General features: G+C 73.3%; 42 protein-coding genes and 1 pseudogene (1 of these 43 only partly in view). 26 read left to right on the top strand and 17 right to left on the bottom strand.

Annotation, left to right across the window (positions count from 1 at the left end; all coding sequences use genetic code 11):
• Positions 1–514: the 5' portion of a TetR/AcrR family transcriptional regulator gene (locus tag ACWF9Z_RS08725; RefSeq protein WP_453599034.1), read on the bottom strand. The gene continues 143 nt to the left of window position 1, outside the view; the window shows 514 of its 657 coding nt (coding positions 1–514); it begins with the start codon at positions 512–514; the stop codon falls past the left edge of the window.
• 64 nt (positions 515–578) lie between these two features.
• On the opposite strand from ACWF9Z_RS08725, the gene ACWF9Z_RS08720 reads away from it, so the two are divergent.
• On the top strand, positions 579–1,091 hold the full coding sequence (locus ACWF9Z_RS08720; RefSeq protein WP_453599031.1) for an SRPBCC family protein: 513 nt from the start codon (positions 579–581) through the stop codon (positions 1,089–1,091).
• Between the two features lie 142 nt (positions 1,092–1,233).
• On the opposite strand, the gene ACWF9Z_RS08715 is transcribed toward ACWF9Z_RS08720, so the two are convergent.
• Complete coding sequence (locus ACWF9Z_RS08715; RefSeq protein WP_453599028.1) at positions 1,234–2,790, bottom strand: PepSY-associated TM helix domain-containing protein; 1,557 nt, start codon at positions 2,788–2,790, stop codon at positions 1,234–1,236.
• 78 nt (positions 2,791–2,868) lie between these two features.
• Entirely contained in the window at positions 2,869–3,528 is a 660-nt protein-coding gene (locus ACWF9Z_RS08710; RefSeq protein ID WP_453599025.1) for a hypothetical protein, read from the bottom strand.
• Between the two features lie 203 nt (positions 3,529–3,731).
• Between ACWF9Z_RS08710 and ACWF9Z_RS08705 the strand changes: the two genes are divergently transcribed.
• The 8 genes from ACWF9Z_RS08705 (at position 3,732) to ACWF9Z_RS08670 (ending at position 12,513) form a co-directional block, all read left to right on the top strand.
• Positions 3,732–4,373 carry a rhomboid-like protein gene (locus ACWF9Z_RS08705; protein ID WP_453599023.1) on the top strand — a complete coding sequence of 214 codons (642 nt, stop codon included), beginning with the start codon at positions 3,732–3,734 and terminating at the stop codon, positions 4,371–4,373.
• A gap of 173 nt (positions 4,374–4,546) precedes the next feature.
• Positions 4,547–5,362, top strand: a complete 816-nt coding sequence (locus tag ACWF9Z_RS08700) for a tyrosine-protein phosphatase (RefSeq protein ID WP_453599020.1) — start codon at positions 4,547–4,549, stop codon at positions 5,360–5,362.
• Positions 5,363–5,495: 133 nt separating this feature from the next.
• On the top strand, positions 5,496–7,424 hold the full coding sequence (locus ACWF9Z_RS08695) for a hypothetical protein (protein WP_453599017.1): 1,929 nt from the start codon (positions 5,496–5,498) through the stop codon (positions 7,422–7,424).
• Between the two features lie 156 nt (positions 7,425–7,580).
• Entirely contained in the window at positions 7,581–9,020 is a 1,440-nt protein-coding gene (locus tag ACWF9Z_RS08690; protein ID WP_453599014.1) for a hypothetical protein, read from the top strand.
• A gap of 119 nt (positions 9,021–9,139) precedes the next feature.
• Positions 9,140–10,042, top strand: a complete 903-nt coding sequence (locus tag ACWF9Z_RS08685; RefSeq protein WP_453599012.1) for a metal-dependent hydrolase — start codon at positions 9,140–9,142, stop codon at positions 10,040–10,042.
• Entirely contained in the window at positions 10,039–11,094 is a 1,056-nt protein-coding gene (locus ACWF9Z_RS08680; protein ID WP_453599009.1) for a PDR/VanB family oxidoreductase, read from the top strand. Before ACWF9Z_RS08685 ends, ACWF9Z_RS08680 begins: the two co-directional genes overlap by 4 nt.
• Positions 11,095–11,162: 68 nt before the next feature.
• Entirely contained in the window at positions 11,163–11,891 is a 729-nt protein-coding gene (locus ACWF9Z_RS08675; RefSeq protein WP_453599006.1) for a TetR/AcrR family transcriptional regulator, read from the top strand.
• Positions 11,892–11,976: 85 nt separating this feature from the next.
• Positions 11,977–12,513, top strand: coding sequence for an N-acetyltransferase family protein (locus tag ACWF9Z_RS08670; protein ID WP_453599004.1), 537 nt, complete (start codon positions 11,977–11,979; stop codon positions 12,511–12,513).
• Positions 12,514–12,606: 93 nt separating this feature from the next.
• Here ACWF9Z_RS08670 and pulA read toward each other — a convergent pair whose 3' ends face one another.
• On the bottom strand, positions 12,607–18,024 hold the full coding sequence (gene pulA / locus ACWF9Z_RS08665; RefSeq protein ID WP_453599001.1) for a pullulanase-type alpha-1,6-glucosidase: 5,418 nt from the start codon (positions 18,022–18,024) through the stop codon (positions 12,607–12,609).
• A 41-nt stretch (positions 18,025–18,065) separates the two neighbouring features.
• Positions 18,066–19,838, bottom strand: a complete 1,773-nt coding sequence (locus tag ACWF9Z_RS08660; RefSeq protein ID WP_453598998.1) for a carbohydrate-binding module family 20 domain-containing protein — start codon at positions 19,836–19,838, stop codon at positions 18,066–18,068.
• A gap of 261 nt (positions 19,839–20,099) precedes the next feature.
• On the opposite strand from ACWF9Z_RS08660, the gene ACWF9Z_RS08655 reads away from it, so the two are divergent.
• The gene (locus tag ACWF9Z_RS08655; RefSeq protein ID WP_453598995.1) at positions 20,100–20,891 is read left to right on the top strand and encodes a phytanoyl-CoA dioxygenase family protein; all 792 of its coding nucleotides are present in this window, start codon (positions 20,100–20,102) and stop codon (positions 20,889–20,891) included.
• Positions 20,892–21,024: 133 nt separating this feature from the next.
• On the opposite strand, the gene ACWF9Z_RS08650 is transcribed toward ACWF9Z_RS08655, so the two are convergent.
• From ACWF9Z_RS08650 to ACWF9Z_RS08630, 5 genes are all read right to left on the bottom strand, one after another.
• Positions 21,025–22,044, bottom strand: a complete 1,020-nt coding sequence (locus ACWF9Z_RS08650; RefSeq protein ID WP_453598993.1) for a LacI family DNA-binding transcriptional regulator — start codon at positions 22,042–22,044, stop codon at positions 21,025–21,027.
• Positions 22,029–23,630, bottom strand: coding sequence for a glycoside hydrolase family 13 protein (locus tag ACWF9Z_RS08645; RefSeq protein ID WP_453598990.1), 1,602 nt, complete (start codon positions 23,628–23,630; stop codon positions 22,029–22,031). Before ACWF9Z_RS08645 ends, ACWF9Z_RS08650 begins: the two co-directional genes overlap by 16 nt.
• A gap of 70 nt (positions 23,631–23,700) precedes the next feature.
• Positions 23,701–24,573, bottom strand: coding sequence for a sugar ABC transporter permease (locus tag ACWF9Z_RS08640; RefSeq protein ID WP_453598988.1), 873 nt, complete (start codon positions 24,571–24,573; stop codon positions 23,701–23,703).
• On the bottom strand, positions 24,570–25,622 hold the full coding sequence (locus ACWF9Z_RS08635; RefSeq protein ID WP_453598985.1) for a carbohydrate ABC transporter permease: 1,053 nt from the start codon (positions 25,620–25,622) through the stop codon (positions 24,570–24,572). The genes ACWF9Z_RS08640 and ACWF9Z_RS08635 overlap by 4 nt, the downstream gene beginning before the upstream one ends.
• Before the next feature lie 7 nt (positions 25,623–25,629).
• Positions 25,630–26,901 (bottom strand): extracellular solute-binding protein, encoded by a 1,272-nt coding sequence (locus ACWF9Z_RS08630; protein WP_453598982.1) that lies wholly within the window; start codon positions 26,899–26,901, stop codon positions 25,630–25,632.
• A 220-nt stretch (positions 26,902–27,121) separates the two neighbouring features.
• Between ACWF9Z_RS08630 and ACWF9Z_RS08625 the strand changes: the two genes are divergently transcribed.
• The 3 genes from ACWF9Z_RS08625 (at position 27,122) to ACWF9Z_RS08615 (ending at position 30,838) form a co-directional block, all read left to right on the top strand.
• A complete protein-coding gene (locus ACWF9Z_RS08625) occupies positions 27,122–28,750 on the top strand; it encodes a glycoside hydrolase family 13 protein (protein ID WP_453598979.1) in 1,629 nt (542 codons plus the stop codon).
• A 25-nt stretch (positions 28,751–28,775) separates the two neighbouring features.
• Entirely contained in the window at positions 28,776–29,816 is a 1,041-nt protein-coding gene (locus ACWF9Z_RS08620) for a LacI family DNA-binding transcriptional regulator (RefSeq protein WP_453598977.1), read from the top strand.
• A gap of 116 nt (positions 29,817–29,932) precedes the next feature.
• The gene (locus ACWF9Z_RS08615; protein ID WP_453598974.1) at positions 29,933–30,838 is read left to right on the top strand and encodes a phosphatase PAP2 family protein; all 906 of its coding nucleotides are present in this window, start codon (positions 29,933–29,935) and stop codon (positions 30,836–30,838) included.
• A 120-nt stretch (positions 30,839–30,958) separates the two neighbouring features.
• On the opposite strand, the gene ACWF9Z_RS08610 is transcribed toward ACWF9Z_RS08615, so the two are convergent.
• Positions 30,959–32,560 (bottom strand): amidohydrolase, encoded by a 1,602-nt coding sequence (locus ACWF9Z_RS08610; protein ID WP_453598971.1) that lies wholly within the window; start codon positions 32,558–32,560, stop codon positions 30,959–30,961.
• 213 nt (positions 32,561–32,773) lie between these two features.
• Between ACWF9Z_RS08610 and ACWF9Z_RS08605 the strand changes: the two genes are divergently transcribed.
• The 4 genes from ACWF9Z_RS08605 to ACWF9Z_RS08590 all read left to right on the top strand — a co-directional run bounded on the left by ACWF9Z_RS08605 (position 32,774) and on the right by ACWF9Z_RS08590 (position 35,905).
• Positions 32,774–33,514, top strand: coding sequence for a PP2C family protein-serine/threonine phosphatase (locus ACWF9Z_RS08605; RefSeq protein ID WP_453598968.1), 741 nt, complete (start codon positions 32,774–32,776; stop codon positions 33,512–33,514).
• 274 nt (positions 33,515–33,788) lie between these two features.
• Entirely contained in the window at positions 33,789–34,289 is a 501-nt protein-coding gene (locus ACWF9Z_RS08600; RefSeq protein ID WP_453598965.1) for a hypothetical protein, read from the top strand.
• A 90-nt stretch (positions 34,290–34,379) separates the two neighbouring features.
• Positions 34,380–34,904 (top strand): SigE family RNA polymerase sigma factor, encoded by a 525-nt coding sequence (locus tag ACWF9Z_RS08595; protein ID WP_453598963.1) that lies wholly within the window; start codon positions 34,380–34,382, stop codon positions 34,902–34,904.
• Positions 34,901–35,905, top strand: coding sequence for a hypothetical protein (locus ACWF9Z_RS08590; RefSeq protein WP_453598961.1), 1,005 nt, complete (start codon positions 34,901–34,903; stop codon positions 35,903–35,905). The genes ACWF9Z_RS08595 and ACWF9Z_RS08590 overlap by 4 nt, the downstream gene beginning before the upstream one ends.
• 114 nt (positions 35,906–36,019) lie before the next feature.
• Here ACWF9Z_RS08590 and ACWF9Z_RS08585 read toward each other — a convergent pair whose 3' ends face one another.
• The gene (locus ACWF9Z_RS08585; RefSeq protein WP_453598958.1) at positions 36,020–39,007 is read right to left on the bottom strand and encodes a bifunctional [glutamine synthetase] adenylyltransferase/[glutamine synthetase]-adenylyl-L-tyrosine phosphorylase; all 2,988 of its coding nucleotides are present in this window, start codon (positions 39,005–39,007) and stop codon (positions 36,020–36,022) included.
• 562 nt (positions 39,008–39,569) lie between these two features.
• On the opposite strand from ACWF9Z_RS08585, the gene ACWF9Z_RS08580 reads away from it, so the two are divergent.
• Positions 39,570–41,663, top strand: coding sequence for a PIG-L family deacetylase (locus ACWF9Z_RS08580; protein WP_453598956.1), 2,094 nt, complete (start codon positions 39,570–39,572; stop codon positions 41,661–41,663).
• 91 nt (positions 41,664–41,754) lie between these two features.
• Here the strand turns inward: ACWF9Z_RS08580 and ACWF9Z_RS08575 are convergent, their stop codons facing one another.
• Positions 41,755–42,426: a histone deacetylase gene (locus ACWF9Z_RS08575; RefSeq protein ID WP_453598953.1), complete on the bottom strand. Its 672-nt coding sequence runs from the start codon at positions 42,424–42,426 to the stop codon at positions 41,755–41,757.
• A 583-nt stretch (positions 42,427–43,009) separates the two neighbouring features.
• On the opposite strand from ACWF9Z_RS08575, the gene ACWF9Z_RS08570 reads away from it, so the two are divergent.
• Positions 43,010–44,734, top strand: a complete 1,725-nt coding sequence (locus ACWF9Z_RS08570; protein ID WP_453598950.1) for an ice-binding family protein — start codon at positions 43,010–43,012, stop codon at positions 44,732–44,734.
• A gap of 153 nt (positions 44,735–44,887) precedes the next feature.
• On the opposite strand, the gene ACWF9Z_RS08565 is transcribed toward ACWF9Z_RS08570, so the two are convergent.
• Positions 44,888–45,757, bottom strand: coding sequence for a helix-turn-helix domain-containing protein (locus tag ACWF9Z_RS08565; RefSeq protein ID WP_453598947.1), 870 nt, complete (start codon positions 45,755–45,757; stop codon positions 44,888–44,890).
• A 334-nt stretch (positions 45,758–46,091) separates the two neighbouring features.
• Positions 46,092–47,453: a type I glutamate--ammonia ligase gene (gene glnA, locus ACWF9Z_RS08560; RefSeq protein ID WP_356654124.1), complete on the bottom strand. Its 1,362-nt coding sequence runs from the start codon at positions 47,451–47,453 to the stop codon at positions 46,092–46,094.
• A 261-nt stretch (positions 47,454–47,714) separates the two neighbouring features.
• On the opposite strand from glnA, the gene ACWF9Z_RS08555 reads away from it, so the two are divergent.
• The 3 genes from ACWF9Z_RS08555 (at position 47,715) to ACWF9Z_RS08545 (ending at position 49,515) form a co-directional block, all read left to right on the top strand.
• Positions 47,715–48,059 carry a hypothetical protein gene (locus ACWF9Z_RS08555; protein WP_453598944.1) on the top strand — a complete coding sequence of 115 codons (345 nt, stop codon included), beginning with the start codon at positions 47,715–47,717 and terminating at the stop codon, positions 48,057–48,059.
• A 65-nt stretch (positions 48,060–48,124) separates the two neighbouring features.
• Complete coding sequence (locus ACWF9Z_RS08550; RefSeq protein ID WP_453598941.1) at positions 48,125–48,775, top strand: DUF3105 domain-containing protein; 651 nt, start codon at positions 48,125–48,127, stop codon at positions 48,773–48,775.
• Entirely contained in the window at positions 48,772–49,515 is a 744-nt protein-coding gene (locus tag ACWF9Z_RS08545; protein WP_453598938.1) for a DUF305 domain-containing protein, read from the top strand. The genes ACWF9Z_RS08550 and ACWF9Z_RS08545 overlap by 4 nt, the downstream gene beginning before the upstream one ends.
• 105 nt (positions 49,516–49,620) lie before the next feature.
• Here ACWF9Z_RS08545 and ACWF9Z_RS08540 read toward each other — a convergent pair whose 3' ends face one another.
• Complete coding sequence (locus ACWF9Z_RS08540) at positions 49,621–50,628, bottom strand: alpha/beta fold hydrolase (protein ID WP_453599316.1); 1,008 nt, start codon at positions 50,626–50,628, stop codon at positions 49,621–49,623.
• A 146-nt stretch (positions 50,629–50,774) separates the two neighbouring features.
• The gene (locus ACWF9Z_RS08535) at positions 50,775–51,488 is read right to left on the bottom strand and encodes a DUF998 domain-containing protein (RefSeq protein WP_453599313.1); all 714 of its coding nucleotides are present in this window, start codon (positions 51,486–51,488) and stop codon (positions 50,775–50,777) included.
• 128 nt (positions 51,489–51,616) lie between these two features.
• On the opposite strand from ACWF9Z_RS08535, the gene ACWF9Z_RS08530 reads away from it, so the two are divergent.
• From ACWF9Z_RS08530 to ACWF9Z_RS08515, 4 genes and pseudogenes are all read left to right on the top strand, one after another.
• Positions 51,617–52,117: a hypothetical protein gene (locus ACWF9Z_RS08530; protein WP_453598935.1), complete on the top strand. Its 501-nt coding sequence runs from the start codon at positions 51,617–51,619 to the stop codon at positions 52,115–52,117.
• A 191-nt stretch (positions 52,118–52,308) separates the two neighbouring features.
• Positions 52,309–53,942: pseudogene (locus ACWF9Z_RS08525) on the top strand (multicopper oxidase family protein).
• 422 nt (positions 53,943–54,364) lie between these two features.
• Positions 54,365–55,603 carry a DUF4352 domain-containing protein gene (locus ACWF9Z_RS08520; RefSeq protein ID WP_453598933.1) on the top strand — a complete coding sequence of 413 codons (1,239 nt, stop codon included), beginning with the start codon at positions 54,365–54,367 and terminating at the stop codon, positions 55,601–55,603.
• Positions 55,604–55,817: 214 nt separating this feature from the next.
• The gene (locus ACWF9Z_RS08515; protein ID WP_453598930.1) at positions 55,818–57,572 is read left to right on the top strand and encodes an NAD+ synthase; all 1,755 of its coding nucleotides are present in this window, start codon (positions 55,818–55,820) and stop codon (positions 57,570–57,572) included.
• Positions 57,573–57,671: the final 99 nt, after the last annotated feature.

Here is a 57,671-nt window from a genome sequence, read left to right as displayed (position 1 = left end):
CGTCGAGCGGAAGCACGCCCGGCAGCCGGGTCCGCAGTTCGTCGTGGCCGACGTACGCGGCGTAGCCGAGCATGGCGCGCCGACCGGCCGCCTCGGGCGGGAAGCCGATCTCCTCGAAGAGCCCGGTCACGTACGCGAGCCGCCGCTGGGCCACCCGTCGCACCACCGGCGCCACCAGCTCGTGGTCGGCCGACGCGAGCAGGTTGGCCGCCGCGGCGCCCTGCCCGGCGCCGCCGGTCACCTGCGTGAGCAGGATCCTCAGCCGGGCCCGCGGGTCGGGCTCGGCCGCCAGGCTCTCGATGGTGGCCTCGGTGAACCTCCGCTCCCACAGCGCGAGAGCCGCCTCGACGAGTGCGTCGCGGTTGGCGAAATGCCAGTAGAAGCTGCCCTTGGTGGCGCCCAGCCGGGCCGCGAGCGGCTCCACGGCCACCGCCCCGAGCCCGCGCTCGCCGATCGCTTCGAGCGCTGCCGTCGCCCAGTCGTCCGCAGTAAGCCGTCGTCGCCCTCGATCCACATCCGTACGGTACCGTACGGTCACTCCATACGCCCCCGTATGGAAGCTGGCTCAGGGAGACGACGTGCACAACTTCCAACAGCGCACCATCGACGCGCCCGCCACCGAGGTCGGCGCCCTCCTCGACCGCCTGGGCACCCCGCAGGACCGGATCTGGCCCGCACCGGACTGGCCGCAGCTGGTGCTCGACGCGGGCCTCGCGGTCGGGTCGAGCGGCGGCCACGGACGGATCGGCTACTCGGTCACCGCCTACGAACCGGGCCGACGCGTCCGGTTCGCCTTCGCTCCGGGGCTCGGCATGAACGGCTACCACGAATTCCTGGTCACCCCGGACGGGCCGGCGCGCTGCCGGATCTCCCACACCGCGGCGGGACGCATGGAGGGCGCGATGCGCCTCATGTGGCCCCTGGCGATCCGCTGGCTGCACGAGGCCCTGCTGAACGACGCGTTCGACAACGTCCAGCGCGCGGCCACCGGCCGGGCGCCGCACCCGGCCCGCTGGTCGGCCTGGGTCCGCGTGGTGCGCCTCGCCCTCGGCCGTCCCACGCGCGCCGAGACGGACCCGACCGGGGCGTAGGCCTCCCGCCGGACCCCGGCCGCGGCCGGGGTCCCGGCAGGGGTCCCGACAGGGGTCCCGACAGGGGTCCCGACAGGAAGCCCTGCCGGACCCCGGGCGGGAACCCCCGGCCGGGGCCCGACAGGGGCCCCGGAAGAAGCCCCTAGGCCTCCGCGCCCGCCTCCGCCTCCGCGCCCGCCCGGCGCCTCGACGCCGCGAAGCCCAGCAGCAGGTCGACGGCCAGGAACACCAGCAGGCTGATCCCGAGCAGCGGTACGAACCAGCCCACGAGGGCCGTCACGGCGGCCAGCGGCAGCAGCGCCGTCACCGGCAGCTTCCGCCACGCCCCGCGGGGCTGCGCGCGGCCGAACGACAGGCCGTGCTCCTTGGTCGGACGGCGCAGCCACCACATGCGGTAGCCCCAGACGACCATGAACATCAGCAGGACCGCGAGGGCGGCCAGCGCCAGCTGGTTGGCCAGACCGAAGGTCAGGCCCATGTGCAGGTCGATGCCGAAGCGGGTCAGCTGGGCGAGCAGCGGATGGTCGGCGAAGCGGAGTTCGTCCATGACCCGGCCGTCGGCGGGATCGACGGAGACGGCGTCCAGGTGCACCGGCACCTGCTTGTCCTGCTCCTTGACCACGTACCCCTTCCCCCGGGAGGGCAGGGTGATCCGCAGGGATTCGGTGACCCCGGCGGCCCGCGCCGCGGCGACCGCGCCGTCGATGCCGATGGCGTCGGCCGGCGTGGACGCCGGCTGCGCGCCGTCGCCCCCGCCGTGCCCGGCGTGCTCCCCGCCGGCCTCGGCGGCCGGGACGCCGCCCACCGCGGCGGAGACGGCCGGGGTCGCGCCGCCGAGGCGGTCCTGGAGCTGCCCGATGTTCTCGCCGGCGTACTTCGACCAGGTCAGGCCGGTGGCGGAGAGGCCGACGAGGCCGATGGCGATCCAGACGCCGACGGATCCGTGCCAGGACAGCGTCTTGCGCCGACCGGTCGACGTGCGGTCAGGAAGGACCAGCGCCGCCTTACGGGTGCGCCTGCGGCCGATCCACAGCGCGAGCCCGCCGAGCACGACCACCCACAGCCAGCTCGCCGCGAGCTCGCTGTAGTTCCGACCGGGCTCCCCCAGCTGGAGGCTGGAGTGGAACTCGCTCAGCCAGGCCCGCAGCGGCAGCGCGTCACCGACGGTGGTGAGCTTCCCGCGCACCTGGGCCGTATACGGATCGACGAACACGGTGAGGGTCTCGCCCTCGGCGAGTCCCGGGCTCTCCATGATCACCCGGGTGGTGGCGTCCGCCTCGGGGGCCGGCCACACGGAGACCACCGTGCCCTGCGGCGCGGCGTTCTTGGCCGCGTCGACCTGCTCGCCGAGCCGCAGCGCGCTCGCGCCGACGTGGTCGACCGTGAGCTCGTCGGAGTAGAGGATCTTCTCGGCCTGCCAGGAGCCCGCGTAGAGCAGACCGGTGGTGGCGGCGAGGAACAGCAGCGGGGCGATCAGCACCCCGGCGTAGAAGTGCAGGCGCAGGAGCAACGGCCGCAAGGAGGCCCACGCACCGGGCCCGGCGGTGGGGCCGGCGGCCGAGGAGCGCGCGGAGGAAGAGGCAGAAGCAGAGGTGGAATCAGAGGTGGAGGCGGAGGCGGAGGCCGGTGCGGCTTCCGCGTCGGTTCCGGGTACGTCGGAGTCCGCGGCGCGGGCTCCCTGGACCTCGTCGAGAGACATGGGTGTCCTAGGTGTGGGCGAAGACAGGGGTGAGCGGCCCCGGGTCCCGCCCCCTCGCCGAGGAGGTGCGCCGTTCGGTCAGGCGCGGGCGGGACGGCCGGGGGCCGTGATACGGATCCGTCCCCGCACCGGCGGCCCGCGCCGTTCGGCCGTGTGGGCGTGCACGGCCCCGCGCAGGGTGCGGGGCCGCCGGTGGGCGGCGGGGCGGCGCACGGCGGGCAGCGGAGCCGCGCCGAGCGCGCGCGTCCGGAGCAGGGCGAGGACCCGGGAGAGCGGCCGGGCGCCGTGCAGCGCACCGGCCGCGAGGGCGGCGGCGAGACGGAAGACGGCCGCCTCGCCCCGGGCCAGCCAGGCCGCGCAGAGCAGCCCGGCGAGGACGTGTGCGGCGATCATGCCGAGGCCGTCGTGGGCGTGGGCGCCCGCCAGACCGCTCATGTCCATGCCGGCCATGCCCATGCCGCTCATGTCCATGCCGCTCATGTCCATGCTGGCCATGTGCATGTCGGCCATGTGCATGTCGGCCATGGCCGGTACGTCCGGGCCCGGCACGCCGTCCATGCCCTCCATGCCCATGTGCCCGCCGGCCGCGCCGCCCGGCTCCGCGTCCCTCGCGTGGTGGCCGCCGGGGAAGGCGGAGAAGACGAGGTGCAGGACCGCCTGGACGCCGAGCAGCGCGGCGGCGATGGGCAGGGGTCCCCGGCGGCGCCCGGCGCCGAGCCAGACGAGCCCTCCGGTCACCCCGAAAGCGGACAGAAGCCCCAATGCGGGAATGTCCGTACCGGACATGGACGAATGCCCGAACGCACCCAGTGCGACAGCCACCGCCGCGAATACCGCGGCCCGGGCAGCGCGCAGGGGCGCCGGGCTCTGTGACATGACCAGGGCATCGTGACACGGGTCCCGGCCTGGCTCAACGCACCGGGGTACCCGATCATGGACGGATGAATCCACTGCCGTTGACAGTGCCCCTGGGTGCGGTGTACGCGGGCGGGGTGCAGCTCGGCGCGTACGCCCTCGAGCGGCTGGCACCGGCGGCGCGCGAGCGGCTGCTGCGCACCTGCTCGACCAACGTGGACAACCTCGACGCCGGCCGCTGGGGGACCCTGGCGCTCAGCGCGCTGCTGGTCGAGGAGCCGATGCCACTGCCGTACGCGCTGCTCCTGACGGCGGTCCTCGGATACGCCGAATACGCGTACGGGGCCTGGTGGACGGCCGCCGCCTTCCTGTTCGGCCACACCGCGGCGACCCTGCTGGTGTACGGCGTCCTGCGCGGGACGGCCGGTCCGCGGACCCGCAGGGCGGTGGACGTGGGCACCAGTTACGGGCTCAACACCGTGCTCGGCGCGCTGACCTCGACGCTGCCGCGCGGGCCCGTGCGCACCGCCGCCCGGGTGGGGCTGCTGGCCCTCGCCGTGCGGCCGGTGCTGCGGCGGGGGCGGACCTTCACCGACGCCGGGCACCTGGTGGCGCTGGGAGTGGGCCTCGGGCTCTCGCTGGCCGCCGATTGTGCTTCCGGGGAAAGATCTACCAAAATCAGGGGAATGACACGCGTCACCCGACGCATGTCACCGCTGTCCGCCTAGCCCCTGATCCCTCCGGTTCCTCCAAGTTCCTCCGCATTCCTCCGATCCGGTCCGGTCCGGTCCGATCCGATTCTTCGATCATTCGTTTTTCGAATGCCCCCGGCACCGATACCACCCTCACCACGGACACCACCCACACCGCCGCCGCCACCGCCACCGCTGGAGCCGCCACGATGACCGTCACCACCGCCACGACCGTCGCCAATCTCCGCGACCTCGGCGGCACCCCGCTCTCCGGCGGCCGCACCGTGCGCCCCGGCCTGGTGCTCCGCTCCGGCCAGCTCGACCGGCTCGACCTCGACGCCGACCCGGTGGTGGCCGCGCTGGGCATCCGTACGGTCCTCGACTTCCGCACCGACACCGAGCGCGGCGAGCACCCCGACCGGGTGCCGGCCGGCGCCCGGCTGCTGATAGCCGATGCCCTGGCCGACAAGATGAACGCCGACGGCCCGAGGGGCGCCGAGACCGGCAAGATCCCCGCCGCGCAGCTCAAGGACCTGCTGTCCGACCCCGCGGTCGCGGAGGAGCACCTGGGCGGCGGCAAGGTCCAGGCGCTGTTCGCGGGCATCTACCGTTCGCTGGTGAGCTCCGCCTCGGCCCAGGCCGCGTACCGGCTGCTGCTCACCGAGCTCGCCGACCCCCAGGCGGGCCCGCTGCTGTTCCACTGCACGGCCGGCAAGGACCGTACGGGCTGGGGCGCGACCATCGTGCTGTCGCTGCTCGGCGCGGACGACGAGACGCTGATGGACGAGTACCTGTCGGTGAACCCGGCGGTGCGGATCGCCTTCGCCCCCATGATCGAGGGCTTCACGGCGGCCGGCGGCGACCCGGATCTCGCGCTGGCGCTGATCGGCGTCTACCCCTCTTACCTGGAGGCGGCACTGGACGAGGTGACCACGCGCTACGGCTCGATGGAGAAGTACGTGCGCGAGGGACTCGGCGTCCGCGACGAGACGGTCGAGGCGCTGCGCGAGCGGCTCGTCGCCTGATCCACGCGGCGGCCCATCGGCTGATCCACAGGGCGGCTCGTGGCCTGATCCACTCGGCGGTTCACGGTCCGGCCGCCCGCCGGACTCGGCCGAACGTGCGCAACCATCCGACCATTCGCTCGTTCTGCTGAACGTGACTGCGCCGGATACCGCCACCCGCCCCCTCTCGCCCGACGTCGAGCAGGCCGAGGCCGCCATCGTCGAGCACTACCCGCGGCTGGTGCGGCTCGCCTACCTGGTGCTGCCGCCCTCCCTCGGCCGCAACCGCCGGGTGCTCACCGCGCACTCGCTGGCCCAGCGCGCCCTGCCGCGCGGCCGCCGGGACGGGGCGGCCGCCGCCCAGGCCGCGGTGCAGGGCGGGGTCCCCGGGCAGCGGGGCGGGGCGGAGCACGAGTCCGGGTACGCCTACGTACGCCTGCGCGTGCTGCGGTCCGCCCTGGAGGCCGGGATCCCGCTGACCTTCCGTGCGCTGCCCCGGCGGGCCCAACTGCCCCCGCTGCTCCCCCAGGTGTGGGGGCTTCGGCTGTTCCCGCGCGCGGGCGGCGCCGAGGAGCTGGCCCTCGACCAGTGGCTGGCCACCCTCGACGGGCCGGGCCGGGCCGCCTGCGTGCTGCGCGCGCTGGAGCGGCTGTCCGAGCCGGACGTGCTCCGGGTCCTGACGGAGGCGGGGGTCGCGCATCCGGCCGCGGCCGTCGCCGAATCCGGCGATCCGGCCACCGACGAGCTGTTCGCCTCCCCCGAGTTCGACCCGTGCGTGCTCCAGGCCCGGCCCACCGACCTGCTGCGCCGCCGCCGGTTCGTGCGGGCCGGGATCGCCGCCGGGGCCGCCCTGCTGGTGTGCGGGGCGCTGCTCGCGCTGCCCGGCGGGGGCTGGGGAGCCGACGGGGCGGCGGCCCCGCCGTACGCGCGGAACGCGGCGGCGGAGCAGGCCCTGGACCCCGGGCAGCTGGTCCGGGCCGCGCCGGACGTCTGGCGCACGTCCTCCCGTACCGACTACTCCGGCTGGCCCGCGCGCGGCGACCGCGTCGACGACACCGCCCTGCTGCGGCGGGCGCTGGCCGTCTGGGCCCGGCCCGGCCGCTCGGTCGTCGTCTCGGCCACCCCCGGCACCCCGTCGGGGCCGCCGATGGGCCCGCCTCAGCTGCTGTTCGCGGGCACGGTCGACCAGGCCGTCGTGGTCCTGCTCTACGACGGGCTGCGCGTGGCCCGGTACGCCGAACCGCGCTCCGGGACCGACATCGCGGCCCTGGACTTCGCCCGGACCGACGGTGCCTCGGCGGACACGGCGACCGCCCTCGTGCTCAGCCGGGTCGACGGCAACGTCCGCTACCTGGCGGCGCCGTGGGTGACGGGCGTGGTGCTGCGCGATCTGCTGAAGCCGGCCAGCGCCCCCGCGGAGCTGAAGCTGACGGCGGACGGAACGACCCCACCGGTGGCGAGCCCGGCCCCGGAGGGCACCTGCGCGAGCTGGAACGCGCTGGCCCTGACCGGCGACGGCGGGACCCGGCTCATCACCGACCTGGGCGAACTGACCCCGGCCCGGCTGACGTCGGGCGCGCCGGGCGCCGAGCGGAACGTGACGGAGGGCGGGGAACTGGCCGACTGGTCACGGATCGCGTGCCTGCTGCCGTCCGTGCGCTCGCACGGGGTGCGGACGGTCAACGCGTGGACGTACGCGAAGCAGCCGCTGCCCGAGGGCGACGGCACGGCGACCTGGCTGTGTACGCGGGCGGAGACCTGGCAGGGCACCGCGGACCGGGTGCAGGCGCAGTTCCTGGCCCCGGGGGCGGCGCTGGCCGCGCAGGCGGCGAAGGCGGAGGGCTCGCCGGCGTGCGGGCCGCGGGAACCGCGGGTGCTGGCCGGGGTGCTGTGGAAGTCGAAGGCCGGGCAGTGGTACGTACTGGCCGCGGGCAGCGCGCAGTTCGCCTCGCTGACGGTCGGTGGCGGCCAGGTGAGCGGGGTCGCGGCGGGCAACCGGCTGGCGGTGAAGGCTCCGGCGGGCGCGCAGGTGGAGCTGTCGGGCAAGCTGACGGACGGATCGAAGGCGGGTGTCCTGCGGTAGCCCCGCCGGAACGTGGGTGAATCTTCAACCGTCGCGAACGGTCGGGTAGTTGGCGCGATCCGGACATGACTGCCACCGGGCACACATGGCATGATCGAATTCCGGTTACCGGCAGGTAACCAACCCGCACCCCTCACGTATCGAAGGTTCACCCACGTGCGCATGCTCGCCCGACGGCTCCTGCTCCCCGGCCTGACCACACTCGCGCTCACCGCCACCGGCTGCTCCTCCACGCCGCACGCCGGCGCCGCGGACGCGGCCGCCCCCGCCGCCCTCGCGCCCGCGGGCGACGGCCCGTCGCAGCAGCTCGACGTGGCCGCGGCGCCGCAGGGCACACCTACGCCGGCGGCCGTGTCCCGCGCCGACGGGAAGGGCAGGACGGGGCAGTCCTCGCTGAAGGTCGCCTCGTACGACCCGGCGAGCGGACGGGCCGTCATAGCCAAGGCCCCGCAGGGGCCCGCCCCGTCATCCTCGCCCGGCAAGAAGCCGGAGGCCGGCAAGAAGCCGGAGCCGGACAAGAAGCCGGAGGCCGACAAGCCCGTCGCGGTCGGCGACGTCATCGCCAGCGCACCGGCTCCTGGCGCCCCCAACGGCCTGCTCGCCAAGGTCACCGAGGTCGTCGGGAAGACCGACCGCGGCACCGAGGTCAAGACCGCCTCCACGACACTGGCCTCCGTCCTGAACGACGACAAGGCCGACGGCAAGGTCCCCGTCGACCCCGCGTCGGTCACCGTCGAACCCCTGATGAAGGGCGTCACCTTCTCCTGGGCCAAGAGCCAGGGCGTGACGTTCGGCCCCGAAGGCGCGAAGCTGCCCCTGGGCAACCTGCGCCTCGATGTGAACGCCGCCGTGGACACCGCCCCGGACGCCCCCGCGTCGGCCGGCGCCTCGGTGTCCGGGTTCGTCCAGCTCGCCCCCCAGGTGGAGTTCTCGTACGACGGCAGCCCGGGCGGGGGCGCCGCCGAGCCGCGTTCCGCCTTCCTCGGCATGAGCGGCGACTGGTCCTCGCAGTGGAAGCTCCAGGGCCGCGCCGCCGCGACCACCGGAGCGCCCAAGCGGATCCCGTTCGCCAAGCTGCACAGCGCTCCGGTCATCCAGGTCGGACCGGTGCCGGTCGTGGTCAACCTCGACCTGACCTGCTACGTCCAGGTGGAGGCCGACGGCCGCGTGACCCTTGACGTACAGCAGGACGTCAAGGGCGACTTCAAGGTCGGCGGCTCCTACGCGACGGGCAAGGGCTGGACTCCGGTCAGCGCGTCCACCGTCCGGAGCACGCCGGTCGGGGCGAGCGTCACCGCCACCGGGAAGGTCAAGGGCGCGCTCGGCGCCGAGGCCTCCGTCGGCCTGTACGGGGCCGTCGGCGTCAGCGCGGACTTCGCCCCGTACCTGCGCGGCGAGGCCGACGCCAAGGCGACGGCGGCCAGCGACGGCAAGACCTCCCTCGCCGGCGCGTGGGCGCTGTACGGCGGCTTCGACCTGAGCGGGCAGCTCCACCTCCAGCTGTCCCTGTTCGGCACGCCCGTCTTCGAGCGCCGCATCCCGCTGGGCGCCCTCAACCGCGAGTGGGCGCTCGCGAGCGGGCAGTCGGGTCGGTAGCCGGACCGGGCCCCCGAGCCCCAAGATCCCCGGGAGCGCGCTGCGTGCTCCCGGGGGCCGCGGAACTTGATGGCGGCAGAGGGGTTTCCCTCCCCCATACCCATCAGTACATTGACGCCATGTCTAATACGCCGCCCGCGTCGCCCGCCCCCGTGGCGTCGGAACACATAGACCTCAAGGCCCGCGACGTGTCCTTCGCCTGGGAGGACACCCCGCTCCACTGGCTGCCCGGCGACCCCTTCGCCAACCACACGATCAACGTGCTGCACCTGCTGCTCCCGGCGGGCGAACGCTGGTTCGTGCACGTCTACAAGCAGGTGCTCCCGTACATCGAGGACGAGCGACTGCGCGAGGACGTCGTGGGGTTCATCGGCCAGGAGGCCATGCACGCGAGCGCGCACGACGACGTGCTCCCCCACCTCAAGCGGCTGGGCCTGGACCCGACCCCGTACACCGCGCAGGTCGACTGGCTCTTCGAGAAGCTGCTCGGCGACCGGACCCTGCCGCCGGGCAGGGCGCGCAGGTGGTGGCTGATGGAACGCGTGGCGATGATCGCGGCGATCGAGCACTACACCGCCTTCCTGGGCAACTGGGTGCTCAACGCGCACGAACTGGACCGGCGGGGCGCCGATCCGATGATGCTGGACCTGCTGCGCTGGCACGGCGCGGAGGAGGTCGAGCACCGTTCGGTCGCCTTCGACCTCTTCATGCACGTGGACGGCAGCTACCGGCGCCGGGCGCGGACCTGGGCCACCGCCTTCACGGCGCTGGTCTTCCTGTGGCAGCGCGGATCGCGCTACTTCATGGAGCACGACCCCGAACTGCCGCCCGGCTCCAAGGCCTCGGTGGGCCAGTTCCACCGGTCGGGGCGCAAGGGCACCCTGCCCTCCACGGGCGCGATGCTGAAGTCGATCCCCACGTACCTGTCCCGTACGTACCACCCCTCCCAGGAGGGTTCGACGGCGCAGGCCGTCGCCTACCTGGCCTCCTCTCCCGGCGCCAACGGAGGTGCCCGCGCATGAGGCGGACCACCGCGGTGACGATGGGGGCGCTGGCGGGCGCGGCGTGGCTGGCGAAGCGGGCGGTCGGCAGGCGCATCGACGGCGGATCGCCGCTCTGGCCGCTGCCGGCCCTGGACACCCCGGTCTCGGGATACTCGCCGCGCCGGTGGATTCCGGCCCTGGTCGCGTCCCGCACGGAGCCCGCGGACGGCGTGCTGTCCCTGACGCTGCAATCGCCGGACCTCCCTGCCTGGGCCCCGGGCGCGCACGTGGACGTACGGCTCCCCTCGGGCCTGGTGCGCCAGTACTCGCTGTGCGGCGACCCCCGCGCCCCGGGCCGCTACACGATCGCGATCCGGCTGGTCGAGGACGGCCGCGGCGGCTCGCGCGAGGCGCACGAGCAGGTGACGGAGGGCGCGGAGCTCTCCGTCCGCCCTCCCCGCAACCGCTTCCCCCTCCTGCCCGCCCCCTCCTACGCCTTCGTGGCCGGCGGCATCGGCATCACCCCGGTGCTCCCGATGGTCCGGGCCGCCGAGGCCGCGGGCGCGGCCTGGACCCTCCTCTACGGCGGCCGTTCGCGCGCCTCCATGCCCTTCCTGGACGAACTGGCCGCGTACGGCGACCGGGTCACGGTCGTCCCGCAGGACGAGGCGGGCCTGCCCGACCTCTCCCCGCTCGCGGCGCTGCGCCCGGACACGCTGGTCTACTGCTGCGGTCCGGCGCCCCTGACGGCGGCGGTCGAGGCGGCGGCCGCGGCGGGCGTCCCCGTGCACGGGGAGCGCTTCTCCCCGACCGCCTCGGGAGGCGACGCGAAGTCCTTCACGGTGGAACTGCGGCGCTCGGGACGCCTGATCGAGGTGGCGGCGGCGGAATCCGCCCTGGCCGCCGTGCGCCGGGAGCTGCCCAACACCCCGTACTCCTGCGAGCAGGGCTTCTGCGGCACCTGCCGGCACCGCGTCCTGTCGGGCGGCGTCGACCACCGCGACACCCTCCTCACGGACGGCGAACGCGAGGACTCGATGCTCCTGTGCGTCTCCCGCGCGGCCGCGGACCACCTGGTCCTGGACCTGTAGCCCGGCCCCCGGCGGAACCGGGGCCTCCGGGGCAACGGCCCCGGCGGGCGGCGAAGTAGGGTGTCCGCATGACAACCGGGGTGCGGCGCAGGATGAGTGTCGAGGAGCGGCGGCAGCAGCTGATCGGGGTGGCGCTGGAGCTGTTCAGCCACCGGTCGCCCGACGATGTGTCCATCGACGAGATCGCGGCGGCGGCGGGGATATCGCGGCCGCTGGTCTACCACTACTTCCCGGGCAAACTGAGCCTGTACGAGGCCGCGCTGAGCCGGGCCGCCGACGAGCTCGCCCTGCGCTTCCACGAGCCGCAGGAAGGGCCGCTCGGCGCCCGGTTGCTGCGGGTCATGGGGCGGTTCTTCGCCTTCGTGGACGACCACGGGCCGGGGTTCTCGGCGCTGATGCGGGGCGGCCCGGCCGTCGGGAGCAGCCGGGCCAACGCGATGATCGACGAGGTGCGCCAGGCGGCGTACGAGCAGATCCTCGCGCACCTGGGCGTCGATCAGCAGGCCACGCCGGCCCGGCTGGAGCTGGTGGTCCGCTCGTGGGTGTCGCTGGCCGAGTCGACCGCGCTGATCTGGCTGGACGGGCGGCGGATCCCGCGCGCCGAGCTGGAACTGCAGCTGGTGCACGACTTCGCGGCACTGGCCGCGGTGAGCGCCGCCTACGACGCGCAGATGGCGGGCATCCTCGTACGGATCCTCGTGAACGAGCCGGCCGACGGGCCGTTCGGGGAGCTGGTAGGGCGGCTCGCGGCCCTCGTGCCGCACTCGGCGAAGCCGGGCGCGGGCGCGCAGCGCTGAGTACCGCTCGAGAGGAGCTGGACGGACCCGCGCGAGTGCCTCGGGGCCACCGGTCCTTGATCAACGGCCGGGCCATAATGCCTGCATGATCATTGACGACGAGATCTTGTTCCGGCAGGCGGAACAGAAGGACACCGGCACCCTGGTGGCCCTGTACGACCAGGCGGCCCACTGGATGGTTCGCCAAGGGATCGAGCAGTGGAAGCCCGGGGAGAAGAGCACCGCGCACTTCCTCGAGAAGATGCGCCAGGGCGAGGTGTGGATCGCCGGCGACACCGACGGCCGCGCCGTCGGGGCGTACGAGCTGTGGTGGTCCGACGAGGAGGCCTGGGGCGTCCAGCCGCCCGTGGCCGGCTACGTCCACCGGCTCATGGTCGAACGCGAGAGCGCGCCCGTCGGGGCCGGCCGGCGGCTGCTCGAACATGCCGAGCGGCGCATCGCCAGGGCCGGCCTCGAACGGGCGCGACTGGACTGCGTCTCCACCAACCCGCGCCTGGTCGCGTACTACCAGGGTGCGGGCTACCGGGTGGTCGGGGAGTTCCCCCACAAGGAGGCCGCGGACGGCCGGGTGTACGGGGTGATCCTGCTGGAGAAGCGGCTCGACCGGCTCACGCTGGTGTGAGCCGCCCCCGGCCGCGACCGGCGGGGGCGGCCCGGCCCGGCGCCGGCCGGCTCACCCCCGCCCGGAGCGGGAACCGGCCCGGCGCCCTCCCGTTCACCCCCGGCGGAAGACCGCCACCGTGCGGGCCGGGGTCGTGAACCCGCCCGACCGCACGTCGTACGACGCCGCCTTGACCGCGGCGTCCGCGCCCGAGGCCTGGACCGGGTGCAGGGCGTAGGCCGTGCCCGCGAGGGCGGCGACGCTCTGGGTCTGCGCGGCGGGAGTGGCGTTGAAGACCACCACCAGGTCGCCCAGGGCCATCGTGATCACGCCCGGGGTCTCCTCCGGCCCCGACAGCGGGAACGACAGGCGGGACTGGACCGCCTGCGCGGTGCTGAGGGCGAAGGCCGGCTCCGTCGTACGGATCTTCAGGAGGTCGCGGTAGGCGGCCGAGGTCCCCGTGATGTCCGCGCAGCCCGGGGCGGGATCCCCGGCCAGCAGCGGCTTCGCGTACGTCCACTTCGAGCGGTTGTCGGCGGCCGGCGGCAGTCCCCGGCCGAAGCCGTTGCCCTCACGGCAGTCCCAGTGGACGGCGTTGAACCAGTCTCCGCTGTCGAAGGAGTTGCGGTCCAGCGACTTCGAGCGCAGCAGGTCCGTACCCGCCTGGGAGAGGGACGGCCCCTGGGAGAGCGCGGCAACCGACATCGCCACGACCTGCGCGCGGGCCTGGTCGGCGGTCGAGGTCCCCTGCGGCAGCTTGTACTTCAGGGCGTCGAACAGCGATTCGTTGTCGTGGGCGTCGACGTACGCGAGCGCGTCGCCGGGCGCCGCCGCGTATCCGGCCGGGGCGCCGTTGTAGTCCAGTTCCGAGCCCTTGATCCGGCGGCCGGTGGAGTCGGTGAAGGCGTACGAGGCGAGGTTGCCGGTCAGCCCGACCTTGATCAGGTCCTGGTCGTGCAGGAGCCGGGTGCGCTGCTGCTCGCTCGTACCGTTCGCCGGGGAGGCGTTCGGGGCGGTGAACAGGCCGGACGCGAAGCCCTGTACCCGCGGGTCCTCGTCGAAGGGGCCACCGCCGCGCACCGCGTCGCGGGCCCGGTCGGAGAAGGTGGCGATGCCGGTGCCCGCCATGTTCTGCTGGGTGGCCTGGACGAAGCGGGCGTCGTTCGCGACCTCCCCGAAGTTCCAGCCCTCCCCGTAGAGGACGATCTTCTTCCCGTCGACCCCGTCCTTGGCGACGGTCAGCGCGTCCAGGGCGGCGCGCACCGCCAGGATGTTGTCCTTCGGGTGGTGGCCCATGAGGTCGAAGCGGAAGCCGTCGACCTTGTACTGCTTGGCCCAGGTGACCACCGAATCCACCACGAGGCGGCCCATCATGGCGTTCTCGGGGGCGGTGTTGGCGCAGCAGGTGGACGTGGCGACGGAGCCGTCGGCCAGCAGCCGCTGGTAGTAGCCGGGCACGATGCGGTCCAGGACGGACTTGTCCGACTGGCCCGAGGCCACGGTGTGGTTGTAGACCACGTCCATGACCGTGCGCAGGCCCGCGCCGTTGAGCGACTGCACCATGCGGCGGAACTCCACGGTGCGGGCCGTGCCGTCGGGGTCGCTCGCGTACGAGCCCTCGGGGACCGTGTAGTGCAGCGGGTCGTAGCCCCAGTTGTACGCGTCCTTCGCGGCCGCGGCGGCCACGCAGGCCTGCTGCTCCTCGGAGTCGGGGGCGTAGACCTTCAGGTCACAGGAGGGCTCGGTGCGGTCCGTGGGCTTTTCCGGGATGGTCCCGATGTCGAAGGCGGGCAGGAGGTGGACGTAGGAGGTCCCGGCGGCGGCCAGCTCGCGCAGGTGGCGCATGCCCGCCGAGGCGGTGTCGGTGAAGGCCAGGTACTGGCCGGGGTGGGTGCTGGTGGGGTCCGCCACGGAGAAGTCGCGGACGTGCAGCTCCTGGATCTGCGCGGAGACGAACGGGACGGGCGCGGGCTTCTTCAGGTCGCGCCAGCCGGGCGGGGCCAGCTTCGGGTCGGCCAGGTCGACGGCCAGGCTGTGGGTGGAGTCCGCGGTCAGGGCGGTGGAGTAGGGGTCCGTGACGAGGTTGCGGACCACCTGGCGGGTGCTCGGGGCCCACACGGTGACGGCGTAGCGGTACGGCTTGCCGGTCCAGGAGCGCTCGCCGCGCACCGACCAGACGCCGGTGGTGTCGTCGCGGCGCATGGGGACGGTGCGGCCGCCTTCGCCGCCGAGTTCGAGGGAGACCTGCTGGGCGGTGGGGGCCCAGACGGAGAGGGTGGGGCGGCCGTCCTTGAAGACGGGGCCGAGCGGGGCGGTGTTGGCGTACAGGTCGTCGAGGACCCCGGCGAGCTGCACCCCGGTGGCGGCCAGGACCGCGCCGTTCGCGGCGCGGGCGCTCGCGACGAGCTGGCCGCGCAGGGCCTCGCGCACCCGCTCGCGGTCGCGGGGGTCGACGGTGTAGGCCGCGGAGGAGGCCAGGTGCGGGAAGCGCTTCTTCTGGGCCTCGGTCAGCTGGGACTTCGACAGGCGCAGCCACTGCGCCGCGTCCGCCCCGGTCAGGGCGCCGCCCTCGGTGGCGATCCGGCCCTCGCGGGAGGCGAGGAGCTGTACGGAGGCGGCCGCCGCGGGGGCGTTCCAGGCGAGGGTGTCACGGTCGATCCAGACCGCTTCGGCCTTGGTGAGGTCCAGGGCGGCCGAGGATCCCGCGGGCTGCGGGAGGAGGTAGGAGGGAACGCCGCCCAGCATCCAGACCTCGTGGCCGGTGGCCTTCAGGTCCAGGGACTGGTCGGTGGGGAGGTCCTTGGCGTCGCCGTTGTGGAGGATGTAGCTGAGGCTCGTGGCCCCGGGGGCGAGCGGGACCTCGTAGACGGCGCCGTAGGTGTCGGTGCGGGTGGGGAGCAGCGGCTTGGACCATTCGGTCGGCGTCGCGGCGCCGGTCCACACGTGCAGGCCCCAGCCGTCGTAGGCGCCGTCAGGGCGCTGGTAGTGCAGAACGGCCTTCGTCGCGTCCTGCGGGAGCTCGGCGGGGCGTTCGGGGCGGGGTGCTTCCTTGCCCTGGTCGAGCCAGATCTCGCCCGTCTTGGTCACGTCGATGGTCCGGTCGGCGGCGACGTCCTTGTTGCCGTCCTTGTCGATGACGAGGTAACTGACGCTGCTCGCGCCGGGCTTGAGCTTGACGTACGCGAAGGCGCCGAAGGCGTCGCGGCCGGTGAAGCCGTGGCCGGCGGGCCAGACCGTGGCCTGGCCCTCGGCGAGGTCGCCCCAGGCGTAGAGGCGCCAGTCGGTGTAGTCGCCGTCGGGGCGGTTGTAGTGGACGACGGCGTAGTCGCGCTGGGTGGCCGTGGGGACCTCGGCGGGCGGGGCCTGCCCGGCGGTCGACGCGGCGAGGGCGCTCGCGGTGCGCCCGGCGGAGTCGACGACGACGGCCTTGTAGCGCAGCGGGGTGCCGGCGGCCGTGGCCGCTTCGACGTGGTGGGTGACCTTGTACGGGGCGTGGTCGGCGGAGCCGAGGACCTGCCACGGCCCGGTGCCGGTCTGGGCGGCGAAGACGACCCGGCTCAGGGGGTCGCCGGTCACGGTCGCGGAGAGCTCGACGGTGCCGGTGGCGCCCGCGGCCGGTGCCGTCAGGGTGAGGGCGGGCTTGGCGCTGGAGGCGGCGGGCTTGGCGGTCGGGGCGGTCGCCTGGAGGACGACGGAGCCGAGGACGGGGACGGTGACGGTGAGCTTCCCGGCGGCGGAGGCGCGCGGGAGCGCGGCGGCTCCGGCGGCCGCTCCTCCGTAGAGGGTGCGGTACTGGGCGCCGGCCGGGGCGTCGAGCTCTATGGTGCGGGGCTCGGTGCCGTTGTTGGCGGCGACCAGGTACTCGGTGCGGGTGCGGGTGTCGGTGCGGGCGAAGGCGTAGGCGGAGCCGTCGGAGAAACGTTCACTTTGAACGCCGTCGCGCAGGGCCGGGTGGTCCTTCGTCAGCTTCGAGAGAGCACTGATCTGCCGGTAGAGCGGGTGCTCCGGATCGAAAGCATCGCTCGCGTGCGTGCGCACCGTTCCGAGCTGGTCGTCGTCCAGGTAGTCGGCCACCTGCGAGGCGAAGAGCGGCTGGCGGGCGTCCTTGTCGCCGCCCGCGCCCGTGAACCCCTGCTCGTCGCCGGAGTAGATCACCGGATTGCCGCGGGAGAAGAACATCAGCTCGTTGGCCAGCCGGTACCGGTCCAGCAGCTCCTGCTCCCCCGCCCCCGGCCGGTCCTGCTTCAGGAAGGTCCCGAAGCGTCCCATGTCGTGGTTGCCGAGGAAGGTGACCTGCTCGTACGCGTTCGCCTTGTCGGTGGTGTACCGGTAGTCGTCGCCGAGGACGGACGCGAGGCGCCCGGCCGGCGCGCCCTGGGAGGCGTAGGAGCGGATCGCCTCCTGCAGCGGGAAGTCGAGGGTGGCGTCGAGGCGGCCGCGGGTCACGTAGGGGGAGGTGACGGCGGTGTCGGCCGAGTAGACCTCGCCGAACATGAAGAAGTCCTTGCGGCCGCGGCGGGCCGCGTAGGTGTCGAGGGCCGTGGCCCACTGCGTCCAGAACTCGGTGTTGACGTGCTTGACGGTATCGATCCGGAAGCCGTCGATGTCGAAGTCCTTGACCCACTTCTCGTAGATCTTCTCCATGCCCTCCACGACCTCGGGACGCTCGGTCCACAGGTCGTCGAGACCGAAGAAGTCGCCCTGCCCGGAGGACTCGCCGGCGAAGGTGGAGTCGCCCCGGTCGTGGTACATGGTCGGGTCGTTGAGCCAGGCCGGGGACTTGAGGTTCTTCTTCGCCTCCGGCACGAAGGGGGTGCGGGGGAAGGAGTCGGCGTCGGTCTTCGCGAACGCGCCCTTCCCGCCGGCGCCGGCGGCGTAGTCGGCGTCGTCGAAGGGCACCCCGTCCTTGGTCAGGTAGGGGAAGGCACCCTTGGAGAGGTACCCGTACGAGGCCTCGCGGTAGTCGACGACGTCGGCCGTGTGGTTGGTGATGACGTCGAAGAAGACCTTCATCCCCTTCCCGTGCGCCTTGTCGATCAGGCGCTCCAGGTCGGCGTTGGTCCCGAAGTGCGGGTCGACCTGGGTGAAGTCGGTGATCCAGTAGCCGTGGTAGCCGGCCGAGACGTCGGCACCCTTGCCCTGCACCGGCTGGTTCTTGAAGATCGGCGCCATCCAGATGGCCGTGGTGCCGAGCCCCTTGATGTAGTCCAGCCGGTCGGTCAGCCCCTTGAGGTCCCCGCCCTGGTAGAAGCCCTTGTCCGTCGGGTCGAGCCCGGTCTCCAGCCGGGAGCCGGTCAGGCCGCCCCGGTCGTTGCGCGGGTCGCCGTTCGCGAACCGGTCCGGGAGGACGAAGTAGAACTGCTCCCGGGTCAGATCGTGCCGCGCGGGCTCGGCGGCCAGCTTGGCGTCCGAGGGCGGGGCCGGCGGCGCCTTGGCGGCGACGGCCGCGGCGGCGGGGAGGGCGGGCAGGAGCGTCACGGCCAGGGTGGCGGCGAGCACTCCCGCCGCGCCGGCGAGGGCGGGGCGTGTCAAGGCGGGTCTCCTTGGGTGCGGGACGGGGGCGGTACGGGAAGTCAGTTGCGCCAGGTGTCGGTCAGCGCGACCTTGCCGCTGGCGGGGACCGTGGCGGAGCGATTGGCTCCGCTCTCCCAGGTGACGTTCCCGGCGGCGTCCTTGCGGACGTACTTGTACGCGAAGACCGTGCCGGGCGGGAGCGTGACGTCGAGCTTCCAGACGGGGTAGGCGGCCGGGTCGAGCTTGAGGGCTCCGGCGGTGTTCCAGCCGCCGAGCTCGGTGCGGTCGCCCGTGACGTAGATGTCCTGGCCGAGCGAGGTGGTGGCGTTCACGGCGAAGGCGGCGCCGGAGGCCGCGGTGGGGGTGGGAGCCGGAGTGGGCGTGGGCGTGGAGGCGTCACAGCTGCGGGCGCCCACGTGCAGGGCCAGAGCCGTCCCGGCGCCGAGGGTGGCGGTGAAGCGCCCGCCGGCGTCCACGGTGACCGCGCGGCCGCTCTGCACGTCGCAGTAGCCGCCGGCCGGGAGGGAGGTCTGGAACGTCCGGGTCAGCGCCGAGGCCTCGTGGTTGATCGCCACGTACGCCTTGGTTCCCCGCCCGAAGGCGATCTGGTCGCCCCCGTTGTCCCACCAGCCGGTGACGGCCTGCCCGCGCGCGGAGTTGCGGAAGGCGACCATGGAGGAGATCTCGCGCCAGGAGTGCTGGCACTTCCAGCCGTCGGCGTAGCAGGCGTTGACCGTACCGCCGTTGGGCGGTCCCGCGTCCCGGTCCGTCCACTCGTAGCCGGAGTGCACGTCCGGAGAGCCGTAGGGCCAGGCCAGCATGAACACGCTGGCGAGGGTGTAGGAGGAGCCGTCCTTGTAGTTGAGGGTGTCGCCGCCGCGCTCGGTGTCATGGTTGTCGACGAAGACGGCCGACTGGGCGCTCGGCATGTAGCCCCAGGCCTCGCCGAAGTTCTTCAGGTAGGAGAGGTTCTCGCTCTGGAAGACCCGCTTGAGGTCCCGGGCGTAGCGGAACTCCTGCACGTCTCCGTTGCCGAGGTACTCGGACGGCGAGACGGCCTCGCCGGCGCCGTGGATCGCCTCCTGCTTCCAGTAGGCGCCGGGGTTCGTCAGCCGGGACTTGATGCTGGCGAGGTCGGCGGCGGGCATGTGCTTGGCGGCGTCGATCCGGAAGCCGTCGACGCCGAGGGAGAGGAGGTCGTTGAGGTAGCCGGCGATGCGGCCGCGGACGTAGTCCTCGCCGGTGTCGAGGTCGGCGAGCTGGACGAGCTCGCAGTTCTGGACGTTGGCGCGGTCGGTGTAGTTGGAGATCGTCGCCCGGCAGTCGTCCATGTCGGCGCCGGAGTACAGACCCGGGTAGTTGTACTTCGTGTACGAAGTACCGCCGGTTCCGGTCCCGTCGGAGGCCGCCATGTGGTTGACGACGGAGTCGGCGACGACCTTCACGCCGGCCGCGTGACACGCGTCGACCATCGCCTTGAAGGCCGCCCGGTCACCGAGCCGTCCGGCGATCTTGTAGCTGACGGGCTGGTACGAGGTCCACCACTGCGCCCCCTGGATGTGCTCCTGCGGGGGCGAGACCTGGACGTACCCGTAGCCGGCGGGACCGAGACTGTCTCCGCAGGCCTTGGCCACGGAGTCGAACCGCCACTCGAACATGACGGCGGTGACGTCCTTGTCCCCGGGGGTGGCGGCGAAGGCCTGCGGGGCCTGCGCGGTGATCGCGGCCGCGGCGGCGAGGGAGGCGAGGGCGGACACGGAGAACAGCGCGACGGCGGCACGGGCGGTCTTGACGACCCTGACGGCCCTGACGGCTCTGGCGGGGCGGGACATGGGGCATTCCTCCTGGCGAAGAGGCGGGCCGGACCGAGTGGGGCCGGTCACGGCCGAGTTGGGGATTGCAGCGACCGTAGGGGCCAGGAGGGAGCCCTGCAAGACTTTGCGCAAGAGATTGCAGAATTGTTTCAGGGCGGGGCCGGGGGTGGCGGGCTGCCGGACCCGGGGCCGTCGGTCAGAGGGGGTACGGGCCGCCCGCGGGCGGCCCCCGCGAATCCCGGTTGCCGATCTTCGTGTTCCTGTCGAAAATCGGCTGCCATGGAGAACGTGCTGTCAGCAGACGAGATCGAGCGGTTCGTCACGGACGGCTTCGTCCGCCTTCCGGAGGCGTTTCCACGTGCGCTGGCGGAGGAGTGCCGGGCCTTTCTGTGGCGCGAGACCGGACTCGATCCGGACGACCCGGCGACCTGGACCGAGCCCGTCGTCAGGCTCGGCGGCTACGCGGACGAGCCGTTCCAGCGGGCGGCCACCACCGAGCGCCTGCACTCCGCCTTCGACCAGCTCGTGGGTCCGGGCCGGTGGGCGCGACGCGTTGGTCTCGGCACGTTCCCCATCCGCTTTCCGCACCCGGCCGACCCGGGCGACGCCGGCTGGCACATGGATGCCGGCTACACACCCGAAGGAGAGACGGGATACCGGCTCAATCTCCAGTCCCGCGACCGGGCGCTGCTGATGCTGTTCCTCTTCTCCGACGTCGACGCCGAGACCGCGCCGACCAGGATCAAGGTCGGCTCGCACCTGGACGTCCCGGCGTTCCTGCAGCCCGCGGGCGATGCGGGCATGGACCTCTTCGCGCTCTGCGCGGCCATGGACCGGGCGGGCAGGCTCGACGCGCCCGATCGCCCGCTGGCCCTGGCCACCGGGCAGGCAGGCGATGTCTACCTCTGCCACCCGTTCCTGATCCACTCGTCCCAGGCCAACCGCGGCACCGCCCCGCGGTTCATGGCCCAGCCGCCCCTCACCGCGACCGCCCCGCTCGACCTGGACCGCCACGACGGCGCCTACTCCCCCGTCGAACGTGCGGTGCGATGGGGCCTGGCCTTGGAGTAGTCGGCAGACTCCCTCCCGGACCACGCCCGCTGTCCGTCGTTGCCGGTGGGCGACGATCCGAAGTCACGCGCGGGCGGGGACCGTCAGAGCCACCGGCCCGCCCGCAGCACGCCCAACCCCCGAAGCCACCGCCCTACTCCCCCGGCCCCTGGCCCGTCGACCCGCGCACCACCAGTTCCGGCTGGAAGACGTACTCCGTGCGCTGGACCGGGGTGCCGGCCACCGCTTCGAGGAGGGCTCCGACGGCCGCCGTGGCCATCGCGCGGACCGGTTGGCGGACCGTGGTGAGCGGGGGGTCCGTGAAGGCGATCAGCGGGGAGTCGTCGAAGCCGACGACCGAGACGTCCTCCGGGACCCGCAGGCCCCGCTCGCGCGCCGCGCGGATGACGCCGAGGGCCATGGGGTCGCTGCCGCACACGATGCCCGTGCAGCCGCGCTCCAGCAGGGCTCCGCCCGCCGCGTGTCCGCCCTCCACCGTGAACAGGGTGCGCTGGATCAGGCCCTCGGCCTTGGCCGAGGGGAGGGCGGAGACGAAACCCGCCTCCTTGCGGGCCGACGGAACGTAGCGCGTCGGCCCGATGGCGAGGCCGATCCGCCGGTGGCCCAGGTCCTCCAGGTGGCGTACCGCCATCTCCGCCGCCGCGCGGTCGTCCGGAGAGATGAACGGCGCCTGCACCTGCTCGTTGAAGCCGTTGATCATGACGAACGGGACGCCCCGGGCGGCCAGTCGCTGGTAGCGGGCCGGGTCCGCGGAGGAGTCCGCGTGCAGGCCGGACAGGAACACGATGCCCGTGACCCCGCGCTCCTCCAGCTGCTCCACCAGCTCGTCCTCGGTGGCCCCGCCCGGCGTCTGCGTGCACAGCACCGGGGTGTAGCCGTGCCCCGCCAGCGCCTGCTCTATGACCTGGGCGAACGCCGGGAAGATGGGGTTGGTGAGCTCGGGGATCAGCAGACCGACCAGCCCGTTGCTGCGTCGCCGCAGGCGCACGGGGCGCTCGTAGCCCAGCAGGTCCATGGCGGCCAGCACCTTGTGACGGGTGCCGGACGCCACGCCCGCCTTGCCGTTGAGGACACGGCTGACGGTCGCCTCGCTGACCTCGGCCTGCGCGGCGATGTCCGTCAGCCGGAGCGGGGAGGTCACCCCTGCCACCACACCGCCGTGTCGGGTGCCAGTACGTCGGTGTCCGCCAGTGCGGAGCTCGCCAGCAGGACCGTGCCCGGCGCGGGGATCCGCACCGGCTCGGCCGTGGTGTTCACCGTGCAGGTGAAGTCGCCCCGGCGGAACGCCAGGACGCCCTCGGGGGCCTCCAGCCACTCCACCGCGTCGCCCGCGCCCAGCTCCGGGTGCGAACGGCGCAGCCGCAGCGCCGCGCGGTACAGCTCCAGGGTGGAGCCGGGGTCGCCGGTCTGCGCGGCGACGCTCAGGCCGGCCCATGCGGCGGGCTGCGGGAGCCAGCTGCCACCGGTGCCGAAGCCGTACGGCGCCTCGTCGCCGGACCACGGGATCGGGACGCGGCAGCCGTCGCGCAGCCCGTCCTGCCCCTCGCCCCGGGCGAACGCCGGGTCCTGGCGGACCGCGTCCGGGAGGTCGGTCACCTCGGGCAGGCCGAGTTCCTCGCCCTGGTAGACGTACGCCGACCCGGGCAGGGCCAGCATCAGCAGCGCGGCCGCCCGCGCCCGGGCCAGACCCTGCGCCCCGCCGCCGTACCGCGTGACGTGACGGACCACGTCGTGGTTCGACAGCACCCACGTGGTCGGCGCGCCGACCGGGCGCATCGCGTCCAGCGACTCGTCGATGGTGGCGCGCAGCGCCTGCGCGTCCCATCCGGTGTTCAGGTAGTGGAAGTTGAAGGCCTGGTGCAGCTCGTCGGGCCGCAGGTACAGGGCCGTGCGGTCCGCGCTCGGGGTCCACGCCTCGGCGACGCCGATGCGGTCGCCCGCGTACTCGTCGAGGACGCGGCGCCAGGAGCGGTAGATCTCGTGGACCCCGTCCTGGTCGAAGAAGGGCAGGACCTGGTTGCCGAGCAGCTTGAGCTGTTCGCCGCGGCCGAGGTCGGGCAGACCGGGGGCCTTGACCAGGCCGTGGGCCACGTCGATGCGGAAGCCGTCGGCGCCGAGGTCGAGCCAGAAGCGCAGGATCGAGCGGAACTCGTCCTGGACGGCGGGGTGTTCCCAGTTGAAGTCGGGCTGCTCGGGGGCGAAGAGGTGCAGGTACCACTCCCCGTCGGCGACCCGGGTCCAGGCCGGTCCGCCGAAGATCGACTCCCAGTCGTTCGGGGGCTCCACGCCGTCCTCGCCGCGCCCGGCGCGGAAGTGGAAGCGTTCGCGCAGCGGGCTGCCCGGGCCTTCGCGCAGCGCCTGCTTGAACCATTCGTGCTGGTCGGAGCAGTGGTTGGGGACCAGGTCCACGATGATCCGCAGGTCGAGCGCGTGGGCTTCGCGGATCACGGCGTCGGCGTCGTGCAGGCTGCCGAACATGGGGTCGATGGCCCGGTAGTCGGCGACGTCGTAGCCGGCGTCCGCCTGCGGGGAGGCGTAGAAGGGGCTGAGCCAGACGGCGTCGACGCCCAGCTCCTTGAGGTAGGGCAGTCGGCTGCGGATGCCTTCGAGGTCCCCCATGCCGTCCCCGTTGGAGTCGGCGAAGCTGCGCGGATAGACCTGGTAGATCACCGCTTCTCTCCACCAGCCGGGCGTGGTGCCGGTGGAGGTGGGGAGCGCGTCGGCGAGGTGCTGGGTCATGTCGTCCTTGAGAGATCGGGCCGGGGGTGAGAGGGGGCGGGCAACGGGTGGTCAGCCCGTGACGGGGCGGTCAGCCCTTGGTCGCGCCTGCCGTCATCCCGGCGACGAGGTGACGCTGGGCGAAGAGGAAGAAGAACGCGGCGGGGATGGCGATGAGGACGGAGGCCGCGCTCATGGCGCCCCAGTTGGAGGTGTACTGGGTGACGAAGGTCTGCAGTCCTCCGGCCAGGGTGAGGTGCTCGTCGCCGACCATGAAGGCGGAGGCGTAGGCGACTTCGCCCCAGGCGGTGATGAAGGCGTAGAAGCCGGTGACGGCGAGGCCGGGCTTGGCGAGCGGCAGGATGAGCCGCCAGAAGGTGCCGAAGGGGTTGAGCCCGTCGACCCGGCCGGATTCGTCGATCTCCACGGGGATGGTGTCGAAGAAGCCCTTCATCATCCAGGCGCAGAACGGCACGGCGATGGTGAGGTACGTGATGATCAGGCCGAGCGGCTGGTTGAGCAGCCCGAGGTCGCCCATGAGGTTGTAGAGCGGCACGATGAGGATGGCCATCGGGAACATCTGCGTGATGAGCAGGGTCCACATCAGCGGCTTCATTCCGGGGAACTTGAAGCGGCTGACGGCGTATCCGGTGGTGGCGGCGATGAACACCCCGAGGACGGTGGTGATGCCGGCCACCAGGACGGAGTTGCCGAACCAGGTGAGGAAGGAGGTCGACTCCACCAGGTAGCGGTAGTTGTCGAGGGTCGGTTCCTTGACGAAGTCCGTGGAGATGGCGTGCTTCGCGGGCTTGAGCGAGGTCAGCAGGACCCACAGCACCGGGAACACGGCGATCACGGACGCGCCGACCAGGGTGGCGTGCAGGCCCGCGGAGGCCAGCGGGGAGCGCTGCCCCCGGCGGCGGCCAGGGTGGGCGGCGGTCTTGGGCGGGGTCGTCACGGTCACCACACCTCTCCCTGCTTGCGCAGCGAGCGCCGGTAGACCAGCGCGAAGATCATGAGCAGCAGGAGGATCAGTACGCCCCAGGTCGCCGAGCCGGCGAAGTCGCGCGGGCTGGAGACGAACGCCTCGCGGAAGGCCTGGGTGACCAGGATCTCGGTGGAGTCGCCCGGTCCGCCCCGGGTGAGCAGGAAGATCACCGGGAACATGTTGAAGGTCCAGATGGTGGAGAGCAGGATCACCGTCATGCTGACGGCGCGCAGCCCCGGCAGGGTGATGTGGCGGAACCGCTGCCACGGGCCGGCCCCGTCCATCTCGGCGGCCTCGTAGAGCTCGCCGGGGACGGACTGCATTCCGCCGAGGAGGGCGACCATCATGAAGGGGACGCCGAGCCAGACGTTGACGGCGATGACCGCGACCTTGGCCCAGGTCGGGTCGTCGAGCCACGGGACGGCGGTGATGCCGCCGCCTTCGAGGATCTTGTTGAGGATGCCGTTGTCGCGGTTGAAGAGGAACCGCCAGGCGAAGACGGAGACGAAGCCGGGGACGGCCCAGGGCAGGATGAGCGCCATCCGGTAGGCGGCGCGGCCCTTGAACTCCCGGTTGAGCATGGTGGCGAGGGCGAGGCCGAGCGTGAAGGTGATCGACACGCAGGCGACGGTCCACAGCACCGTCCACACCAGCCGCTGCAGGAACACCGGGTCGGCGAGGACGTCGGCGTAGTTGTCGAGTCCGACGAACTGGTACGTCGCCTCGATGTGGTTGGCGCCGATGGTGCGGCCGACGTTGCGCTCGGTGGCGTCGGTCAGCGACAGGTAGACGCCACGGACGAGCGGCCAGCCGATGATCACGCCGAGTACGAGCACCACCGGGGCGACCATGGCCCAGGCGTACCAGTGGGTGGCCAGCGCGCGCCTCAGCCCGGGGCGGTTCCCGCCCCGGGTCCCGTTGTTGCTGTCAGTCCTGCGGCTCCGGCCGCGGGCGGCGAGGTCGGCATCAGGACCGACTTCGCTGCCCGCGGCCTTCGCCACCGACTGGCTGGTGTGAGCAGCCATGGTTTCGTTACTTCCAGCCCTTGAGGATCTTGCGGAATTCGACGCCGGCCGACTTGGCCGCGTCCTCCGGGCTCGAGGCCCCGGTGATCGCCTTGGTGTACTCGACCTTGAGCGGCTCGAAGAGGGAGCCGTTCTCCGGGATCCAGGCGCGCTCGACGGCCTTGTCCACGGCCGGCTTGAAGAACTGGACCATCTCGTTGGACTTGACGTCGGGCTGCTCGTAGGCGGCGGTCCGGGTCGGGAGCAGGCTCAGGTCCTTGGCGGACTGGACCTGCACCTCCTGCGAGGTCATGTAGTCGACGAAGGCCTGCGCGGCGGGGATGTTCTTGGAGCCCGCGTAGACGGCGAGGTCGTGGCCGCCCTGGGGGGCGCCCGCCTTGACGGAGCCGGCCGGGACGGCGGCGATGCCGAGGTTGGCCTTGTCCTTGAACTGGTCGCCGGCGTAGCTGTCGGCGACGGCCCACGGACCGTTGATCATCATCGCGGCTTCGCCCGACTTGAAGGCGGTCTGCATGTTGGTCCAGCCGTCGGTGGCGTTGGTGATCGCCGCGCCCGAGGTGACCAGGTCGCGGGCGGTCTTGAACGCCTTGACGCCGGCCGCGTTGTCGACGGTGACCGTCTTGGTCTTCGCGTCGACGAGGTCGCCGCCCTCTCCGTAGATGAGGGGGAGGAACCAGTAGGAGTCGTCGCCGCGCAGGTAGAGGCCGGCCTTGCCGGTCTTGGCCTTGATGGCGGCGGCGGCGGTCTTCACCTCTTCCAGCGTCGTGGGCGGCTGGACGCCGGCGTCGGCGAGCATCTTCTTGTTGTAGAAGAGGCCGAGGGTGTCGATGACCTGCGGGACGGCGTAGGACTTGCCCTCGTACTTGCCGCTGGCCGCGGCCTGGGGCAGGAACTCGGCGTCGATCTTCTTCGCCGTGTCGGCCGGGACCTCGGCGAGGTAGCCGAGGGAGGCGAAGTCGGCGACCCAGCCCACGTCGGAGCGGATGACGTCCGGGGCCTCGGAGCCGCTGCTGAAGGCGTTCTTGACCTTGTTCTGGGCGTCACCGTAGGGAACGTTGACGTACTTGACGGTCACCTTGGGGTGCTTGGCGGTGAACGCCTCGGCGATCTTCTGGAAGGACGCCTTCTCGGCGTCGTTCGAGGTGTCCCACCACGTGACCGTGCCGGAGAGCTCTCCGTCGGCCTTGGCCCCGCCGTCGTCCTTGGTGTCACCGCCGCAAGCCGTCGCCGCGAGCGCCAGAGCCGCGACCAGCGCGGTGGCCGCTATGCCACGCCGCATATGAACTCCTTCGATGATCCCGGCCGCGCCTCGCGGTCCCGAGTTGCCGAGAACGTAACAAGCCTGAAAGCTGTCCGAAAGAGCTTGCGGCAAATTTCTGCAAGAAGGGCTCATCGTTACATCCGCGTGTCCGGACGGTTGCCGCACCTTGCTGTTAGTTCGAACCTTCTTCGACCGCCCGGGCCCGCAACCAGGGGGCGCATACCTGCGTTGACCCGATATGACCCACGAGCTGACCGCCTCCCGGCTTGCAAGCGCTTCCAGCAACGCCAACGAAAGCGGTGGCTGGTGGCGCGATGCGGTCATCTACCAGGTGTACGTGCGCTCCTTCGGGGACAGCGACGGCGACGGCGTCGGAGACCTGCGCGGGGTCCGCGAGCGCCTGCCCCACCTGGCCCGGCTCGGGGTCGACGCCGTGTGGCTGACCCCCTTCTACGTCTCCCCCCAGGCCGACGGCGGCTACGACGTGGCCGACTACCGGGCGGTCGACCCCCTCTTCGGCGACCTCTCCGACGCCGACGACCTCGTCCGCTCCGCCCACGCCCTCGGCCTGCGCGTCATCGTGGACGTGGTCCCGAACCACACCTCCGAGCAGCACCCCTGGTTCCGCGAGGCGCTGGCCGGCGCCCCCGGGGCCCCCGCCCGGGCCCGCTACCACTTCCGGCCCGGCCGGGGGCCCACGGGCGCCGGGCCCCCCAACGACTGGGAGTCGGTCTTCGGGGGCCCGGCCTGGACCCGGACCCCCGACGGGGAGTGGTACCTGCACCTCTTCGCCCCCGAGCAGCCCGACCTGAACTGGCAGTGCCCCGAGGTCGCCGAGGAATTCGCCTCCGTCCTGCGCTTCTGGCTCGACCTCGGCGTCGACGGCTTCCGCGTGGACGTGGCCCACGGCATGGTCAAGGCCCCCGGGCTGCCGGACATCGGCCGCGGCGCGCAGGCCACACTGATCGGCACCGAGCCGCTCCCCTTCTTCGACCAGGACGGCGTCCACGAGATCCACCGCTCCTGGCGGCGGCTCCTCGACTCCTACGAGGGCCCGCGCGTGGGGGTCGCCGAGGCCTGGGCGCCCACCTCGGAGCGGCTCGCGCTGTACGTGCGCCCCGACGAGCTGCACCAGGCCTTCAACTTCCGCTTCCTCAACTGCCCGTGGGACCCCGCCGCGATGCGGACCGTCGTCGACGAGTCCCTGACCGCCACCGCCTCGGTCGGCGCCCCGACCACGTGGGTACTGTCGAACCACGACGTGGTCCGCCACGTCACGCGGTACGGCGGCGGGGCTCAGGGTCTGGCCCGGGCGCGGGCGGCCGCGCTGCTGATGCTGGCCCTGCCCGGGTCGGCGTACGTCTACCAGGGCGAGGAACTCGGCCTGCCCGAGGTGACCGACCTCCCGGACCACGTCCGCCGGGACCCGGCCTTCGCCCGCACCGCCGGGCAGGACGGGCTGCGCGACGGCTGCCGCGTCCCGATCCCCTGGTCCGGCGACGAGGCGCCGTACGGCTTCGGCACCGGCGGCAGCTGGCTCCCGCAGCCCGCCGCATGGGCCGGCCTGAGCGTCGCCGCGCAGACCGGCGACCCCCACTCCACCCTCGAGCTCTACCGCGCGGCCCTCGAACTGCGCCGCGCACTCCCCGGCCTCGGCGCCCCCGAGGCCGGGCCGCTGACCTGGCTGCCCGCGCCCGAGGGCGTCCTCCTCTTCACCCGGCCCGGCTTCGCCTGCACCCTCAACACCCGGCCCGCTCCACTCGAACTTCCCGCGCCCGGGCGCCCCGTACTCTCCAGCGCTCCGGTGGAGACGGACGGCCGGACCGTGCGGCTGCCCTCGGACTCGTGCACCTGGTGGGCTTTGTAGCGTGCGACCGGTACAGTCCAATCCCGTGACCGCACGGCTAGCCGACATCGCAGCCCAGGCGGGGGTCAGCGAAGCCACAGTCAGCCGCGTGCTCAACGGCAAGCCCGGTGTGGCCGCAGGCACCCGTGAATCCGTGCTGGCCGCCCTCGACGTGCTCGGCTACGAACGCCCCGTACGACTGCGCCAGCGCAGCGCGGGTCTCGTCGGCCTGATAACCCCCGAGCTGGACAATCCCATCTTCCCGGCGCTCGCCCAGGTCATCGGCCAGGCGCTGACCCGGCAGGGGTACACGCCGGTGCTGGCCACGCAGACGCCCGGCGGGTCCACCGAGGACGAGCTGACCGAGATGCTCGTCGACCGCGGGGTCTCCGGGATCATCTTCGTCTCCGGACTGCACGCGGACACCACGGCCGACATGGGCCGCTACGACCAACTCCGCGGGCAGGGCGTCCCGTACGTCCTCATCAACGGGTTCTCCGACAAGGTGCAGGCCCCCTTCGTCTCCCCCGACGACCGCGCCGCCATGCAGCTCGCGGTGACCCACCTGACCGCGCTCGGGCACACCCGGATCGGACTGGCCGTCGGACCCAAGCGGTTCGTGCCCGTCCTGCGCAAGATCGAGGGCTTCCGGCTCGGCATGAAGGAGCGGCTCGGCCTCTCCGAGGACGAGATCGAGGAGCTGGTCCAGCACTCCCTCTACACGCTGGAGGGCGGCCAGGCCGCCGCGGCCGCGCTCATCTCGCGGGGCTGCACGGCGGTGGTGTGCGCGAGCGACATGATGGCGCTCGGCGCGATCCGGGCGGCCCGGCAGCAGGGGCTGCGGGTGCCGCAGGACGTCTCGGTCGTGGGCTTCGACGACTCCCCTCTCATAGCGTTCACGGATCCGCCGCTGACCACGATCCGCCAGCCCGTCCAGGCCATGGGCCAGGCGGCCGTCCGGACCCTGCTGGAGGAGATCGGCGGGACGCCGGCGCCGCACAGCGAGTTCGTCTTCCTGCCCGAGCTGGTGGTCCGGGGGTCGACCGCGTCGGGGCCGCAGCAGGGCCGGGGCCCCGCCCGCACCTGATCGAGAACCCCTAGGGACACAAGGGCTCCGCTCGTTCGCGAGGGGGAGATGCTGCGCCCAAGACCGTCCTCGGGGATGATCGGAGGCGAGTACGCCATCTGGCAGACTCTTTCCCTATGGGTGAAGCGAGCGTGAAGACACTGGATACCCGGACGGACCTCTCGTCACCCGTCGGGGCCGAGGGCGCGAACCGCCCGGAGTCTTCCGAGCGTGCCCGGCTCTCCCGGCTGCGCGTTCCGCGGCGGCCCCGGCTCTGGTTCGAGATCCTGCTCATCGCGGTCAGCTACTGGACGTACTCGCTGATCCGCAACGCCGTGCCCGAGCAGAAGGCGGCCGCGCTCGCGAACGCCGACTGGATCTGGAAGGTGGAGCAGGCGCTCGGCATCGCCGTGGAGGAGAAGGTCAACCACGCCGTCAATTCGGTGACCTGGCTCGTGGTGAGCATGAACTACTACTACGCCACGCTCCACTTCATCGTCACCATCGGCGTGCTGGTCTGGATCTACCGTTTCCATCCCGGGCGTTACGCGGCGACGCGGCTCGTCCTCTTCGCCACCACGGGCGTGGCCCTGGTCGGCTACTACTTCTACCCGCTCGCGCCGCCCCGGCTGATGAACGGGCACGACTTCGTCGACACCGTGCTGGTCCACCACACCTGGGGGTCCATGGCCTCCGGCAACCTCAAGCACATGTCGAACCAGTACGCGGCCATGCCCTCCATGCACATAGGGTGGTCGCTCTGGTGCGGGCTGACGATCTTCGCGGTCGCCTCCGCCCCCTGGGCCCGGATCCTGGGCCTGCTCTACCCGACGGCGACACTGATCGTGATCGTGTCCACCGCCAACCACTTCTGGCTCGACGCCGTGGGCGGCATGCTCTGCCTGGCCTTCGGCTTCGCCGTTTCCCGCGCCTGGTACGGGTCCCTCCCGCACCGGCTGCCCCGTCGGCCCGAGGACACCGGCCGCCACCCGGTGGCGACGGCCGTGCTCAACCATCCTGCGCTGAGCCGCTTCCGGAACTGAGCCGCTTCCGGCACGGAGTCCCTTCCGGCACGGAGCACTTCCGGCACGGAGACCCCAGCCGCGCGGAGCCGCGCAGGGCTCGCCGGGCCTCCCCCGCGCCGGGCCTCCCCGGGCCGGGCCTCAGTCCGCCCTGTGGGTGATCCGCCCGCCCGACATCGTGAGCCGGACCGGAGCCTCGGCCAGCTCGTCCGCCGGACATTCCACCGGATCCAGCCCGAAGGCCGTCAGATCCGCCCGGAACCCGGCCGCGATCCGGCCCGCCACCCGCTCCTCCCCCGCCGCGAGCGCGGCGTGCGAGGTCATGCCCTCCAGGGCCATCAGCCCCGTCAGCGCCGCCCCGGTCCACGCCGGCGTACCGGCCGAGGCCGCGCCGCGCGGGCTGCGGGCCACGGCCAGCACCTGGCGGGCGTCGTGGTGGGCGATCGGCCAGTCCGAGCCCAGCGCGAGCACCGCGCCCGCGTCCCGCAGGTCACGGCAGCGCCAGGCGCGGCCGGCCCGCTCGCCTCCCAGCCGCCTGGACCACTCGTCACTGGGGTCGGCCCGGGTGTACGCGGTGTGCGGCGGCTGCATCGAGGCGATCACCCCGAGCTCCGCGAACCGCTTCAGCTGGTCGTCGGGGACCGTCTCGATGTGCTCGATCCGGTGCCGCATCCGGGCCTGCGCGCCCAGCGAGGCCACGGTGTCCAGGACGTGCCGGACGGCCGCGTCACCGATGGCGTGGGTCGCGGTCCGGACCCCGGCCGTGTCGAGGACCCGTAGCGCCCCGGCGTAGGCGTGCGGGTCCGGCCAGAAGGCCTCCGTGCCCTGGCCGTGGCAGTCGGCCCGCTCCAGCCAGGCGGTGCCGCCCTCGACGGTGCCGTCCATGAAGAACTTCACGCCGCCGACCCGCCAGTGGCGGCCGCCGAGCAGCTGGGTCTCGATCAGCTCCTCCAGCTCGTCGGGGCCCGCGCCCGGCATGCACCAGGGCGACAGGTTCAGCCGCAGCGGCAGATCGCCCTCGTACTCCACGGTCGCGAGCAGGGCCGGTACGTCCCCGGCCCCGAGATCCATGACGTGGGCGCCCGTCAGCCCGGTCGCGGCCATGTCGGAGAGCAGCCGGGTGAGCCGGGCCCGGCGCTCGGCGTACGCGGGCTTCGGCGCGAGGGAGCCCACCAGGTCCATCGCGGCCTGCTCGATCAGGTGGCCGGTGGGCTGCCCGGCGCCGTCGCAGACGATCTCGGAGCGCTGGGCGAAGGTGCGCGGGCCGGTGATCCCGGCGGCGGCCAGGGCCGCGCCGGAGGCCAGGGCGGAGTGGCCGTCGTAGAGGCGCAGGAAGGCGGGGGCGCCGTCGAGGACGTCCTCGATCAGCGCCTTGTCGACGGGGCGGCCGCCGAACGCGTTGTGGTCGAGGCCGTGGCCGAGGATCCAGCCGCCGGGGCCGCGGGCGGCCTCGCGCAGCGCGGCGCGGAGCCGGTCCACGTCGGTGACGGCGGAGAGGTCCGTACCGGTGGCCATCTCGATGCCCCAGACGGGGTGGCTGTGGGCGTCGGTGAGTCCGGGGGTGAGGGTGGCGCCGGCGAGGTCGGTCACCTCGGTGCCGGGTCCGCGCCAGTCGCGTACGTCGGCCTCGTCGCCGACGGCGACGACGGTGCCGCCGAGGACGGCTACCGCACGGGCCTCGGGGCGGGCGGGGTCGAGGGTGCGGACGCGGCCTCCGGTGAGGACGGTGTCGGCAGCGGGCACGGCGCTTCTCCTTCGGGGGCGGTGGTGTCGGTGCTACGGGAGGCTTCCCGGCGCGCTCCGCGGCGAAGCGGGCGTACGCCTTCGGGGGGTGGGTCCCCCGCCGCGGCCGGGCCGGGCGGGCGGCCGCGTCCGGCAGGCCACGCGCCGCGTGCCGAGTGGCGTGACAATGGGGTGAGGAACGCGTCTGCCGTTGCGGAGAGGCGGGACGTCATCGTGGCGTACATAGCCGTGACCGCCCTGAGTCATGTCGGGCTGGTCCGCGAGCACAACGAGGACAGCCTGGTCGTCGGACCGTGGACGCTGTGCGGGACCACGACCACGAGCCCCCAGACGCTCCTGTTCCCCCTCGGCAGACCGCTCGTCGTCGCGGTCGCCGACGGGCTGGGCGGGCAGCCGGCCGGCGAGGTCGCCAGCGAGCTGGTCGTCCGCGAGCTCGCCCTGCTCGGCCCCTCGCTGGACGGCGCCCAGGCCGTCGAGAACGCCCTGGACCTCTGCAATCACGCGGTGTTCTCGGCCACGTCGGGCCGCCCGGAGCTGACCGCCATGGGGACCACGGTGGCCGGGACCCTGGTCCTGGCGGATTCGCTGCTGACGTTCAACGTGGGTGACAGCAAGGTGTTCCACGCGGCCCCGGACGGGCTGCGCCAGGTCAGCGTGGACGACAGTCCGCCGCCGGAGCCGGGCCGGCGCACCACGTCGGCCGTGACGCAGACGCTGGGCGGCAGGCGCGGGCACAGCACGGTCACGCCCCATGTGGCGACCCTTCCGCTGTCCACGGGCGACCGCTACCTGCTGTGCAGCGACGGGCTGACCGACCCGGTGCCGGAGGAAGCCATCGACGAGCTGCTGCGGGTGCACGACGACGGAAAGGCGGCGTACGAGCTGTGGAAGGCCGCCATCGAGGCCGGGGGTCCCGACAACATCACCCTCGCGCTGGTACGCATCGGCGCGTGACCCCGACCGCGGTGAGGACCGGGGGAAAGGACCCGCCCCGGCCGCACCGGCGGCGCCCTCACCCGGTCGGGTGAATGAGATCAACTCGACTGGCGCATATGCCAATTCAGGGTGCAGGCTCAGCCCCGGCACCACCCGACACACGAACGGCCCCCGCCGGGACCCGCATCCCGGCCGAGGGCCTCACCGCTCGGGAAGTGAACGGCTTCCCGTGGCCCCACAGCAGCTCAGCGCGTCCCCGCGCGCTCCGTACGGCAATCCGAGGCCCGGCGTCATGCACGAGCAAGACCCCCCGGCCGAGCGTTACGTCAAGATCTGCAACCGCCTCGCCCAGCACGGCGAGCTGAGCTTGACCGCGATCGGCCTGTCCATCCACATCCAGTCCCTGCCCACCGGCGCCCCGGTCTCCATCAAGGCCCTGTCGGCGCGCTTCTCCGAGGGCGAGACCCGCATCGCGGCGGCCCTGCGCGAACAGGAGGCGCACGGCTACCTGTCCCGGACCCGGGAGCGCCTCCCGTCCGGGCAGGTCGTCACCCGGACGGTGTCGTACAACGTCCCCCTCGCGCTGCGGTCGGCCCCGCCCGGGCGAGTCCCGGCGCCGGCGCCGGCGTGGGCACCGGTCCGGGTCGCGGCCTCGGAACCCGCACCGGCGAAGGGCCCGGACCCCGGACCCGACCCGGATCTCGAGCCCGACCCGGAGCCGGACCCCGACCCGGACCCCGGCCCGGGCTCCGGCCCGGGCTCCGGCGCCCGGCCCGCGACCGAGGCCGCCTGACCCCCGGCCGCGATCCCGTGAGAAATTCGACTGCCCCGCGGGGCAACCGAATCCGAGCGGGTGGTGGTCAAGGGGGCGAAGGAGGTGCCGATGCAAGCCGAGGAAGAAGCTCACTTCCACTCGTTCGTCGCCGCACGCTGGACCCATCTGGTGCGGACCGCTTACCTGTTGACGGGCGATCCGCACGACGCGGAGGACGTGACCCAGGCAGCGCTCGCGAAGGCGTACCGGTCGTGGCGGCGCGTGGCGCGCATGGACAGCCCCGAGGCGTACGTCCGCCGGATGCTGGTCACGTGCAACAGCGACCGGTTCCGCAAGCGCCGGGTCGCCGAGCGGCTGACGGCCAGCGTGCCGGACACCTCGGTGCGCGACAACGCCGTGGCATGGGCCGACGAACGCAGCGTGCTGATGGAGGCATTGGCCCGACTTCCCGCCCGCCAGCGGGCGGTGGTGGTGATGCGGTACTGGGAGGACCTCTCCGAGGCCGAGACCGCCGACGTCCTCGGGTGCTCCCAGGGCACCGTCAAGAGCCAGGCGTCCAAGGCCCTGGTGAAACTGCGGGCCTGGCCCGGGCTGGACCGGATCGCGACGAGGAACGAGGGGGCGGCCGCGTGAACGGGCAGGGCAACGGCGAGGACCACGGGCGGGGCAGCGGCCGGGACGGCGAGCGGGCAGAGGGGCTCGGCCGCCTGCGGAGCGGCCCGCAGGGCGACGAGTTCGAAGGGGACCTGCGCGCGTGGATGGCCCGGGACGCCGAGGACGTACGGCCCGCGGCCGCCCCGTACCCGGAGATCGTCCGGCAGGGCCGCGCGGAGCGCCGGCGCCGGCTGGCGGTGGCCGGGGCGGCCCTGTTCGTGCTGGCCGTCGTACCGGTCACGACACTGGCCCTCACCGGCTCCGACGCCGGCGACGGGCCCGCCGAGCGGGTGTCCGCGGCGGGCGACGGACCGGGACCGACCACGGCCCCGCCGTCCCCCCAGCCGCCCCCCGGGCCGGCCGCACCCGCGACCCCCGGGCAGCTCGCCGACGGGATCACCCTCCAGGACGCGGCCGCCGGGCTCGAGAAGTGCCTCGCGTACGACCGGCAGCACTCCGCCGCGCTGCCGTACGTCCGGCCGGACCTGGGCAGGGCCACCGAATACCGGGTCCTGCTCGCGCTCCGCAGCACCGGCAACGACAACGCGCCGGGTAACGGCCAGTTCATCGTCGCCGTCAAGGACGCCCCTTCGACGGCCCGGCTCATCTGCATGATCAAGGAGGGCGAGGCCAGCGGCCTGAACACCTCCACCGGCCCGCGCCCGGATCCCGGGCCGTGGCCGGTCGCCCCCGACATCAACGGGGGCAAGCTCTACCTGCAGCGGATGCGCTCCGAGGGCGCCTGGCGGCTGCCGTACCGCTGGGGCAGCATCGGCACCGTCACCCCCGACGTGGCCCGGGTCACCGTCGGATACGGCGGCGCCGAGGTCGAAGCCGCCCTCGACCGCGGCTGGTTCGCCGCCACCGGAGTCCTGGACCGGGCCGTCACCGAGGCCCCGCGGATCAAGGGCTACGACGCCCAGGGCAAGCAGGTCTACGACTCCACCCAGGACAAGGGCTACGACAAGACCATCCCGTAGCCCGGACGGGCGCGTGGGACCTCGCCGCCGTACAGGGGTCGGTGGCGAGGTCCCGGGCGTCGTACCCGGCGGGCAGGATCCGTACGGGCGTCGTACCGGGGCGCCCGCGAGGTCCTACGCGCCGTAGAACAGCTCGTCCACCACCGCCCGCGCGCGACGGGTGATGCGCCGGTAGTCGTCGAGCATCTCGCCGACCCGGCCCGGGGTGTAGCCGAGGTAGCGGCCGACCGCCGCCAGTTCGCGGGCGTCGGAGGGGAAGGTGTCCCCGGCGCGGCCGCGGACCAGCATCACGGCGTTGCGGACCCGGGTGGCCAGGACCCAGGCCTCGTCGAGGATCTGCGCCTCCTCGGTCGGGATCAGCCCGGCCGCGTGGGCGGCGGCCAGGGCCCGGCGGGTCCGGGTCGTGCGCAGGCCCGGTTCGGCCCACGCGTGCCGCATCTGGAGCAGCTGGACGGTCCACTCGACGTCGCTGAGACCGCCGCGGCCGAGTTTGGCGTGCAGGGTCGGGTCGGCGCCGCGGGGCAGGCGTTCGGATTCCATCCGGGCCTTGAGCCGGCGGATCTCGCGGGCCGCGTCCTCCCCGATGCCTTCCATCGGGTAGCGCAGCGGGTCGATGAGATCGATGAAGCGGGCCCCGAGCTCGGCGTCGCCCGCGATCGGTTCGGCGCGCAGCAGCGCCTGGGACTCCCAGGTGAGGGACCAGCGGCGGTAGTAGGCGGCGTAGGAGGGGAGGGTGCGCACCAGCGGGCCGGAACGGCCTTCGGGGCGCAGGTCGGCGTCGATGAGCAGCGGCGGGTCAGCGGTGGGCAGCTGGAGGAGCCTGCGCATCTCGGCGATGACGGCCTGGGCGGCCTTCGCGGCCACCTGTTCCTCGACCCCCTCGCGGGGCTCGTGGACGAACAGGACGTCCGCGTCGGACCCGTAGCCGAGCTCGTGGCCCCCGAAGCGGCCGACGCCGATGATCGCGAAGCGGGTGGGCAGGGTGTCGCCCCATTGGCCCTGGACGGCGGCGCGCAGGGCGCCGGCGACGGTGGCGGCGGTGAGGTCGGAGAGGGCGTCGCCGACCCGGTCGACCAGGGCTCCGTGGTCCTCTTCGGCCGGGCTGTCCTCCGTGCCGTAGGAGCCGATGATGTCGGCGGCGGTGGTGCGGAACAGCTCGCGGCGGCGGACTCCGCGGACGGCGGCCACGCCCGCTTCGGGGGTCGCGGCGCGGCCGACGGCGGCGAGCACCTCCTGTTCGAGGGCCTCGTGGGTACGGGGTGCCAGGCCTTCGGGGTCGCCGAGCAGGGCGACGGCCTCGGGGGCGCGCATCAGCAGGTCGGGGGCGAGGCGGCCGGCGGACAGGACGCGGGCGAGGTTCTCGGCGGCGGCGCCCTCGTCGCGCAGGAGCCGCAGGTACCAGGGGGTCTTGCCGAGGGCGTCGGAGACCTTGCGGAACCCGAGCAGGCCGGCGTCCGGGTCGGCGGAGTCGGCGAACCAGCCGAGGAGGACCGGCAGCAGGGTGCGCTGGATGGCGGCCTTGCGGGTGACGCCGGAGGCGAGGGCTTCGAGGTGGCGCAGGGCGGCGACCGGGTCGGCGTACCCGAGGGCTTCGAGGCGCTGGCCGGCGGCGCGCGGGGAGAGCCGGGTCTCGCCGGGGGCGAGCTGGGCGACGGCGTCGAGGAGCGGGCGGTAGAAGAGCTTCTCGTGGAGGCGGCGGACGACGGAGGCGTGCCGGCGCCAGGCCTTGTTGAGCTCGGCGACGGGTTCGGTGCGCAGGCCCATGGAGCGGCCGAGGCGGCGCAGGTCGGCCTCGTCCTCGGGGACGAGGTGGGTGCGGCGCAGCCGGTAGAGCTGGATGCGGTGTTCCATGGCCCGCAGGAACCGGTACGCGTCGTGCAGTTGGGCGGCGTCGGCGCGCCCGACGTAGCCGCCGGCGGCCAGCGCGTGCAGGGCGTCGAGGGTGCTGCCGGAGTGCAGGGTGGCGTCGGAGCGGCCGTGGACGAGCTGGAGGAGCTGGACGGCGAACTCGACGTCGCGCAGGCCGCCGGGGCCGAGTTTCAGTTCGCGGTCGACCTGGGCGGCGGGGATGTTGTCGACGACGCGGCGGCGCATCTTCTGGACGTCGGCGACGAAGTTCTCGCGCTCGGCGGCCTGCCAGACGAGGGGGGTTATGGCATCGACGTACTCGGCGCCGAGCTTTTCGTCGCCGGCGACGGCGCGGGCCTTGAGCAGGGCCTGGAACTCCCAGGTCTTGGCCCAGCGCTGGTAGTAGGCGAGGTGGGAGGCGAGGGTACGGACGAGCGGACCGTTTCTTCCCTCGGGTCGGAGGTTGGCGTCGACGGGCCAGATGGCGCCTTCGACGGTGGTCTCGGAGCAGATCCGCATCAGGTGGGAGGCGAGACGGGTGGCGGCCTGGACGGCCTTGCCCTCGTCGGTCCCGGGGGTGGCGTCGCCCACGAAGATGACGTCGACGTCCGAGACGTAGTTCAGTTCGTTGCCGCCGCACTTCCCCATGGCGATGACGGCGAGCCGGCAGGCGGCCGCGTCCGCGGGGGCGGCGGCGCAGGCGATGCGCAGGGCCGCGCGCAGCGTGGCGGAGGCGAGGTCGGCGAGCTCGGCGGCGGCCTGGGCCACGTCGGTGGTGCCGCAGACGTCGCGGGCGGCGATGGAGAGCAGGCAGCGGCGGTAGGCGACCCGCAGGGCGACGGGGTCGTGGGCGCCGGCGAGGCCCTGTTCGAACTCGGGGAGCCCGGGGTGCAGGTCGGCGGCCTCGTAGGTGACGAGGGCCTGCCAGTCCCGGGGGTGGCGGGCGAGGTGGTCGGCGAGCGCCTCGGAGGCGCCGAGCACGCCGAGGAGGCGGTCGCGGAGCGGTTTGGCGCTGACGAGGGTGTCGAGGAGCAGGGGCCGCTCCTCGTCGCTCTGCGCCTCGGCGAGCCGGACGAGCCCGACGAGGGCGAGGTCGGGGTCCGCGGTGGCGCCGAGGGCGTCGAGGAGGACCGGGTCGTTGCGTACGGTGGCCAGCGCCTCGGAGTCGAGCAGCCGGGTGGCGGCGGAGAGGTCGATGAAGCCGCTGCGCAGCAGCCGGCTGAAGGTACTGCTCCTGCGTCCCGGGACTGTCATCCCGCCGCCTCCCGCGTACGTCGGTCGCCTCTGCCCTGGCCGGGCGGTTCGCGGCTCCGCGGCCACCGGGGCCGGTGGTCGCGGCGCGGTCCGTGATCGCCCGGGGAAAGCCTAGCCGGAGCAGGCGTTCGACTCACCGGGACGGAGCGCCGGGACGCGGGATCGGGACGCGGGATCGCGGCGTGGCGCCGGGGCCGGGCACCGGGGCGGGGCAGGGCGTGGCCGGTCCGATGATCTGCGTCACTCCGCGTCGGTCCTCCTCGCCCGCCCGCGTCCGTCCTCCTCGCCCGCCCGCGCCCGTCCGCGGCCGCTCGACGCGACGTTCCGGGGGGGCGGACGGAGGAACGGCCTCCACATGTCGGTCACATACACACACGAAGCACGCACAATGCACCACCAAAGACGGTCACTTCCGGAAATCAGAAGTCATCGGCCGACCGAGTGAACCAAGTTGCCCGTATTGACCTCTCATTGACTGACCGACACTGACCGGCCGCCACTGACCCCGCGGCCGATCAGCAGCGGTCCTCTCTTCCGCCGGAACGACCCCAAGGCGTAATCGATGCCCGTATCCCGTCGCCGTTTCCTCCTCGCCACCGTGCTCCCGATGCTCACCGTCGGAGTCACCGGCGTGCTCGCCGTGGCCTCCGGCCAGCAGACGGCCGCCGAAGGCAACCCCGGAACGGACCCGACGGCCGCCCTGCCCGCGAGCACCACCGCCGGATCGGTCGTCCAGGTCGTCGCCCACCCCGACGACGACCTGTTCTTCATGAACCCGGACCTCAGCCGCTCCCTCCTGAGCGGCACCCCGCTCACCACCCTCTACCTCACCTCCGGCGAGGCGGACGGCCGCAACGAGGCCGGCGGCGGCGCGGCCAAGGACCCGGAGCAGCCCGCCGACCGCGGCCACTATGCGGAGGCCCGGCAGAACGGCATACGCTCCGCCTACGCCCAGATGGCCACCGGCGACCGCACCAGCGCGTGGCGCCGTACGGTCATACCGACGGCGGGCGGCGGCCAGGCCGAGCTCGACGTCCTCGTCGCCAAGCCGAACGTCAACCTGGTCTGGCTGCAGATGCGCGAGGCCCGCGCCCCCATCGCGGACACCGCGGACAGCCTGCGCGGCCTCTGGTACGGCCGGATACCGGCGCTCGTGCCCCAGCTCGCCACCGGCACCCCCGTCAAGGAGCCGCACACGTACACCAAGGACCAGGTCATCGCGGCGATAGCGGCGATCCTGGAGCGGTACAAGCCGACGACGATACGGATGCAGGACCCGACACCGGGGCGGTACGCCGAGACCGGCAGGTACACCGACCACCAGGACCACATGTACGGGGCCCGGTTCGCGCAGGCCGGTGCGGCCTCGTACGCCGCGCGGGTCCCGGTCGGGGAGCGGCCGCACTTCGCCGTCCAGAACTACCTGGGCTACCACAACGGCACCCTGCCGCACTCGCTGGACCCGCAGACCGCCGAGACGAAGACCGGCTTCCTCAAGACGTACGCCTGGCACGACAAGCAGAACTACTGCGGCTCCGCCTACGGCTGCGGCGACCGCAAGGTCGCGGGCAGCCCGACCGGCCACAACTGGGCCCAGTCCCTGCGCTACGCCCGTGCCGACAACGCCTCCTGGCTGGCCCAGGGCACGCCCGGCCGGCTGTACGCCTTCGCCGTCCTCGACGGCCAGATGGCCGTCTGGAACCGCGGGGCCGGCACCGGCCCCGGCGCCGCCTGGCAGGGGCCGGCCCTGCTGCCCGGCACCGGCATCGACCCGGGCGCCACCACCACCCGCTATCCGGACGGGCGCGTCGCCGTCCTCGCCACCCGCACCGTCTTCGGCGAACGGCCGCAGGACTACCGGCGCGAGATCGTCTACGCCGCCCAGGCCGAGCCTGGCGGCCCCTTCGGGGCGTGGGTCTCGCTCGGCACCCCCGAGGCCAACGACGAGGACGGCACCTCCTCGATCAGCGCGCCCTCCGCGGCCGCCGACCAGGACGGCCGCCTGACCGTGTACGTCCGCGACGCGCGCCGCACCCTGCGCGCCCGCGTCCAGCAGTCCTCGGGCGGCTTCGGCGACTGGCAGTCCCTCGGCGGCGCGGACCTGCAGAGCGACCCCGTGACGGCCACCGACTCCGCGGGGCGGCGCCACGTCTACGCCGCCACCACCCAGTCCGTGCTCGCCTGGATCCAGCCCGCCCCGGACGCCCCGCTGGCCGGGCCCTTCCCGACCGGGCTGCCGGCCACCACCGTGCCCCTCACCGTGGCCCAGGAGGCCGCGGGCGTCCGCCTCTACTTCCGGCGTCCCGACTCGGGCGTCGTGCGCACCGTCCTGGTCACGGCGGGCGCCGGCACCGCGAAGCCGGCCGTCTCCAGCATCACGGAGGCCGGCGGCCGGGCCGGCTACGGCGCGATCGGCGTGGCCGGCCGCCTCCTGTCGGGCCGCGCCGACTCGGGCACCGTCAGCACGACGGGCCTCGGCGGCCCGCCGGCCTGGACGGAGTCCGGGATGCTCTTCGCGGGCGCCCCGGCCGGCACCGTGGAGCAGGGCGGCGCCACCACCACGGCGGTCCTCGGCCTGGACGCGGAACTCCACGTCACCACGGCCCACCCCACCCAGGCCCGCCCGGTCTGGCACCGCGCGGTCCCGCCGACGTAGACCCGAATACCGCGAGCACGGCGACCGCCGCGGCCGCCGCGGCCACCCGAGCCACACCATCGAGGTCCCGCCCCCTACCGGGAGCGGGACCTCACCCGTCGCCTCCCGTGAGGAGCTCCAGGACGTGGGCCGCGGTCCAGTTGCCGGCCGCGCCGGGGCAGGCGGAGAGGTAGTCGGCGATGTCCGGCTCCTCCCACGGCCCCGATTCCAGCAGGCCGCCGGCCAGGTACCGCAGGTATGCGGCCGACGGCATGAGCGGCTCGACGTCCCGGAGGGTCCAGGGGGCGGTGAAGGTCAGCAAGGGGATGCCCTCGACCGTCCCCGGACAGATCAGCGTCTCGTAGCGCCCCGGCCCCAACGCGTCGCGTCCCCGGCGCAGGACCGTGGTCAGGTCCAGGTCCGCGCCCGGCTCCTCGTACATCTCCTGCGCGGCGATGTCCGACAGCTGACCCGGCGTCACGAGGTGGGCCCGCCCCCGCATGCGGCCGGGCGCCGTCGGATCGTAGAAGCCCCTGCCGCCGGTCCACACCGGGGACTCGGTGGCGAAGTAGAGCCGCCCCTCGAGCTCGACGGCGAGGGACCGCTCCGGCGCCCGCCGGTCGCGGCAGCCGGGATAGGTGCGCGCGGCCCCGGGCGGCCTCCCCCCGGCGAGGTAGGCGGCCAGCCGGTCCATGTGCATGTTGGAGCCGTACGAGGCGTACCAGACGCGCTCGGGGACGCCGCGGGCTTCGGCTTCGAGGGGAATCGCGGTGTGGACGACCATGCTCTGTTCCTCGCACGACACGGCTCCGGGCCGGCGGCCGTCGACCGCCGTCGGGACGGGTGGCGCACACATGTCCGGAAGGCAGCCGTTCCCGGGTATGGGGCCCACGTCTACCGTCGCGTTCGACGGCGTGGCGATCGCGGGATCGCGGGGCAGTCGCACAGACCTTAGCGCCGCCCGCGCCGACGACCCAGCGGATACCCGCAGACGTACGCCGCGCGGGCGCATGCACCCTCCTGACGCCACGTCACCCAAATAGGTCTTTTTACCTATTTGCGGTCTATTGCCGTGAAATATGCGGGAGAACTCTCGCGTGATGACGACCCATCACCACCGCTGGCTCGGAGCGGATCCGCGCCCCCCGCTCGGGGTGAGCCTGCGCGTTGACACGCGCAGCGGGCCGGCGGCCCTGCCCGGCGACAAGAAAGGTCCTCCTATGGCGTCGGATGTCCTCCGGACGGCTCCACCTCCCACAAGTCTTCAACGCGATCTGCTCAGACGGGGGGCCTTCGCCCTGCTCCCCGCAGTACTCCTGGCCTCGGTCGCCCTGACCCCGAGCCTCGCTCACGCCGCGGAAGCCCCCGTGGGGCTGGGGACCGCCACCAGTTACGCGGTGCTGGCCGGTTCGACGATCACCAACACGAACCCCAGCATCATCAACGGCGACCTGGGGCTCTATCCGGGCACATCGGTGACCGGCTTCCCGCCCGGCATCGTCAACGGAGTGCAGCGCGTGGCTCCCAACGCCGCCGCCGGTCAGGCGAAGTCCGACCTCGTCATCGCCTACGACGACGCGGCGGGCCGGGGGCCCGGTTCCGTGCTCGCTTCGTCCGAGATCGGCGGCCTGACACTGGCACCCGGCGTCTACACGGCCCCGTCGTTCATTCAACTCACCGGAACGGTCACTCTCGACGGCCAGAACGACCCCGACTCCGTCTTCATCTTCAGGATCCCCTCAACGCTGAACACGGCCCCCGCGAGTACCGTGGCCTTCATCAACGGAGCAAATGCCTGCAACGTGTTCTGGCAGGTGGGCAGCTCCGCCACCCTCGACACGACCACCCAGTTCAAGGGCACGATCCTGGCGCTGGAGTCCATCTCGCTGAACAACAGCGCCGTGATCGAAGGCCGCGCCCTGGCGCGCAATGGCGCGGTCACCCTGGACAACAACACCATCACGAGACCGACCTGCGCCGTCGGCCCGACCGGGCCGACCGGGCCGACGGGTTCGCCCGGGCCGACGGGATCCCCCGGGCCGACGGGTTCGCCCGGACCTACGGGATCCCCCGGACCTACGGGTTCGACCGGCCCGACCGGTGCGCCCGGCCCGACGGGATCCCCCGGACCTACGGGTTCGCCCGGACCGACGGGATCCCCCGGCCCCAGTGGCAGCCCCGGCGCACCCGGCCCCACCGGTTCCGCCGGACCGACCGGTGCGCCCGGCCCGACCGGTGCACCCGGTAGCCCTGGCGCCCCCGGCCCGACGGGATCCCCCGGCCCCAGCGGCAGCCCCGGCGCACCCGGCCCCAGCGGCAGCCCCGGCGCACCCGGCCCCACCGGTTCCGCCGGACCGACCGGTGCACCCGGCCCGACCGGTGCACCCGGTAGCCCTGGCGCCCCCGGCCCGACGGGATCCCCCGGCCCCAGCGGCAGCCCCGGCGCACCCGGACCCACCGGCGCACCCGGACCCAGTGGCAGCCCCGGTGCACCCGGGCCCACCGGCCCCGCGGGGCCCGCCGGACCTGCTGGACCCGCCGGACCCGCGGGGCCCAAGGGGCCTCGCGGCGACAAGGGCGAAAAGGGTGACTCGGGCGACCACGGTCATCACGGCCACCACGAAGGCCACGAAGGCCACGAAGGCCACGAAGGCGAACACGGCCACGACGACCACGACGACCACGACCACGACGGGGACGACGAGGGCGAGGAGGGGCACGGTCACGACGACCACGACGAGGGCAAGCCCGGCCACGGTCACGACGACGAGGGCAAGCCCGGCCACGGTCGCGACGACCGCGACCAGGGCAAGCCCCCGTGGGCCGGCTTCCTGCCGGGCGGCTTCGACGACGCTTTGGGCCACGCGTTTCCCGGCCGCACGGCCAAGAGCGTCAACTTCGCCCCGGTGAGCTCCACCGTCGATCGGCAGCCGAAGGGGGCTTCGCCCGATCTCGCCGCCGCCGGCACGAGCAGCAGCGGGACCGGGACCGGCATCCTGGCCGCGTCCGCGGCCGCGCTGGTGTTCCTCGGAAGCTCGGCCCTCTTCACGATGAAGAGGACCCGCCGAGGTAAGGCGACTCGACAGGACTAGCCGGCACAGGTGGGCGTGACAGCCTCACGCCTCTGACCGAACGGTCCCGAAAGACCCGAGCCCCCGGACACGTCGTCCGGGGGCTCGGTCCTCGGTGCCGGGACGCCCACCGCTCGACGTTCACGGGCTCGGCCGAGACCGCGTGCGGGCGTCTCACGAGAAGTCCGTACCGACGTACCCCTGGATGGCGTCGTTGATGAAATGCAGGGTGCTCCCCGGGCTCAGCGCCTGGGCTTGCAGGTGTGCGTACATAGCGCTGTACGCCTGCACATCGGATCGTTTCTCCAGATAGAGATCACTGGTGAATCTTTCCAAATACACCACGCTCACGTCGGCGACGTCGGCGAATTCGAGCAGCGCGAACTGTCCCGAGACACCCGGGTGCGCCCCCACGTCGTCGGGGAGGACCTGCACGGTGATGTTCGGCTGGGCTCCGAGGTGGGTCAGATGCTCCAGCTGCTCGCGCATGACCTCGCGGCTGCCTGCGACGCGCCGCAGTACCGATTCGTCCAGCACGGCCCACAAGCGCAGGGACTTGCTCTGGGCGCCCAGTCGGCGCTGGCGCCGCAGCCGTACCCGGAGGCGTGTGGCGGCCTCGTCGGCGGCGCCCCGAGGGATCGTTCCTGCAATGACCGCCCGGGCGTAGTCGGGAGTTTGCAGCAGGCCGGGGACCACGAGGGGCTCGTAGCATCGGATCACCGCCGCCTCGGCTTCCAGGCCGATGTAGGCGCCGTACGGGATGTCACCGTAGGCATTCCACCAGCCCTGCTGCCCCGATTCCCGGGCCAGCTCCATGAGATGGCCGACGAGCCGTCGGTCCTGGACTCCGTACAGCCCGCAGAGATCGCGTACGTCGCGCGGCTTGATCAGGCGACGTCCGTTCTCCATGAGGCTGATCTTGGGCTGGGAGATCAGCAGGCTCTCCGCCACTTGCGACGTGGTCATGCCCCTCACCTCCCGGAGCCGACGGAGCTCCGATCCCAGCCGGCGCCTGCTGACAACGGGATTGAAATCGACACCCACGGGCCGTGTACCTCCGATCAAAAAACTTGCAACGGCCAGCAGATTGTCACGGCCGGGGCCGGCGGCCTCCGCCTTTTTCGGCGTGTCGTTCAGGGCTGTACAAGCCGCACCAAGAACGACATGGGCTTGATATGACTTCCCGCCTCGAGTTTCAAAATAAATTCACACCGGACATTCTTTCGCTCCGGACGAACTGCATGCCGGTACACGTTTCTGCGCAATATGCGGGGTCGTACATACGGCCGTCCAGGGCCCGTGAGACGCCTCAGGGCCGACGGCTGCATGCCGTCGGCCCTGAGTGTGGATCCGGCCCCGAAGGCCGCCTGACCAGCTGTTACAGCACCGGCATCATCTTGCGGAGTTCGAAGGCCGTGACCTCGCTGCGATACTCCTCCCACTCCTGCTTCTTGTTGCGGAGGAAGAAGTCGAAGACGTGTTCGCCGAGGGTTTCGGCGACCAGTTCGCTGCGCTCCATCAGGGAGATGGCCTCGCCGAGGTTCTGCGGGAGGGGTTCGATGCCCATCGCGCGGCGTTCCGCGTCGGAGAGGGCCCAGACGTCGTCGTCGGCGCCGGCCGGGAGTTCGTAGCCCTCCTCGATGCCCTTCAGGCCGGCGGCCAGGAGGACGGCGTACGTGAGGTACGGGTTGGCGCCGGAGTCGATCGAGCGGACCTCGACGCGCGAGGAGCCGGTCTTGCCCGGCTTGTACATCGGGACGCGGATCAGGGCCGAGCGGTTGTTGTGGCCCCAGCAGATGTACGAGGGGGCCTCGCCGCCGGCACCGGCGCTGCGGGAGGAGCCGCCCCAGATGCGCTTGTAGGAGTTGACCCACTGGTTGGTGACCGCGGCCGTCTCCGCCGCGTGCTTGAGCAGGCCCGCGATGAAGGAGCGGCCGACCTTCGAGAGCTGGTACTCGGCGCCCGACTCGTAGAAGGCGTTGCGGTCGCCCTCGAAGAGGGAGAGGTGGGTGTGCATGCCCGAGCCGGGGTACTCCGAGAAGGGCTTGGGCATGAAGGTCGCCTGGACGCCCTGTTCGAGGGCCACCTGCTTCATGACCAGGCGGAAGGTCATGATGTTGTCGGCCGTGGAGAGGGCGTCGGCGTAGCGGAGGTCGATCTCCTGCTGGCCCGGCGCGCCCTCGTGGTGGCTGAACTCGACCGAGATGCCCATGGATTCGAGCATCGTGATCGCCTGGCGGCGGAAGTCCATGCCGACGTTCTGCGGAGTGTGGTCGAAGTAGCCGGAGTTGTCCGCCGGGACCGGGCGGGTTCCGTCGAGCGGCTTGTCCTTCAGCAGGAAGAACTCGATCTCGGGGTGGGTGTAGAAGGTGAACCCGAGGTCGGAGGTCTTGTTCAGGATGCGCTTGAGTACATAGCGCGGGTCCGCGTACGACGGCGAGCCGTCGGGCATGAGGATGTCGCAGAACATCCGGGCGGTACCGGGTGCCTCCGCACGCCACGGCAGTATCTGGAAGGTGCTCGGGTCCGGCTTGGCGATCATGTCGGACTCGTAGACCCGCGCGAACCCCTCGATCGCCGAGCCGTCGAAGCCGATGCCCTCGTCGAATGCCTGCTCCAGCTCCGCCGGCGCGACCGCGACGGACTTGAGGAAGCCCAGTACGTCGGTGAACCACAGGCGCACGAAGCGGATGTCGCGCTCCTCGAGTGTCCGGAGGACGAATTCCTGCTGCTTGTCCATACTTCATCCTCGCAGTTCAGACGGTCTGTGCACTACCGCTCCGGGGACCGGGCGCACATCCGGGGCACAGTCGGGACGGCCCAGTATCCCCAGCCGTGGTTTCCGCCAGATTACGCACCCCGCGAAGCCCGCGGCACCCCCGCACTGACCGTGGGCCCGTCATGAGCATTACCATCTGCGCCCATGGGGGGCCGGAAGCACGCGGAGCGGATACATCAGGGACGCCTCCGGCGTCCGCTGCCTCGGCGTGCCGTCCTCCTGATGGCCTTCGGGGTACTGGCCGGCGCGGTGTTCCTGTGCGCGCGGCCCGGCACGGAGCACACGGCCGCGGGGCACGCGGCGGCCGGGCACCCGGCCGCCGGACACGCGGCCGGCCACTCCGGGAGCGCGGCGTACGTCTTCTGCGTGTCGCCGCACGACCTGCCCGGCTGTTCCCCGTTCTCCCACCTGACCCCGGGCGTCCTGCCCGCGCCGCCACCCGCCGTGGCGGCGGCGTCCGGCGAGCCCGCGCCCGCCGGACGGACCGCGCACGCGGGGCGGCAGCAGCCGCCCGCGGCGCTCGCGCGCGGCCCCGACCTGTACGCCCTCCGGGTGCTGCGGACCTGACCGTCCCGGCTCCGGCCCCGTACGCGCATCTCCTCCACCCCCCTCAGCAGAAGGAACCAGGGCACATGGGCAGCAGGCAGTCCGACCACCACTCCCGTCAGGCGCGCATAGCCGACATGCGCCGCGCCGACCGCGTGCGCGACCGGCGCAACAAGGCCATCGCCATCACCGTCTCGGCGGCCGTCGTCACCGGGCTGATCGGCTTCGGCGCGTGGGTGATGATCGACCAGCAGAACAAGAAGGACGCGAAGACGGCGGCCGCCAAGGCCCCCGTCGACGGCGAGCAGACCTGGGACGTGGCGAAGCTGGGCCGCAAGCACGTCGACACCCCCGTGAAGTACGAGATGAACCCGCCCGTCGGCGGCGACCACAGCCCCCGCTGGATGAACTGCAACGGCGACGTCTACAAGAACCCGCTGCCCGAGGTGAACGCGGTGCACTCGCTGGAGCACGGCGCCGTGTGGGTGACGTACAGCGAGAAGGCCGAAAAGGCCGACGTCGAGAAGCTCGCCGGGACCGTGGCCAAGACCCCGTACACGCTGATGAGCCCGGACAAGGAGCAGGCCGGCGCGATCATGCTCAGCGCGTGGGGCAGGCAGCTGACCGTGGACAAGGCGGACGACCCGCGCGTGGCGCAGTTCTTCACCAAGTACGTGCAGGGCCCGCAGACCCCCGAGCCGGGCGCGGCCTGCACGAACGGGCTGGCCGACAAGTGACCCGCCCGGCCCGTACGTACTGGGTCGCGGGCTCGGCCGTCGGCCTCGCGCTGCTCTTCGCGGTGGGGGCCACCGTCGCCGCCGCGAGCGCGGACGGCGACGGGACGGGGGCCGGCGGGTCCGCCGCCGGTACGTCCGCCCGCGCCCCGGGGCTCCACTCCCCCGACGCGGGCTTCGCCCGGGACATGGCCGTCCACCACCAGCAGGCGGTGGAGATGTCCTTCATCGTGCGCGACCGGACCGCGGACGAGGCGGTGCGCGGCCTCGCGTACGACATCGCCAACACCCAGGCCAACCAGCGCGGCATGCTGCTGGGCTGGCTGGACCTGTGGGGACTGCCGAAGGTGGTGGCCGGCGAGCCGCCGATGTCCTGGATGGGCACCGGCGGCCACGACGGCCACGGCACGGAGGGCATGGACGGGATGGCGGGGACGGAGGGCCACGACATGGGCGGGGTCGTCACCAAGCCCGGCGCCCTGATGCCCGGCATGGCCACCAAGGAGGACCTGGCCCGGCTCGGCTCCGCCGGGGGCCGGGACGCCGAGGTGCTCTACCTCCAGCTCATGACCGAGCACCACAAGGGCGGCGTCGCCATGGCCGGGGGATGCGCCGCGGAGTGCCGGACCCCGGCCGAGCGGGCGCTCGCGCAGGGCATGGTGGCGGCGCAGCAGTCGGAGCTCGCCCTGATGGCCGACATGCTGAGGCAGCGCGGGGCCGATCCGGCCGCACCCCAGGGCTGACCGGGCAGGACGGGTGAGCGTGCGGGCCCCGACGGGCCCGCAGGCTCGCCCGGACGGGCCCGCGTCGCCCGTGGGGAGTCGCGTGGTCCGAACGGGCGTGAGGGTCTACTCCAGGGGAGGGGCCCCCGGCGCCGCCGACGGGCCCGGCCCCGTCCCCGGCCCGGCTTCGAGCCCCGGCTCCGGCCCCGGCTCCGATGCGTTCAGGACCGCTCGCACCACCTCGTGCGGGCGGTCCAGCATGATCAGGTGTCCGGCCGGGTCCGCGACCTCGAAGCGGGCGCCGATCCGGTCGGCCAGTTCCGCCTGGCGGGCCAGCCAGCGCAGGGCCGGGCCGCGCGCCGAGCCGTCGTAGCCGGCCAGGACGGTGACGGGCACGGTCAGCGGGTGCGACGCGCGCAGCGCCAGCACCTCGGCGGCCACGTCGAGATAGCGGGAGTTCTCCAGCAGGGCGCCGCGCCAGACCCGGCCGGTCCGGTAGCAACGCCGTACGAGCTCCCGCGCGGCCGGGTCCTCGCGCCCCGAGCCACCCCAACCGGCCCAGCCACCCCAACCGGCCCAGCCGCCCGAGCCGGCCCCGCCGCGGTCGTCCGGGCCGCGCGGGTCACCCGCTCGGCCGGACCCGTACCCGTCGCCCGCGCGGGAGGCCCGTACGGCCGCCCGCCGGACCCGGGGGCCCAGCGCCGCGGGCAGCCCCGCGGCCGTCACGGCCCGGCCGAGCACACGGGAGGCGCCGGTCCGCACGGCAGCGGGCAGCAGGGTGCGGGGCCGCTCCTCCACACTGCTGTCGACCAGCACCACGGCCTCGGTGCGCTCCGGGTACAGGCGGGCGAAGGCCTCGGCGTGGAACCCGGCGATGGAGTGCCCGGCCACGGTGACCCGGGCGTCGCCCAGGCCCAGCGCGTCCAGCAGCCCGGCGATCCGGTGGGCCTCCCCGGCCGCTTCGGGCGGCCGGACGGCCGGGGCGCTCAGCCCGTGGCCCGGCCGGTCGAAGCGGACGACGGTACGGCCGGCGGCGACGAGCAGACCGGCCACGGCGTCCCAGTCGAACCAGGCCATGGCCAGTCCGGCGCTGAGCACCACGGGCGGACCGCTCCCCTCGGCCACGACGTGCAGGGGGACCCCGTCGACGCGGACGAACCGGCTGCGGGCCGGGGCGGCCGCGGCCGCCGGAGCCGGGCTCGGACTCGGAGCCTGCGTCGAAGCCTGGCTCGGAGTCGGCAGCGGCTGCGGTGGCAGCGGCGGTAGCGGTGGCAGTGGTGTCACGTGCGGCGTTCCTTGTGGACGGAGTAGGCGAGCAGGCCCAGCCAGACGGCCACGAACAGCACCTGCAGCCGCTGCCCGGCGCCCAGGGCCCACGTACCGTGCCCGGCGGTGAACATGGCGATGGCGGTCAGGGTCCAGACGGTGGCGAGCAGTTCGAGCGCGACGAGCGCGGGGCCGTAGCGGGCGAGCGGTGCGAGACGGCCGTAGCGGCGGGCGGCGACCGTGAGGGCCACGATCCCGACGAGCGCGCCCGTCATCGCGAGACTGCTGCTGACCGCATGGGCCTGATGGGTGGCGGGGACCAGGCCTGCCGTCTCCCGGGCCGCGCACTCGGGGTCCGCGGTCGGCGCGCAGCTCAGCGGCAGCCACGCGTCGGTGGCGGTGGCCGCCCCGAAGAGGGTGACTCCGGCCCAGCCCGCGACGGACCAGAAGCCGCGGGACCCCGCGTGCCGGGCGAGGCGGGCCAGGGCCAGCAGCCCGCCCAGGAGGACGAGGACGCCGGCGGTGAAGTCGGTGGCGCGGAAGAGGCCGCCGAGCGGCTGGTCCTGGGCGGCGAGCTCGCTGACGTACGTCTCGATGGGGTTGAGGCCCGTGGACAGCACGACTTCGAGGACCCACGCGGTGTACGCGGCGGCGCCGAGGCCGATGAGGACGGCGACGGCGCGGGCACCGGTGCGGCCTCCCGGGCCGGGGTCCGGAGCGACCCGCAGACCGTTCGCGGACTTCCAGGACTTCACGGGCTTCAAGGGCGGGCCTTTAGTGGACATAGTGTGACTAATCCTAAACACGGCGGGTCCGGTCCGACCATCGGATACCCATCCCGGGTAGGGTTTCGCGCATGACGCACCCTGCCCTGCGTACCCGACGAGCGGCTGTCCGGTGGTCCCGGCTCCTGCTGCTCGCGGGGCTGCTGCTGGGCATCGTGACCATGCACACGCTGGGCCATCCGACACAGGCCCACGCCATGCAGGACGTACCGGCCGTCCATTTCGTTCCCCCGGCGGGACACCCCGGGCACCACGCTCCGGACGCCGTCGCGGACCTCGCGGCCGACTCCGTGGCCGGCTTCGTGGCGGACCGCACGGCGGACCTCGCGCCGGACCCCGCGCCGGACGCGGCCGTCGCCGGAGCGCCCGGCCCGGGCACCGGCATGGACCCCATGTCGGTGTGCCTCGCCGTACTGGGCGCGCTCACCCTGCTGTTCCTCGGAGCCGGTCTGGCCGGCCCGGGTCGTGCCACGCCGCTCGGGGGCGCGGCACGTGCGCCGGGCCGGTCCGGTGGTCCGGAGCCGCCACCACCCCGCGAACTCCTCACCCTGCTGGCGGTACGGCGCGTATAGGCGGGCTCCGTCGTCGCCCCCGCGCGCCTTCGGGGCGGCGGCAGACGGTGCCCACCCGTCCACACCACGTCATCACGAGGTGTTCCGCCATGCGTTCCTCCGTCACGCCCACCTCCGACCCCGCTTCCAGGCCCTCTGACACGTCCTCCGCGGCGCCTCCCGCTGCGTCCCCCTCCCCCGCCCGCCGCGCCGTGCTCGGCGCCGGCGCGGCGCTCGTCGGCTCCGGGCTGCTCGCCGCCTGCGGGAGCTCCGGCTCCGGGATGGCCGGCATGGACCACGGCTCCGGCGCGGACTCCGGTTCCGTGCACGGCGGTCCCGCCCGCTCCGCCCCCGGCGGCTACGTGGACCCGGCCGGGCCCGAGGTGCGGGCCGCCGAGGCCGCCCGCAAGGCCACCGGCCCGCTCACCGAGGTCCGGCTGACGGCCACCGCCACCCCGCTCGACCTCGGCGGCGGCCGCTCCGTCCGCAGCTGGGCGTACGGGGACGCACTGCCCGGCCGGGAGGTGCGGGTCACCGCGGGCGGCACGCTCGCGCTGACCCTGGCCAACCACCTCCCCGAGGCCACCTCACTGCACTGGCACGGCCTGGCGCTGCGCAACGACATGGACGGGGTGCCGGGGCTGACCCAGCGGGACATCGCCCCGGGCGCGTCGTTCACGTACCGGTTCGCGGTCACGCGTCCGGGGACGTACTGGTTCCACCCGCACTCCGGGGTCCAGCAGGACCGCGGGCTCTACGCCCCGCTGATCGTGGAAGACCCCAAGGAGCCCCTCGCCTACGACAAGGAGTGGGTGGTGGTCCTGGACGACTGGCTCGACGGGGTGGAGGGCTCCACCCCGGACGCCGTGCTCGCCGAGCTCCGCACGGGCATGGACATGGGCTCGGGCGGCGGCGGCCACGCGGGCCACGGCGGCCACGGCTCCACGGGCACGGCCGCCCCGGGCACTTCCGCGGCGGGCACTCCCACGGCGGGCGCCGGCGGCGGCCCGTCGCGGGTCCTCATGGGCGGCGACAGCGACGTCCTCGGCAAGGACGCGGGCGACGTCGCGTACCCGCACTACCTCGTCAACGGCCGCACCCCCGAGGACCGTCGGTCTTCACCGCCCGCCCCGGCGACCGGATCCGGCTCCGCATCATCAACGCGGGGGGCGACACCGCCTTCCGGATCGCCCTCGGCGGCCACGAACTGACGGTCACCCACACCGACGGCTTCCCCGTCGAGCACACCGGGGCGCGCTCGCTGCTGCTGGGCATGGGCGAGCGGTTCGACGCCCTGGTGACGGCCGGCGACGGGGTCTTCCCGCTGACCGCGCTCGCCGAGGGCAAGGGGGAAGCGGCTTCGGCGCTCGCGCTGTTGCGCACCGGTACGGGGGCCGCGCCGACCGCCGCGACCCGGCCCGCCGAGCTGTCCGGCCGGCCACTGTCGGCGGCCGGCCTCAAGGCCGCCGAGCCGGTGGCGCTCACCGCGCGCGAGCCGGACCGTACGGTGCGGATCAAGCTGACCGGCGGCATGGCCGCGTACGACTGGGCCTTCGACGGCAAGCCGTACGCGCCCGACCAGCGGCACCCGGTGAAGGCCGGGGAACGGGTCCGGCTGGAGTTCGAGAACTCCACGACGATGTGGCACCCGCTCCACCTGCACGGCCACACCTTCGCGACCGGCGGCCGGACGGGCGGGCCGCGCAAGGACACGGCGGTGATCCTCCCGAAGGGCCGACTGACGGCGGACTTCGACGCCGACAACCCCGGCCTGTGGATGGTGCACTGCCACAACGTCTACCACTCGGAGGCCGGAATGATGACCGTCCTGGGCTACCAGCGCTAGGCGACGCCCGGTCCACCCGCGCCGGGCCCGGCGGGGATCCACCCCCGGCGGACCCGGCGGGGGTCCGCGCCCGTCGGGCCGCCCGGCAGGCACCCGCCAGAGGGTCCGCCGACGCCCACCCGAAGGCTCTGCCCAGGACCTGGCGCTGCCCACCCGGAGCCCGCCCAAGGGCTCGGCCGAGGACCTGCCGACGCCCACCCGAGGGCCTGGCCACGGGCCTGGCGCCGCCCACCCGGCGCCCGCCCATAGGCCCGGCCCAGGACCTGCCTCCTCCCACCCGGGGCCCGCCCGGGGCTGCGCCCGGCGCCCCGCGCAGCCCGCCGGGCTCATCCGGGCCGAATTGCGGGGCGGGCGGCGCGGCGTCCATGGCAGGCTGGTGATCGTCACGCGCCGCATTGCGATCTGAAGGACTGCCCACCGGTATGAGCACCCCGCCCAACCCGCCCAGCACGCCGTCCGTTCCGCCGACGGAGCCCACGGGCACACCCGCACCCGAGGCGGCATCCATACCGGAGCCCGCGCAGCCCCTGTCGCTCGAGAAGCCCCCGGCGGCAGCCGAGCCGGCCCCGGTGAACCCGGCGACACCCGAGCCCGCCCCGGTGCCGGCGGCGGAGCCGATCGCGGACCGGGCGCCGGACCAGGCCTCCGCCGCGGACCAGCCCGCCCCCGCGCAGGCGCAGGCGCCGACCCCGGACCAGGCCCCCGCCCCGGCGACGCCCGCGGCCCCGGGCCCCGTGACGCCCCCGGCCGCCTTCGCCCCGGTCACCCCCGCCCCGCCGGCCGCCCCCGGAGGCCCCGCGTACGGAGCCCCCTACGGCGCCCCCGGCGCCCCCGGCGCCCCCGGCGCCCCCGGCAACCTCTGGGCCGCGCCCGGCGGCTCGTACCCCGGCCACCCCGGGCCCCCGCCCGCCACCAACGGCATGGCCGTCGCCGCCCTCGTGTTCGGCATCGTCGGCATCCTGCTCGGCCTCGTGCCCTTCCTCTTCTGGGCCGGCGCCCTCCTCGCCCTGGTCGGTCTCGGACTCGGCATCGCAGCCGTCGTCCGCTCCCGCGGCGGCGCTCCGCGCGGTGCGATGGCCGTCGCGGGCACCGTTCTCGCCCTCGTCGGGCTCGGCGCCTCGGTGGGCGGTTACTTCATCACCCGCTCCGTCGTCGACAGGATCGACGCGAAGATCTCCGACGACCGCCGCTACGAGGACGACGAACTGGTCTTCCCCAGCAACCCGCCGCTCCCGACGCAGAAGCCCTCGCCGTCCCCGTCCCAGGTACCCGGCCTCACCAGCGCGCTGCCGTTCGGCCAGACGTTCAGATACCCCAGCGGCGTCGAGGTGAAGGTCTCGGAGCCGAAGAAGTACGTCACCGACAGCGAGTACATCAAGGTGGGCAACGCGGTCGAGGTGACCCTCACGGTCACCAACAACTCGACCGAGACCCTCAACATCATCTACGCGGTGCCCAACCTCCGCGACGAGCAGGGCCTGGCCGGCAAGCTCGTCTTCGACGGGGAGATGCCCAAGATGATCAAGGGCGACATCCTGCCGGGCGCCTCGGCGACCGGGGTCATCGCCTATGAGGTCCCCAAGGGCACCGCGACCCTCACCGCCGACATCACCCCCGGCGGCCGCCTGCCCGCGGTGAAGTACAGCGGCCCGATCGGCTGAGCCGGCCCAGCCAGCCCAACCGGCCCAGCCAGCCCGGCCGGCCCAATCAGCCCGGCCGACCAACCCGACCGGCCGGTCGAGCCGACCGGCCGAACCGGCCGGCCCGGCGGATCTCGCCCGGCCGGCCCACTCGGCCCCCTCGGCCGGCCCGGCGGAGTCGGCGGAATCAGCGGGCCCCAGGACATCGCGTCAGAAAGACGATTACACTGGGCCCGTGCCTCAACTTCGCCTCGCTCTGAATCAGATCGACTCGCACGTCGGCGACATCGCCGCGAACGCCGACTCGGTCGTCCACTGGACCCGGCACTCCGCCGAACAGGGCGCCCACCTGGTGGCGTTCCCGGAGATGATGCTGACCGGGTACCCCGTCGAGGACCTCGCCCTGCGCGACTCCTTCGTCGAAGCCTCCCGTACGGCCCTGCGCGCCCTCGCGGAGCGGCTGGCGGCCGAGGGCCTCGGCGACCTCCCGGTCGTCGTCGGCTACCTCGACCGGACGGAGAAGGCCGTGCCCCGGCTCGGCCGGCCGGCGGGGTCCCCGGAGAACGCGGCCGCCGTCCTGCACGGCGGGAAGGTCGTCCTGCGCTTCGCCAAGCACCACCTCCCCAACTACGGCGTCTTCGACGAGTTCCGGTACTTCGTGCCGGGCGACACCCAGCCGGTCATCCGGGTGCGCGGCGTGGACGTGGCACTGGCCATCTGTGAGGACCTCTGGCAGGAGGGCGGGCGCGTCCCCGCCACCCGCTCCGCCGGCGCCGGGCTGCTGATCTCCGTCAACGCCTCCCCGTACGAGCGCAACAAGGACGACCTGCGCCTCGAACTGGTGCAGAAGCGCGCTCAGGAGGCCGGCTGCACCCTCGCCTACCTGGCCATGATCGGCGGCCAGGACGAGCTGGTCTTCGACGGCGACTCCATCGTCGTCGACGCCGGCGGCGAGGTCATCGCGCGCGCCCCGCAGTTCTCCGAAGGCTGCGTACTGGTCGACCTCGACCTGCCGGCCGCCTCGGCCACCCCGGTCGAGGGCACCGTCGACGACGGCCTGCGCATCGACCGCGTGATCATCTCCGAGGACCCGGTGGAGCCGTACGAGGCGGTCGTGGCCGGCGGCTACGCCGAGCGCCTGGACGACGACGAGGAGATCTACGACGCGCTGGTCGTGGGCCTGCGCGCGTACGTCAGGAAGAACGGCTTCCGCTCGGTCCTGATCGGGCTCTCCGGCGGCATCGACTCGGCGCTCGTCGCGGCCATCGCCTGCGACGCGATCGGCGCGCAGAACGTGTACGGCATCTCGATGCCCTCGAAGTACTCCTCGGACCACTCCAAGGGCGACGCGGCCGACCTGGCCGAGCGGACCGGCCTGAACTTCCGGACCGTGCCGATCGAGCCGATGTTCGACGCGTACATGGAGTCGCTCGGCCTGACCGGACTCGCCGAGGAGAACCTCCAGTCCCGGCTGCGCGGCACCATGCTGATGGCGGTCTCCAACCAGGAGGGCCACATCGTGCTGGCCCCGGGCAACAAGTCGGAGCTGGCCGTGGGCTACTCCACCCTGTACGGCGACTCCGTGGGCGCCTACGGCCCGATCAAGGACGTCTACAAGACGGACGTCTTCCGCCTGGCGCGCTACCGCAACCGGGCCGCCGTGGAACGCGGCGAGACCCCGCCGATCCCGGCCGCCTCGATCGAGAAGCCGCCGAGCGCCGAGCTGCGCCCGGGCCAGGTGGACACCGACTCGCTGCCGGACTACCCGGTCCTGGACGGGATCCTCGAGCTGTACGTGGACCGCGACCAGGGCATGGAGGCGATCGTCGCCGCCGGCTACGACGCCGGGCTCGTCGCGAAGACCCTGCGGATGGTGGACACGGCGGAGTACAAGCGCCGGCAGTACCCGCCGGGCACGAAGATCTCCGCGAAGGGCTTCGGCAAGGACCGCCGCCTGCCCATCACCAACGGCTGGCGCGAGCAGGCGTAGGCGCGGTGTAGGGGGGTGGGGGGCGGGGGGGGGGAGGGCGGGGTGCGGGGCCCCGGCCCGCCCGCCCGCGCGGCAGTGGGGGGGGGGGGGGAGAGGCGC

This window comes from Streptomyces sp. NPDC054961 (assembly GCF_053609145.1).
Note: the sequence above shows the minus strand (reverse complement) of the source record. Positions and strands in the feature narration are given on the sequence as shown.

Bases quoted from the DNA above. Each gene is read 5' to 3' on its own strand.
- ACWF9Z_RS08715 (WP_453599028.1), bottom strand. From the start codon at position 2,790: ATGTCTCTCGACGAGGTCCAGGGAGCCCGCGCCGCGGACTCCGACGTA.
- ACWF9Z_RS08705 (WP_453599023.1), top strand. From the start codon at position 3,732: ATGAATCCACTGCCGTTGACAGTGCCCCTGGGTGCGGTGTACGCGGGC.
- ACWF9Z_RS08700 (WP_453599020.1), top strand. From the start codon at position 4,547: ATGACCGTCACCACCGCCACGACCGTCGCCAATCTCCGCGACCTCGGC.
- ACWF9Z_RS08685 (WP_453599012.1), top strand. From the start codon at position 9,140: ATGTCTAATACGCCGCCCGCGTCGCCCGCCCCCGTGGCGTCGGAACAC.
- ACWF9Z_RS08680 (WP_453599009.1), top strand. From the start codon at position 10,039: ATGAGGCGGACCACCGCGGTGACGATGGGGGCGCTGGCGGGCGCGGCG.
- ACWF9Z_RS08675 (WP_453599006.1), top strand. From the start codon at position 11,163: ATGACAACCGGGGTGCGGCGCAGGATGAGTGTCGAGGAGCGGCGGCAG.
- ACWF9Z_RS08670 (WP_453599004.1), top strand. From the start codon at position 11,977: ATGATCATTGACGACGAGATCTTGTTCCGGCAGGCGGAACAGAAGGAC.
- ACWF9Z_RS08660 (WP_453598998.1), bottom strand. From the start codon at position 19,838: ATGTCCCGCCCCGCCAGAGCCGTCAGGGCCGTCAGGGTCGTCAAGACC.
- ACWF9Z_RS08655 (WP_453598995.1), top strand. From the start codon at position 20,100: ATGGAGAACGTGCTGTCAGCAGACGAGATCGAGCGGTTCGTCACGGAC.
- ACWF9Z_RS08645 (WP_453598990.1), bottom strand. From the start codon at position 23,630: ATGACCCAGCACCTCGCCGACGCGCTCCCCACCTCCACCGGCACCACG.
- ACWF9Z_RS08635 (WP_453598985.1), bottom strand. From the start codon at position 25,622: ATGGCTGCTCACACCAGCCAGTCGGTGGCGAAGGCCGCGGGCAGCGAA.
- ACWF9Z_RS08630 (WP_453598982.1), bottom strand. From the start codon at position 26,901: ATGCGGCGTGGCATAGCGGCCACCGCGCTGGTCGCGGCTCTGGCGCTC.
- ACWF9Z_RS08625 (WP_453598979.1), top strand. From the start codon at position 27,122: ATGACCCACGAGCTGACCGCCTCCCGGCTTGCAAGCGCTTCCAGCAAC.
- ACWF9Z_RS08615 (WP_453598974.1), top strand. From the start codon at position 29,933: ATGGGTGAAGCGAGCGTGAAGACACTGGATACCCGGACGGACCTCTCG.
- ACWF9Z_RS08600 (WP_453598965.1), top strand. From the start codon at position 33,789: ATGCACGAGCAAGACCCCCCGGCCGAGCGTTACGTCAAGATCTGCAAC.
- ACWF9Z_RS08595 (WP_453598963.1), top strand. From the start codon at position 34,380: ATGCAAGCCGAGGAAGAAGCTCACTTCCACTCGTTCGTCGCCGCACGC.
- ACWF9Z_RS08585 (WP_453598958.1), bottom strand. From the start codon at position 39,007: ATGACAGTCCCGGGACGCAGGAGCAGTACCTTCAGCCGGCTGCTGCGC.
- ACWF9Z_RS08580 (WP_453598956.1), top strand. From the start codon at position 39,570: ATGCCCGTATCCCGTCGCCGTTTCCTCCTCGCCACCGTGCTCCCGATG.
- ACWF9Z_RS08575 (WP_453598953.1), bottom strand. From the start codon at position 42,426: ATGGTCGTCCACACCGCGATTCCCCTCGAAGCCGAAGCCCGCGGCGTC.
- glnA (WP_356654124.1), bottom strand. From the start codon at position 47,453: ATGGACAAGCAGCAGGAATTCGTCCTCCGGACACTCGAGGAGCGCGAC.
- ACWF9Z_RS08555 (WP_453598944.1), top strand. From the start codon at position 47,715: ATGGCCTTCGGGGTACTGGCCGGCGCGGTGTTCCTGTGCGCGCGGCCC.
- ACWF9Z_RS08550 (WP_453598941.1), top strand. From the start codon at position 48,125: ATGGGCAGCAGGCAGTCCGACCACCACTCCCGTCAGGCGCGCATAGCC.
- ACWF9Z_RS08530 (WP_453598935.1), top strand. From the start codon at position 51,617: ATGACGCACCCTGCCCTGCGTACCCGACGAGCGGCTGTCCGGTGGTCC.
- ACWF9Z_RS08520 (WP_453598933.1), top strand. From the start codon at position 54,365: ATGAGCACCCCGCCCAACCCGCCCAGCACGCCGTCCGTTCCGCCGACG.